The sequence below is a fragment of the Pseudomonas sp. LBUM1646 genome, assembly GCF_059716165.1.
In genome coordinates, this window is the sequence record NZ_CP166810.1 from 5,593,700 (window position 1) to 5,651,370 (window position 57,671).

The following is a 57,671-nucleotide window of genomic DNA, read 5'->3' on the forward strand; positions in this document are numbered from 1 at the left end:
GAGCCTAAGCGAGGGGCCGGACGCTCGGGGCGAGACCTTTGGTTCCTTTGGGGCGTTTGCCAAAGGGACTCGCCGTAAGGGCGAAACCCTAAGCCGCCATCACCGCAGCAATGGATATGTACTCAAACCCAACAAGAGCATGGTCGGCCCTAAGGCCGCCAAGTCAAAAGCACCTGTCAAAACCCTGAACACACACCCTGAAATATCCATTGCCATTGAAACCACCCCCCACCTGCCCCATCTAAGTCCCATACCCCATTGCGCAGGTGCCCCATGAGCGACCAGCAAGAATTCCCTGAAGACCCGAGCGAATACGCCGAAACCGACCACATCGAACACCATTCCACCGGCAAAGGCCTTGCTCTGCCTGGTCAGAACCTGCCGGACAAGGTTTACATCATCCCGATCCACAATCGCCCGTTCTTCCCGGCCCAAGTGCTGCCGGTCATCGTCAATGAAGAACCGTGGGCGGAAACACTGGACCTGGTGAGTAAATCCGATCATCACTCCCTGGCCCTGTTCTACATGGACACGCCCCAGGAAGATCCGCGCCATTTCAATACCGATGCGCTGCCGCAGTACGGCACGCTGGTCAAGGTGCACCACGCCAGTCGCGAAAACGGCAAGTTGCAGTTCGTCGCTCAGGGCCTGACCCGGGTACGGATCAAAACCTGGCTCAAACACCATCGCCCACCGTACCTGGTGGAAGTCGAATACCCGCACCAGCCCACCGAGCCAACCGATGAGGTCAAGGCCTACGGCATGGCGCTGATCAACGCGATCAAGGAACTGCTGCCGCTCAACCCGCTGTACAGCGAAGAGCTGAAAAACTACCTCAACCGCTTCAGCCCCAACGATCCGTCGCCGCTGACCGACTTCGCCGCCGCACTCACCTCGGCCACCGGTGGCGAGTTGCAGGAAGTGCTCGACTGCGTGCCAATGCTCAAGCGCATGGAAAAAGTCCTGCCGATGCTGCGCAAGGAAGTCGAAGTCGCGCGCCTGCAGAAAGAAATCTCCGCCGAGGTAAACCGCAAGATCGGCGAGCATCAGCGCGAGTTCTTCCTCAAAGAACAGCTCAAGGTCATCCAGCAAGAGCTGGGCTTGACCAAGGATGATCGCAGCGCCGACATCGAACAGTTCGAGCAACGCCTGGAAGGCAAAGTGTTGCCGCCTCAGGCGCAGAAACGCGTCGAAGAGGAAATGAACAAGCTATCGATCCTCGAGACCGGTTCGCCGGAGTACGCGGTCACCCGCAACTACCTCGACTGGGCAACTTCGGTGCCGTGGGGCGTGTACGGCGAGGACAAACTCGACCTCAAGCACGCGCGCAAGGTGCTGGATAAACACCATGCCGGCCTCGACGACATCAAGGACCGCATCCTCGAATTTCTCGCGGTCGGTGCCTATAAAGGTGAGATCAGCGGCTCCATCGTGCTGCTGGTGGGTCCGCCGGGCGTGGGTAAGACCAGCGTCGGCAAATCCATCGCCGAATCCCTCGGCCGGCCGTTCTACCGTTTCAGCCTCGGCGGCATGCGCGACGAAGCCGAGATCAAGGGCCATCGCCGCACCTACATCGGCGCGCAACCGGGCAAACTCGTGCAGGCGTTGAAAGACGTTGAAGTGATGAACCCGGTGATCATGCTCGACGAGATCGACAAGATGGGCCAGAGCTACCAGGGCGACCCGGCCTCGGCGCTGCTGGAAACCCTCGACCCGGAACAGAACGTCGAATTCCTCGATCATTACCTGGATCTGCGCCTGGACCTATCGAAAGTGCTGTTCGTCTGCACCGCCAACACCCTGGACTCGATCCCCGGCCCGTTGCTGGACCGGATGGAAGTGATTCGCCTGTCGGGCTACATCACCGAAGAAAAAATCGCCATCGCCAAGCGTCATCTGTGGCCGAAACAGCTTGAGAAGGCCGGCGTATCCAAAGGCAGCCTGAGCATCAGCGACAGCGCGTTGAAAGCATTGATCGATGGATATGCCCGTGAAGCCGGGGTGCGCCACTTGGAAAAAGAACTGGGCAAACTGGTGCGCAAAGCCGTGGTCAAGTTGATCGACGAGCCGAAAGCGGTGATCAAGATCGGCCCTAAGGACCTCGAAGCCTCACTGGGACATCCGGTGTTCCGCAACGAACAAGTGCTGTCCGGCACCGGCGTCATCACCGGGCTGGCCTGGACCAGCATGGGCGGCGCGACCTTGCCGATCGAAGCGACGCGGATTCACACGCTCAACCGTGGCTTCAAACTCACCGGGCAATTGGGCGACGTGATGAAGGAATCAGCGGAAATCGCCTACAGCTACGTCAGCTCCAACCTGAAATCGTTTGGCGGTGATCCGAAGTTCTTCGACGAAGCCTTCGTCCACCTCCACGTGCCGGAAGGCGCCACCCCGAAAGACGGCCCGAGCGCCGGCGTAACCATGGCCAGCGCCCTGCTCTCCCTCGCCCGCAACCAGGCACCGAAAAAAGGCATCGCCATGACCGGCGAACTGACCCTGACCGGGCATGTTCTGCCGATTGGCGGGGTGCGCGAGAAGGTGATTGCGGCGCGGCGGCAGAAGATCTTTGAACTGATCTTGCCGGAACCGAATCGCGGCAGTTTCGAGGAATTGCCGGAGTACCTGAAGGAAGGGATCACCGTGCACTTCGCCAAGCGCTTCGCGGATGTGGCGAAAATTTTGTTCTGACCCCGTAACCTGATCGTTCCCACGCTCTGCGTGGGAATGCCGCGCGGGACGCTCCGCGTCCCTTCACAAGCGTGACGCAGAGCGTCACAGGATGCATTCCCACGCAGAGCGTGGGAACGATCATCTCCCGCAGCTCTGTCACACTTTGTCTCATCTTCAGTTATGCTCGCCGTTCGTCGTGAATGCCGGAGTCACTGATCTTATGTCCCCCACCCGTCTGTTTGTCCCCCTCGCCCTGTCCCTGCTGGCCGCCTGCGCCACGCCGCCGAAACAGAACGTGAGCGTGGAAAAACAAAGCGAATGCCCGGCCAAAATGACCAACGGGCAAAACCTGATCCTGACCCTGCCGAGCAACCCGACCACGGGTTATCGCTGGGCGATCCAGGATTCCGCTGGCGGCGTGTTGCGTGCCCTTAGCCCCGAGGTCTACAGCAACCCGGAAGACGCCGGGATCGTCGGCAGCGCCGGGATTTCAACCTGGCGCTTCCAGTCCTTCGCCACCGGCACCGGCCGTTTGCGCCTGACTTACTCGCAACCCTGGGCGCCGGAAGTCCCGGCGGTGAAAACCTTCGATTGCGCGATTTCGGTTAACTGATCGTGGGTTGGCTAATCCTGGCGCTGATGGGCGCGGTGACCTTTCTCTACGGTCTGAGCGTTCACGCCGCGTTGCTCTGCCTGCTGGTCAAACCGCTGCCGGTGTTGGCCCTGCTCGGCTGGTTGCACGACGCACCGCCCACCGAGTATCGGCGTTGGATCAGCCTCGGATTGATTTTTTCCCTGCTCGGCGACGTACTGCTGGCGTGGCCGGGAGATTTGTTTGTGTTTGGGCTGGGGGCGTTTTTGGTCGCGCATCTGGCGTATCTGAAAGCGTATTTGAGCGATTGTCGACGGTTGGCGTTGGTGCCGTTGGTCCTGGCCGTCGTGGTGGGCGCAGTACTGCTGGGGATTCTGATTTCCCACGGGCTGGGGCCGTTGCTGGTGCCAGTGATAGTTTACGGCGTGGCGATCAGTGCGATGCTCTGGCGCGCATTGGCCAGGCTCGGCAGCGATGTGCCCAGGCGCTCGGCGTGGCTGGCGGCGGCGGGTGCCGTGGCGTTTGTGTTTTCCGATAGCGTGATTGGGATTAGTCGGTTTGTGATGCCGTTTGAGGCGGCACCCTATGTGATCATCCTGAGTTACTGGGTGGGGCAATGGGGTATTACGGCGTCGGCGTTCGCTCAAAGAAGTAAAGATCACCACATTCTGTAGCAGCTGCCGAAGGCTGCGTTCGGCTGCGAAGCAGTCGTAAACCTCGCACCGCATAACTTCAGGTCAATTGATGTAACTTGGACAGCGAGGGCTTCGCCCTCGAGCGCAGCCTTCGGCAGCTGCTACAGAGTTGCGTACACCGTGGAAGCGGTTTATCAGACAACCCGCGCATCCCCCGGTCAATTTGGCTAAAATGCCGGCCTTTTCCACCTACGCCGCTGGAACCGCCGTGAGCAAAGAACCCGATCGCCTTTTCGCCCAGCCTTTGGCCCAGGTACCTGACTTCGCCTTTAACGAGGATGTGGTGCGGGTGTTCCCGGACATGATCAAGCGCTCGGTGCCGGGTTATCCGACCATCGTGGAAAACCTTGGCGTGCTCGCCGCACAGTTCGCCCAGCCCAACAGCGTGCTTTACGACCTCGGTTCATCGCTGGGCGCCGTGACCCAGGCCTTGCGCCGTCATGTACGCACTGACGGTTGCCGGGTCATCGCTGTGGATAACTCGGCGGCGATGGTCGAGCGCTGCCGCGAGTACCTCAACGGTCAGGACTCAATGTTCCAGGAGTTGCTACCGGTCGAAGTGATCGAAGGCGACATCCTCGCCCTGCAATTCCAGCCAGCCTCGGTGGTGGCGTTGAACTTCACCCTGCAATTCATCGCCCCGGAGCAGCGCACCGCGTTGCTCTCGCGCATCCGCCAGTCGTTGCTGCCGGGCGGCGCGCTGATTCTGTCGGAGAAGCTGCGTTTCAACGATCTGGAAGAGCATGCGCTGCTCACCGATCTGCACGTCGCGTTCAAACGCGCCAACGGCTACAGCGAACTGGAAATTGCCCAGAAGCGCAGCGCCATCGAAAACGTCATGAAGCCCGACAGCCTCGAAGAACATCGCGAACGCCTATTGGCCGCCGGGTTCTCGAAAGTCGTGCCGTGGTTCCAGTGTCTTAACTTTGCCTCGTTGATTGCCTTGCCATGATTGATCTGTCCCCCCTCGCCCGCCGTCTGGCCGGCACGCCGCTGGCCGAATGGGCCAACACCCTGCAAGCACAACTCGACAAGAAAATGGAGAAGGGCCACGGCGACCTGGAGCGCTGGCAAAGCGCGCTGGATGCTTTGCCGAATATCCAGCCGAGCGAAGTGGATTTGCTCAATGGCTTGACCCTGGACACCAATTGCGACGACGAGACCCGCGCGCAGATGCGTACGGCGCTGATGGGCCTGTCGCCGTGGCGCAAAGGGCCGTTCGACCTGTTCGGCGTGCACATCGACACCGAATGGCGTTCGGACTGGAAGTGGTCGCGGGTCGCACCGCATCTGGACCTGAAGGGCAAACGCATCCTCGATGTTGGCTGCGGCAATGGCTACTACATGTGGCGCATGCTCGGCGCCGGTGCCGACAGCGTGATTGGCGTCGATCCAAACTGGCTGTTCTTCTGCCAGTTCCAGGCCGTGCAGCGCTATCTGTCCGAACCCAATGCCTGGCACCTGCCGTTTCCGTTCGAAGACCTGCCGCCGAACATGGAAGGCTTCGACACCGTATTTTCCATGGGCGTGTTCTACCACCGCCGCTCACCAATCGAGCATTTGCTGGCGCTGAAGGATTGCCTGGTCAAGGGCGGCGAACTGGTGCTGGAGACGCTGGTGATTGAAGGCGATCAGCAGCAAGTGCTGGTGCCGGAAGACCGTTATGCGCAGATGCGTAACGTCTGGTTCCTGCCGTCGGTGCCGGCGCTGGAGTTGTGGTTGCGGCGAGCCGGGTTCACGGATGTTCGTTGCGTGGATGTGAGCACGACGACCATCGAGGAACAGCGCGGGACGGAGTGGATGAAGTATCAGTCGCTGAGCGATTTTCTGGATCCCGAAGACCACAGCAAGACCGTTGAAGGGTTGCCGGCGCCGATGCGGGCCGTCATCGTCGCCCGCAAGCCCATGTAGATCACCTGCCCCTGATCGTTCCCACGCTCCGCGTGGGAATGCCGCCCGGGACGCTCCGCGTCCCTTTGCAGGCGTGACGCAGAGCGTCACAGGATGCATTCCCACGCAGAGCGTGGGAACGATCAGTCTCTACTGGCGCGTCGGGCCTTGAAGAATTCGCTGAGCACCGCCCCGCATTCTTCCGCCAACACCCCGCCTTCAAACAACACCCGGTGATTCAAAAAGCCCTGGGTAAAAAACGCCCCCTGACTTTGCACAATCCCGGCCTTGGGCTCCAGCGCGCCGTACACCACCCGCGCGATTCGCGAATGCACCATCAGGCCGGCGCACATGCTGCACGGCTCCAGGGTCACGTAGAGGGTGCTGCCGGGCAGGCGATAGTTGCTGGCGGCAGTTGCGGCGGCGCGGATCGCGACCATTTCGGCATGAGCGCTGGGGTCGTTGCCGCTGATTGGGCAATTGAAGCCGCGCCCAATAATTTCCCCGTCCTGCACCAGCACCGCACCCACCGGTACTTCACCGAGGGCAGCACCTTGAGCCGCGAGGGCCAGGGCTTCGCGCATGAAGTCCTGATCGCGGCTGCGGTCGATGATCGCTGCGGGGCGTATCTGACGCATCACGCCACCTCGATCGCGGCCATCAGGCCGGTTTCCATGTGGTCGATCACATGGCAATGGAACATCCAGACTCCCGGGTTATCCGCCACCAGCGCCACTTGCGCGCGCTCGTTCTTGCCCAACAGGTAAGTGTCGGTGAAGTACGGAATGACCTTGTGCCGATTCGAGGCAATGACCTTGAAGCTCATGCCGTGCAAGTGAATCGGGTGCTGATACTGAGTCATGTTCTTCAATTCGAAAATGTAGCTCTTGCCCTTTTCGAGCTTGGCAATCGGGCGGTCGGCACAGGTCTTGTCGGTAATGTCCCAAGCCTTGCCGTTGATTTGCCACAGGCTCGGCGGCTTGCCGTTGTCGACCGACACCGAGCCGACCCATTCGAAATTGAAGTTGAGTTTTTCGGCGTTGGCCAGGTCCGGCTCGGCCACCGGGTTGGCGGGCAGCGCGGGCGGCCATTGGGTCGGTGCGTCGCTGTTGGCCACCGAGCGGAAGGTGCCCACGCGCACCGGTCCGTTGCGCAAGGATAGCTCTTCACCGACCGGCGGGGCCTTGATCGCCAGGCAAATCCGCATACCGGGGCCGAGCCAGTATTCCTTGCCTAGTGGGCGCGGTTCGATGGGGTTGCCGTCCAACGCGTAAATCTGCGCTTCGACGCCGGGGATGTTCAGGCGATAAGTCAGGGTGTTGTCGAGGTTGAGCAATCGCACGCGAGTGATTTGCCCGGCAGGCAGCTCGATCACCGCTTGCGGCACACCATTGATGGTCGACAGCCGCCCCGCCGTACCACCGCGCGCCGCTTCACGAGGAATGCTGAACGCGACGAACGCGCCTTCTTCATCGACGTGCCAGCTCTTGAGGCTCAGGGTTTTTTCGTACTTGAAACCGGTGGGCTCGCGCTCTTCGATGATCAGCGGGCCGACCAGGCCGCGGCCGAGTTCTTCGCTGCTGTTCACGTGCGGGTGATACCAGTAGCTGCCGGCGTCAGGCACGCGGAATTTGTAGTCGAAGTATTCGCCCGGCAGCACCGGAAGTTGCGAGACGTAGGGCACGCCGTCCATTTCCAGCGGCAGACGGATGCCGTGCCAGTGGATGGTGGTCGCGACTGGCAGGTGGTTGATGAAACGCACCCGCAGCCATTCGCCCTGACGCACCCGCAACTCAGTGCCCGGCGCCGATGGGCCGAACGCCCAGGCTTCGGTTTTGTGCCCGGCCACCAATTCGACGTCCAGCGGGGCGGCGATCAGTTCGTAGTCGTGACCCGCCTCGGCGTCGGCCATCTTGCCCAGCCAATAACGCGACGCGCCACCGGCCCCCACGCCAACCACCACAAGACCGGCCAAACCACCGAGTATTTGTCGACGGGTAAAGGACATGAACTCAACTACCTCACGTATCAGCGACAGGCCTGGGGCCCGCAAAAGGCGAATACGATACACCTGCGGTTGAGAAACAGTAAGGGCGGGGCGGCGGATGGCCGCAGGCTGGTAACCGATCGTTCCCACGCTCTGCGCGGGAATGCCTCAACGGACGCTCCGCGTTCGGCTTTGAATGGGACGCGGAGCGTCCCGGGCTGCATTCACACGCGGAGCGTGGGAACGATCATTGAGGGAGGCCGGTGATCAGGTGCACCACGCCCTCTTCCAGCATCATGAAACCTGGCACACCGGCCAGATTCAACGCCTGCCGATCCACCCGCCCCACATCCCGCAACTCCACCCGCACTCGTGTCAGCGCCACGGGCTGCTGCGACTTGAGGTTATCCACCCCGCCCAACGCTGCCACGACATCCGCCTTCAGCCCCGAAACAACCTGAGCCACAACCTTTGGCTCATCCACCACCAGATCCGGCGTCAACGCTTTCCAGAACGCCCGCTGCATTTTCTCGAACATGCTCAGTTCTCCAGAACCAGTGAAGTATCGACCGTCGCTTCGTGATACAGCCGCAACGCCTCGCGCACCTGTTCGGCGCTTTCCAGCCCCAGCAATTGCTGGGCGATGGCCTGGCAGTCCACCAGATCCACTTCACGTACCGCCGCTTTAACCGCCGGAATCAGCGGCACACTCACCGACAGCTCATCCACCCCCAACCCCAGTAACAACGGGGTCGCCAGGGTTTCCGAAGCCAGCGCACCGCACACGCCGACCCATTTACCGTGGGCATGAGCGGCCTTGACCGTGCTGGCGATCAGGCGCAGCACCGACGGATGAAAGCTGTCGGCCTGGCTGGCCAGGCGCGGGTGATCGCGGTCCATGGCCAGGGTGTATTGGGTCAGGTCGTTGGTGCCGATGGAGAAAAAATCCACCTCGGGCGCAAACAGATCCGCCATCAACGCCGCGGCCGGCACTTCGATCATGATCCCCAGTTTCGGCAGTTGCGTGAGGCCCAGCGCCAACGCCTCTTCTTCCAGCAGTTGCCGGGCCAGACGCAACTCCGAGAGCTGGGCGACCATCGGCAACATGATGTGCAAACGGGCGAGCCCGGCACTGCTGAGGATCGCCTTGAACTGATCCCGCAACAGCTGCGGACGCTCCAGGCACAAGCGAATCCCGCGCATGCCGAGGAACGGGTTGGTTTCGCTGTCCATCGGTACGTAGGCCAGCGGTTTGTCGCCACCAACATCCAGGGTACGCACCACCAGATTGCGCGTCGGTCCCAGGGCGCGGGCGATGGCGCTGTAAGTGGACGCTTGTTCCTCGTGGCTCGGCGCGTGGTTGCGGTCCAGATACAGGAACTCCGAGCGCAACAGACCGACCCCCTCGCCGCCCAACGTCATGGCTTGTTCGGTTTCGCTCAGCGAGGCGACGTTGGCCGTGACCTCGATGTGATGACCGTCGCGGGTACACGCGGCGAGCGAGGCGTGGGCCAGTTCATGTTGATGGCGTTTTTGTTGTTGCTGGCGGTTGGCTTGAAGCTGCTCGATGGCGACCAGGTCCGGATCAAGGTGCAGCTCACCTTTGTCGGCATCGAGCAGCACTTGTGTACCGTCGGCCAGCGCCAACACCTGGACCGGCAAACCACAGATCGCCGGCAGGCCGGCGGCCCGGGCCAGAATTGCGACATGACTGGTCGCGCCACCGCCAACCGTGGCAAACCCCAGCACCTTGCGGGTATCGAGCCCGGCAGTCTGGGACGGCGTCAGTTGTTCGGCGATCAGGATCGCGCCGTCCGGCAACTCCAGCGCGCGATCCTGTACACCGAGGATTCGCTTGAGTACCCGCTGGCCGACATCCGCCAGATCCGCCGCACGCTCGGCCAGCAATGGACTGCCAAGGTTTTTGAACTGGACCGCCGTCGCCTCGGTCGTCGCTCGCCAGCCAAACCCGGCACTTTTGCCTTCGCTGATCAGCGATTGGGCCTGCCCCAGCAGGCTCGGATCTTCGAGCAGTTCCTGATGCGCCTTGAAGATTTCGGCCTGGGCGTCGCTGGTAGCGTTGTCGCGCAGTTGCTGCAAGTCACTCAGTGCCTCGACCAATGCCCGAGACAAAACCTCAGCTTCAGCCTGCGCGCCTTTGCCGAACTCGCTCACCTCCAGCGTCTGCTCGGCAATCTGCACCACATGCCCAAACGCCGACCCCGCCGAGGCGCAAACCCCACGCAGCATCGTCAGCGTCGAAGTTTCGACCGGTGCCACAGCAGTCACCTCCGTCACGGTTTCGCCACAGCCTGCGGCGAGTAACTCGGCCAGGGTCTTGATTGCAACCTCGGCATCCGCCCCCGCCGCGCTGACTTGCACGACATCACCATGGGCCGTCTGCAACGCCATGATCGCTACCAGGGATTTCGCGTTGGCGCTGTCCTGCTGCTTATGCAGGTAAATGCTCGCAGAAAAACCTTTCGCCGCCTGGGCAAACACCGCCGCCGGACGCGCGTGCAAGCCGTTCGGATTGGCCAGCGTCACCGGTTTGGAGAACAGCGCCTCGCCCTCCTCAGCCACCACTTCATCCGCCGTCTGCCCGGCAGTGTTCAACCCCAGCAACGGCTGGCCACTGTCCACCAGACCTGTTTCGGGCACCAGCCAAGTGAACGGCTCGCCACTAACCACCAGCATCAACGTCAACAAACTGCGCGCATGCAAGGCGAGGTAATCGGCATCGAATTCGATCAGTACCTGCCCTGCTTCGACGCGCTGGCCTTCCTCCACCAACCGGGTAAACCCCTTACCCGCCAGGTTCACCGTGTCGAGGCCAATGTGCATCAACACCTGTACGCCGTTGTTGTCGGTGATGCTGACCGCATGACCACTGGCCTGCACATTGCTGATCACCCCGGCCAGCGGTGCGCACAAGGTTTGCGAAGTCGGGTCGATGCACAACCCGTCACCGATCACGCGGCTGGAAAACACCGGATCGGGCACCTGGTCCAGCGGCATCAGCACGCCGGACAGCGGCGCGAGCAGTTGCAAATGTTGGGGTGTGGCCATGACGTCACCTGCTGTTTTGTTCTTTTGAAGTGCCGATGGAGCGCGAGGCTCCGACAGCATCGCTTATTTCCACCAGTACTCGACCTGCAATCCGACATTCGAACCGTGGCGCGCCGTGCCGAAGGCACCGGTGTCGGACAACGCCGAGCCCGCCGCGAGTTCATTGGCCGCCCGTTTGGCCGCCTCGTTCCAGCTCGCATAGGTGTAATACAGGCGCACCTCGGGGCGCGCCCAGAAATCCGGGCCCTTGGGCGACCAGGTCGGGGCGAAGGTGAATTTGCTCAACTTGCGCGTCCCGCCTGGGGCTTCGACCTGATCGTGACCCAGCTCGGTCACCAGTTTGAACTGCTCGGTGATCGCATACGCCGGGCGCACCCCGAGGGACAGCCAGTTCTGATCAGCGCCATCCGGGCGAATGTCTTTCTGATACACCGCCTCGATCTGCCCGCCAAAGCGCGGCGTCACCTGCCAGTCGAAAAACTCCACCACGCGATAACTTTTGTTGCGGTCGTCGAGCTGCACGTTACCGGTATAGCCCAACCCGGTGCCAGGGCCTTCGCCGTACTGGAAGGCCAGTTTGTTCTTGCCGCCGAGAAAGCCTTTCTGCACATGCTGGGCGGTGATCGCCCAGCCACGGTGCGCGTCGCGGCTGTCGGGTTTGTCGATGTAGCTCAGGCCCAGTTCCAGCGCACCACCGGGGTTGGTGTCGAACCCGGCGACGTTGAAGTCGTGCCGGTTGATGTAGTCCTTCTGGTACAGGTTGTCCTTGCGCGAATAGGCGTAGCTGTATTTCAGATCGCCGATCAACACGTCTTCGATACCGCCGCCCGTGGCGCTCTGGTTCCAATAGTAGAAGTCGGAAATATGGATATCGTTCCGTTTGTAGTAACGCCGGCCGGCCCATAGCGAACCACCGTTGAGACTCGGCATGTTCGACCATTGCGCGTACATCTGCGGCATCCGCACCGAGCCGTTGTCGCCGTTGAAGGTCAGGTCCTTGTCGTACTGGTTATACAGCGAAGCCATGCCGTCGACGCTGAGCACCGAGCCGTCGTCCAACGTGTATAAATCCTGGCGCAATTCAAGTTCGGCGTACTGCTCGCACTCGTTGCCCAAACGATATTTGGTTTGCGCTCCCGGCAATTGAAAACACTGTTGTTTACCGCTGTTGGTCGACGTCCCGACGCCGCTACGCAAATACCCGGCGAACTCCAGCGCCTGGGCCGAAAGAGGCAAAGCCAGGCACACGCCTGCTGCTACAAGGCTGCGATTTATTGTTGTTTTCAAGTGCTACCCCATTATTTTTATTGTGTGCTGCAGCAAAAACGGCGCGCAAAACTCCCCCGCGCAGTGTTCTGCGTGTTTTTAAAACGGGTCTTTTTTAGTAGTTAGTCAGGTGCAGTACGAACGACTCAAAGGGCCGTAGAAACACCTGCCGATTACGCGGCGGAGAATCCGGATAGTTGCTGATCACCAGCCGTTGCGACATCGCCTCGCTAATCACCTCTTCCGGCAATTCGACTTCGCACGGTGTGGCGTAGAAGTTGTTGAGCACCAACAAACGCTCGCCCTTGCCTTCACGCACATAGGCCCAGATGTGGGTGTGTTCAGGCAGCAACTGCCGGTACACGCCATCGGACATCAGCGCTTCGCGGCGGCGCAGAGCGATCAACTGACGGTAGTGATGCAGCACCGAATCCGGGTCGTCGAACTGGCTGGCGACGTTGATCTGCGCGGCGTTGGCCGGCACGCTGATCCACGGTTCGGCCACGCTGAAACCGGCGTTCGGCTCGGCGTTCCAGTGCATCGGCGTGCGGCCGTTGTCCCGGGACTTCTGCATGATTGCCGCCATGTTGTCGGTGTCGCTGACACCGGCGTCACGCTGGAGACGATGGATGTTCAGCGTCTCGACATCGCGGTACTGATCGATGTGATCGAAGCCCGGATTGGTCATGCCCAGTTCTTCGCCCTGATACACAAACGGCGTGCCCTGGAGGAAGTGCAGCGCGGTGCCGAGCATCTTCGCCGAGACCACTCGATGCTCGCCGTCGTGACCGAAGCGCGAAACCACGCGCGGCTGGTCGTGGTTACACCAGAACAACGCGTTCCAGCCACCGCCAGCCTGCATGCCGGTCTGCCAGTCGGAGAGGATGCGCTTGAGTTGGAGGAAGTCGAAATCGGCGCGAATCCACTTTTGCAGGTTCGGGTAATCAACTTTCAGGTGATGGAAGTTGAAGGTCATCGACAGTTCTTTCGACTCCGGCCGCGAGTAGCGAATGCAGTGCTCAAGGCTAGTGGAGGACATCTCGCCGACATTGATCAGGTCGTGACCTTCAAACACTTCGCGGTGCATTTGCTGCAAGTATTCGTGGACGTTCGGGCCGTCGGTGTAGAAGCGCCGACCGTCGCTGCTGTCCTCGGGGAAATCCGCTGGTTTGGAGATCAGGTTGATCACGTCCAGACGGAAACCGCCCACACCTTTGTCGCGCCAGAACCGCATCATCTTGCAAACTTCGGCGCGTACTTTCGGGTTGTCCCAGTTCAGGTCGGCCTGGGTGTGGTCGAACAGGTGCAGGAAGTACTGGCCGGTCTGGGCTTCGTACTCCCAGGCCGAACCGCCGAACTTGGATTCCCAGTTGTTCGGCTGGTCGCGCCAGATGTAGAAGTCGCGGTACGGGTTGTCGAGGCTGCTGCGGGCCTGCTGGAACCAGGTGTGTTCGATCGAGGTGTGGTTGACCACGATGTCGAGCATCAGCTTGATCCCGCGCTTGCCGGCCTCGGCGATCAGCAACTCGCAATCGGCCATGGTCCCGTAACTCGGGTCGATGGCGTAGTAATCGCTGATGTCGTAACCGTTGTCGCGCTGGGGCGAACGCAGGAACGGCGTGATCCACAGGCAGTCGACACCCAGCCAGTGCAGGTAGTCGAGCTTGGCCACGACACCCAGCAAATCACCCGTGGGGTTGCCGGCGTGGCTGTGAAAACTCTTCGGGTAGATCTGGTAGATCACCGAACGTTGCCAGTCTTGCATGGCGGTATTCCTTTTCGAAATTGGTACGAGACCCGTAGGGGCTGTCAGGCGACCCGATACCCAGGCCGAACAATCTTCATGCTCAACCCACAGGTCAAAACAAACGGCACGACCATGGCGATGATCATCCCGATCACAAACATCGGGATGAACTGCGGAATGATCGAGATAAAACCGGGCAAGCCACCGACGCCGATGGCCGAAGCCTGGACCTTGTTCATCGACAGGAAGATGCAGCCCAATGCCGAACCGATCAGCGCCGAATAAAACGGGAATTTGTAGCGCAGGTTGACCCCGAACATCGCTGGCTCAGTGATGCCGAAGTAAGCCGAAATCGCCGAGGTCGAGGCCATGCTTTTGTCCCGCACGTTGCGGGTCATGTAGAACACTGCCAGCGCCGCGCTGCCCTGGGCGAGGTTGGACATGACGATCATCGGCCAGATAAAGGTGCCGCCCTGGGTCGAGATCAACTGCAAATCCACGGCGAGGAACATGTGGTGCATTCCGGTGATCACCAGTGGCGCGTAGAGCATTCCGAAGATAGCCCCGCCGACCATTGGCGCCAGGTCAAACAGGGTGACCACGCCTTCAGTAATGAGGATCCCCAGATGCCGGGTCACCGGGCCAATCACCGCCAATGCCAGCACGCCGGTGACGACGATGGTGGTGATCGGCACCACCAGCAATTGCACGGCATTCGGTACCCGCGCCCGCAGCCACTTCTCGATGACGCTCATCACGTAGGCCGCCAGCAGGATCGGCAGGATCTGCCCTTGATAACCGACCTTCTCGATCTTGAACCAGCCGAAAATATCGAAGTACGGCAGGCTCTGGCCGTCGAGGCCGGCCACTGCTTTGCCGTAGTTCCAGGCGTTGAGCAGGTCCGGGTGCACCAGCATCAGGCCGAGCACGATGCCGAGGATTTCGCTGCCACCAAAACGCTTGGCCGCCGACCAGCCCACCAAGGCCGGCAGGAACACAAACGAGGTGTTGGCCATCAGGTTGATCAGGCTCCAGATGCCATCAAGGCCCGGATACGCATCCAGCAGGGTCTTGCCCTCGATGAACATGCCCTTGGCGCCGATCAGATTGTTGATGCCCATCAGCAGGCCGGCAATGATCAGCGCGGGCAGGATCGGCATGAACACGTCGGAAAACACCCGCACCAGACGCTGCATGGCGTTGATCTTGTCCGCACTCTTTTGTTTAACATCGGCGATGGTCGACGCGGCAAGACCGGTTTGCCGGCGCAGTTCGGCGTAGACCTTTTCCACCTCGCCGGGGCCGATGACCACCTGGAACAGGCCACCGGTAAAGAACGAACCCTTGACCAGATCGATCTGGTTCAGCGTGGCGCTGTTGACCAGGCTCGGGTCCTTGAGGGCCAGGCGCAAGCGGGTGACGCAATGCGCGGCCTGCTCGAGGTTGTCGCTGCCACCGAGGCTCAGAAGCAGCTCGCTGGCGATGTTCGGATAGTCGTGGCTCATGCTTGATCTTCCGTTGTAGTTTTTTGTTATTGGCAGCACGCCGAGACGAAAAGTACTCGTCTGTACGAGTTAAAGCAACAACTCGTACAGACGAGTTTGATTTTGTTTGTCACGAGCCCGACCAGCGGCGACATTTCCTACCTCCGAAGTCAAAGAAACCTATTGCCGCATGGACAATTCCCTACCCTGCCCTTAAGGTTCAAAACCTTGAGTACAGCGCGGCATAGAGCCATCCCATGAGTAAATACAACCAGATCTACACCGATCTGCTTGCCAGCATCACCACCGAACGTCTGGAACGCGGCGCGCGGTTACCTTCCGAAACCGAACTGATGGACCGCTATCAGGCCAGCCGCGGCACCGTGCGCAAGGCGATCGAGCAATTGCAGGAGCGCGGTTTCGCCCAGAAAGTCCACGGCAAAGGCACCTTTGTGCTGTCGACCAACCCAATCGAATTTCAATTGGGTGGCATCGTCAGTTTCCAGGAGACTTATCCGCGACTGGGCAACGACGTCAGCACCGAAGTGGTCGAGTTTGATCAGATTGCGCTCGAAGGCCCGCTGCTGGAGCACATCAAAGCTGAAGCCGGCAGCCTGATCACACGGATCAAACGGGTGCGGCGGATCGACGGCAAACGGGTGATCCTCGACATCAACCATTTCGTCAGCGACGTGATTCCTGGTCTGTCCCGCGAGATCGCCGAACAATCGATCTACGCCTTCATCGAACAGACCCTGCAACTGCAAATCGCCTATGCCCAGCGCACCATCGAAGCGGTGCCGCGGAGCAAGGACGACCAGCTGCTTTTGGACCTCGACGGCCAGAGCCATGTGATCGTGGTCAGTAACCAGACGTTTTTGCAGGATGGCCGCCAGTTCGAGTACACCGAGTCGCGGCATACCTTGGACAAGTTCTACTTTTCGGATGTCGCCCGGCGCTGATTCGCACAAGGACAGGGTTTCATTCTGCGCTGTCGGGTCTGCCAGAACCTGCAACAAGTGACGCCGGATCCGACATCTTTATCGTGGCGGCCTTGGGATAGTGAGGGTGAACCTTCTACCCGAGAGGCACGCAATGACAGCCATCGAAACACCCGCCGCCCCCACTGACCTGCCCAACGCCGCCGATGCCAAGGCCCTCCAGGCGCTGGTGCCGGCCCTGGTCGAGGCGTGCCCCGACATGTACGGCATGGCGATCGAATTCGCCAAACGCATCCTCACCAAGCACGGCATTCATGACCTGGAACCGGATCAGGTTTACTGGCACCGTTTCCATGGTTCCCAGAGCAACGCGCAGACCTTTACTGGCTGGGAACACATCGAACACCCCCACGACTCCATGACCCTGACGCAACTGGTGATCCAGCGGTTCACCGTGCATGACCAGGACAACACCGACATGCTCGACAACGACTGCGGCTTCTACACCGCAGGCCCGGACGTCGGCACCTATGACCAGACCAACGAAGTTCGGCTGTTCGGCAGCCAGGTCTTGAAAGCTTTCTGGTCCTACAACTTCATTGATCACTACAAGGAAAAAGTCGAAGCCTTCTGGAGGACCCAAAGCACCACCTTCAGAACCCTGGCCAAGTGCACGCTCCTGGCCAAGGCCATGGAAGATCGCGAAGCCGGGCGTTTGTCCGATGACAACTTCCGCACGGTGGTCAAGGCTGTCGCCAGCAACATCACCTGGCCAGTGACGCGGCAAATGCTCGAAGCAGAAACCCTGCCCGCCTCGGGTTTGCGTGTACGGCGCCTGACCGTGGGTGGTTTTATTTCCACCGACATCCTCAGTATTGTCGACGCAGACGGTCGGCAGATTCTCTATGTGCCCGGGGAGCTATGGGGTTTTCATGTGCTGGAAAGCGTCATCGACCTGCACTGGTGGATCATGTCCGAAGTGCAGACACCTTCAGCACGCAAACGCTTCATGTCGCACTTCCAGGTCGCCGACCACGACATCATGAAGGACACGGCCGCTTTCAAGAAAAGCACCGAAACGTTGATGGCCGCGGCGCCTGTCGTGGATATGTTTGCGCATTTCTTTTACGAACCGCGCATCGAGAACGTCGGTCTTGAGCACGTGCTGGATTTGTTGTTCAGCGCGTGGAAGTCCAATGATCACCAACTGCTCGAGACCCAAGACGCATGGGTCACTGGTGATGCCTTCAGCTATCTGCGTGATGCCACCCATGCACGCATGATCAGCGATGCCAGTTTCATGATGAACTCCAACGGCGACCTGCGAAAAAAGCTGTGGATAGGTTATCTGAATGCGTTTGGCCGGATGTTCGGGCCCTTGGCGGCAGTGGGCTGGCCGGTGGCGCTCGCGGTGGTGGGCGCGGGCATCGCCGACGTCGGGTTGAACATCGATCAAGCGGTCAACGGAAAAACGCCCATCGAGCGCAAGGCCGGGGTGACCGGCGCGATTTATGCCGCCATCAATACGTTGTTTAACGCTATGTTCCTCAAGATCGGCGGCGAGTTGCCGGACATTGCCGAAGCCGGCAGCGCGATTGCAACGGAAGAAAAAATCAGCGAACTGGCCATGGAACGCACAGCATTGCCATTGCCTGAAAAACTTCCGCTTGAGCCGGTCATTGCGCTTGGACAGGAGGATGCTCTCGCCCCTTTCAGAACCGTGATCACTGAAGCCACCCGCGAAGGTACCGGGGTCGCCAAGGGTGTCATCGAAACCTTTTCGGGCAAGCAGTACATCTACCTGCGCAGCGGTGTTCGGGACGGGTTTTATCAGGTTCGTTATGTCAGCCAGATGAAGTGCTGGGTCATTATCGATCCGGCCAATCCGTGGTCGTTTTACCGCAATGTGCCGGTACGCCTGAACGAATACCTGCAATGGGAACCTGTCACGGCGCCAGGTCTGAAAGGTGGGGCCGGGAAGATATTCGGTTTCAAAGGCTGGGGGCACACGGCGCAAGCCTTGCCGCCGGTTGAAACGCCAGCCACACCTTACGATGTGCCCGAATCGTTAAGGCCTGCGTATAAAACGGCTGCCGATGGCAAGGCCGGGCATACGGCGCTGGACGAGCACGTTTTCGACGGTGGGCAATACACAGAGTTCAAGACGCTACGGCAAAGGCTCTACGACGATGCCCTCGCATTCTTCCGGAACCTGACACTCCCCGATCGCCCGAAAATACCCGCGTTCAAACCACACGAAACGCTCAAGGCCATCCTGAAGTCTCTGCTCAAGAACGCGCGCGGCATTGTGATTGGAGAAGAGCACTCCAGTGCGGTCAGCAAACAGCTGTTGATTGAAAACATGGCGATCCTGAGCAAGCAAAATGTCAGGACGTTGTACATGGAACACCTGCTTACCGACTTCCATCAAGCCGACCTCGATGTCTTCAACCAGACCGGAAAACTCTCGGAAAACCTGGAGCGCTATCTCAAAGCGCTGGATGCCAGCCAGGGGACAGACCCCTTTGGCCAGTACACCTTTCTGGAAGTGGTCAGGGCCGCCCAGAAAAACCATATCCGGGTCCAGGCCATCGACTGCATGGCCAGCTACCGAAGCCAGGGCATGACCGGGGCCGAAGGGGCGTTGCGCACCAGGATGATGAATTACTTCGCCCGTACCGTAATTGAAGCCGATCAGTCTGCTCGCGGCGCTCACAACTGGGTCGCGCTGGTGGGTGACGCCCACGCCAACACGTTCGAAGGAGTTGCCGGGCTCAGCGAGCTGGAGGGCGCTATCGGACTGCGCGTCGAAGAGACCGAGTTCGGCAAGGCCCGCGGAATCGAGCCGGACCCGGGCAAAATCGAAAACCATGGCCTTGAACAGCTTCCAGTCAAAAACGACCTGCGCCTGCAGATGGACACACCGGTCAGCGTCACCAATGCCCATAAGATGGACAAGCTACTGACCGACAGAGGCATGTTTACCCTGCAAAGCGAATCTGGAAATGCCGTACTGGTGAGCCGTAATCGTGACGGTATGCTGGTAAGAACCCCGATTCAGAAAGACAGCGGTGGTTTTTTTGTGATTCGCCCTGAGTGGGAGACGGTGCATATTCGCCGCTTCGCCACCCTTGAGAAGTTGCGCAATGCCCTCATCGCCAGACGCATGCGCCTGGTCAGGCTGCCCGCTGAAGGCACTGCTCCGACAACCAGCGCCTCTGCCGCCCCGCCGCCATCGACCAGCAGCGAGCCGCGCCCAGGCCCCAGTCATCCCAATACCAGGCTCGAAACGCCATCCACTCCCTATGACACCCACCCGTTCTACCGCGCCGAGATGCAGGACTGGGTGTTAAGAACCGAAGCACAGCGCGGGACCGCCCAGACCCGCGAACAACAGCTGGAATCCTTCGGCCCGGAAATGCGCTTGTCTTCCAGGCGGACCTCACTGCTTATCGATGCCCAGACCCAAGAGAACGACCTGGAATGGAAAAACTTACCCGAACGTCCACCGATCCCCAGTCAGAGCCGAACCTTCGTCGAGTTCATCAAAGAACTGTTCAGAGACTCCATGGGCCTGGTCATCGGGGAAAGCCTGGACCGTATCGCCAGTACTCGGCTGCTGATCGAGAACATGGCCGAGTTTGCCCGGCAAGGGGTCAAAACGCTGTACTTGCCGCGCCTGCTCAATGACTTCAACCAGGCTGAACTGGATCTGTTTTTCGCTTCCAAAACAGCCACGATGCCGAAAAACCTGGAAACCTACCTCACCACCCTCAGCGCGGATCTGCCGGAACCCTTCACTGACCTTGAGTTGGTAAAAGCCGCCCGTGAACACGGGATACGCGTGCAGGCAAGCGACTGCGCCGCCAGCTATACCGTGACGTCTCCAGGCTTCTCGGCGGTAGAAACACAGCGAACCAAAGTCTTCCTGACCACCCGCATCATGAAAGCCGACCAGCAGATTCATGGCGCCGGTAAATGGATCGCCGTGACCACCGCCGAAAATACCAATACCTTCCGCGGCGTTATCGGCTTGAGCGAGCGCACGGGCGGTGCGGGGCTGAGGGTCGAAGAAGTCGGGGTCGGACAAGGTCGTGGCATTGAGCTGGACCCGGGCATTGACATTGATCGTAACGAAGTCGAGGGGCCGATGTTTCATGGCAACTTCGACACTTTTTACGCCGATTTGCATCTGCCCGTCGAAACGCCCGTGTTCATCCGATCAGCTGCGCAACGCCAACGGTTGCTGTTCAAACCCGGCATGTACTGCATCGAGCGCTCCGGCGAGACATATACGCTGTGGCACCGTGACAGCCACTACGTGATGACGCAAACACCGATAGAGCGGTTGGCCAACGGTGACTACTACATCACCCGCCCGGCATGGAATGGCATCGACCAACAGCCCTTCGCGACCTTGCGCGACCTGTCCCATGCATTGAACGAGAGAGGTATGTCTCCACGAGGGCGTTTCCCTCAGTGAGGTAAGGCCAAAAACGCAAAACCCCGGCACCAGGCCGGGGTTTTGTGGGTTCAGCAGCGCCTGTCAGAACAGGCCACCGCGCGGGATCATTCCCACTCGATGGTTGCTGGCGGCTTGCTCGACACGTCATAAGTAACGCGGGAGATGCCTTCGATTTCATTGATGATGCGGCCGGAAACGGTTTCCAGCAGTTCGTAAGGCAGGTGAGCCCAACGCGCGGTCATGAAGTCGATGGTTTCCACGGCACGCAGGGCCACAACCCAGGCGTAACGACGGCCATCGCCAACCACGCCAACCGATTTCACTGGCTGGAACACCACGAAAGCCTGGCTGACTTTGTGATACCAGTCGGCCTTGCGCAGTTCTTCGATGAAGATGTGGTCGGCGCGACGCAGCAGGTCGGCGTATTCCTTCTTCACTTCACCGAGGATCCGCACGCCCAGGCCTGGGCCAGGGAACGGGTGACGGTAGACCATGTCGTACGGCAGGCCGAGTTCCAGGCCCAGACGACGGACTTCGTCCTTGAACAGTTCGCGCAGGGGCTCGACCAGTTTCAGGTTCATTTCGTCTGGCAAGCCACCCACGTTGTGGTGGGACTTGATCACGTGAGCCTTGCCGCTTTTCGCGCCAGCCGACTCGATCACGTCCGGGTAGATAGTGCCCTGGGCCAGGTACTTGATGTTATCGAGCTTGCAGGATTCGGCATCAAACACGTCGATGAAGGTACGGCCGATGATCTTGCGCTTCTTCTCCGGGTCGGACTCGCCGGCCAGGTTACCGAGGAACTGCTCGGCCGCGTTGGCGCGAATGACTTTGACGCCCATGTTCTCGGCGAACATGGCCATCACTTGCTCGCCTTCGTGCAGACGCAGCAGGCCGTTGTCGACGAAGACGCAGGTCAGTTGGTCGCCGATGGCTTTGTGCAGCAGCGCGGCAACGACCGAGGAATCCACACCGCCGGACAGGCCGAGCAGTACGTTGTCAGTGCCGACCTGGGCGCGAATGTTGGCAATGGCGTCTTCGGCAATTTTCGAAGGCGTCCACAGGGCTTCGCAACCGCAGATGTCGAGGATGAAGCGCGACAGAATGCGACCGCCCTGCTTGGTGTGGGTCACTTCTGGGTGGAACTGCACGCCGTAGTAACCACGAGCATCGTCGAACATGCCGGCAATCGGGCAGCTCGGGGTGCTGGCCAGGATGTGGAATTCCTGAGGCATCTTGGTGACTTTGTCACCGTGGCTCATCCATACGTCGAGGCCGAACAGGCCGTCAGCGTCGATGTGGTCTTCGATGCCGTCGAGCAGACGGCTCTTGCCGACCACGTCAACGCGGGCATAACCGAACTCACGCAGCTCGGAACCTTCAACCTTGCCACCCAGCTGTTCAGCCATGGTCTGCATGCCGTAGCAGATACCGAAGACCGGTACGCCCAGGTCCCAGACCGCTTGCGGTGCGCGCGGGCTATCAGCAACGTGTACCGACTCGGGGCCGCCGGCGAGGATGATCCCTTTCGGCGCGAATTCGCGAATCGCTTCGTCGTCCATGTCGAACGGATGCAGTTCGCAGTACACGCCGATTTCGCGCACACGGCGGGCAATCAGCTGGGTGTACTGGGAACCGAAGTCGAGGATCAGGATGCGGTGGGCGTGAATGTCGAGGGCCATGAAGTCAGTCTCGTGTATGTAATTCAGAAACAACTCGGGGCTGAAAACAGCCCCGGTTACTTAACTTTTTGCTTGAAGCCTCAACCTACGCGGTAGTTTGGCGCTTCTTTGGTGATTTGTACGTCGTGCACGTGGGACTCGGCCATGCCAGCGCCGGTGATCCGCACGAACTCAGGCTTGGTGCGCATTTCTTCGATGTCGGCGCTGCCGGTGTAGCCCATCGAGGAACGCAGGCCGCCCATCAGTTGGTGAATGATGGCGCTCAGGGTGCCCTTGTACGGAACACGCCCTTCGATCCCTTCCGGTACAAGCTTCTCGGCGCCTGCCGAGGAATCCTGGAAGTAACGGTCGGAGGAGCCTTGAGCCTGGGACATGGCGCCCAGCGAACCCATGCCACGGTAAGCCTTGTACGAACGACCCTGGAACAGTTCGATCTCGCCTGGCGCTTCTTCAGTACCGGCGAACATCGAGCCCATCATCACGCAGGAAGCACCGGCTACGATGGCCTTGGACAGGTCACCGGAGAAACGGATGCCGCCGTCGGCGATCAACGGAACGCCACTGCCTTCAAGGGCAGCAGCGACGTTGGCGATGGCACTGATTTGCGGGACGCCGACACCGGCGACGATACGGGTGGTGCAGATCGAGCCAGGGCCGATACCGACCTTGACCGCATCGGCGCCAGCTTCGGCCAGGGCCAAGGCAGCAGCGCCGGTGGCGATGTTGCCGCCGATAACCTGCACGTCAGGGAAATTCTGTTTGACCCAGCGAACGCGGTCGATCACGCCTTTGGAGTGACCGTGTGCGGTGTCGACCACCACCACGTCAACGCCGGCCGCAACCAGTGCCGCAACACGATCGCCGGTGTCTTTACCGGTACCGACCGCAGCGCCTACACGCAGACGACCTTGATCGTCCTTGCTGGCCAGCGGGTAAGCCTTGGCTTTTTCGATGTCGTTGACGGTCATCATGCCTTTGAGGGCAAATTTGTCGTCGACGATCAGCACGCGTTCGATGCGGTTTTTGTGCAACAACTCGCGGACGTCGTTCTTGTCGGCGCCTTCCTTGACCGTGACCAGACGCTCTTTAGGCGTCATCACTTCACGGACGGTGGCGTCCAGGCGATTCTCGAAACGCACGTCACGGGAAGTGACGATGCCGACCAGGTCGCCATCGTGCAGTACCGGAACGCCGGAGATGTTGTGCATGCGGGTGAGTTCGAACAGTTCACGCACCGTGGCGTCAGCCTCGATGGTGATCGGGTCCTTGACCACGCCGGCTTCGTAACGCTTGACCTTGCGAACTTCGGCAGCTTGCTGCTCGATGGTCATGTTCTTGTGGATGATGCCGATGCCACCTTCCTGAGCCATGGCAATTGCCAGACGGGCTTCAGTGACGGTGTCCATGGCGGCAGAAACCAGAGGAATATTCAGCTCGATGCCACGGGTTAGGCGGGTCTTGAGACTGACTTCGTTAGGAAGCACCTCGGAATAACCGGGCACTAGGAGAATGTCGTCGAATGTCAGAGCTTCTTGGCTGATACGCAGCATCGCGGGGGCTCCCGAGCGGGAAAATGGAAGCGCGCCATTATAGTCAGACACCCCCTCGGGTTCAATGTAAAACTCTGTCTATTATCGATGCAGTGATCGACGGGGGTTTTACACCGCTCCCCGCAGGAGCAAGGCTTGCCCGCGATGGCGGCTTTGAGGACGCCATCGCGGGCAAGCCTTGCTCCTACAATTCGACTTTCACCAGGCTCACAGGCTGGTCGAGCCAATCGGCAAACTCATCGATAAAACTCTGCTTGAACCCCGCCTCGGCCCAGTTGTTGAAGATGAACCCCAGGTTGGAAAAACCGCATTCCTGCAAGAACAAAAACCCGTTGATGTCATCTTCATGCCCGCACTCGGGGCAGGTGAAGTTATCGGTGCGGCCCGGCATCCACTCTTCCAGGCTTTCGAACAGTGCTTCGCCGACTTCCTTGCGACACTCGGTGCACCCCGCTTCGCCCAGAAAACCCTTGGCCGGGGTGTAGATGCAGCGTTTGGTGATGATTTCCAGGCCATTGACCGGTTCGCCGAACGGCAGCGCTTCCGGGTGCAGGACCACTGCCCGGGCGCCATCCGCCAGCGCATAACCCATGCGATTGCCGGTGCGGCCGCAGGTGGTCAGCTCTTCCTTGACGATGTTCTTGCGCACCAGCCACCGCACGACCGCCCGGGCCCGGGGTTCGTGCACCGGCAATGTGGAAATTTTGGGGACGATGATGCTTTGGGAATTCATGGTGCAAGCCTGCAAATACTGAATGATCACCCTTGTGGGATCTGCGGCCGGCAGCTTAATCCCTGACACACTCAGGTCAAGTACTCAAATACCGCCCGATCAAGGCAATCCCGCTGGCCAGCACCAACCAGGTCACCAGCCGCACAAACGTCTCCCGGGACAGTTTCATCGTCAACCGCCGGCCGATCCACAACCCTAGCGCCATGGCCGGCAACAAACACACGGCCAATACCAATAAGGGTAGCTCGGCGTACACCCCCGCGACGGCAAACAGGCTTAAACGCACCACGGTGCTGCAACTGATCAGCGCACTCTGGGTCGCACGGGCTGCCTCCTTGGGCAGGCGACTGTTCAAATAGATCGCATACAAAAAGCCGCCACTGCCAAACAACGCGCCAAACATCCCGCCCACCGTGCCCATCGGCACCGCCCAACCGGCGGCCAATTGCGTCGGACGGGTTTTGACCCACAGGCTATAAACCGCATAGGCGCTGATAAACAGCCCCATCAACAGCAGCAACAGATCGGATTTGAGGTTCAACAGGAAGATCACCCCCAACGTGCACCCCACCGCCATGCACGGCAGCAGTCGCAGCAGCTCGGGTTTGGCCACATCCCGTAGCGAGGGCAGCAGATTGCCGAAAGCCGCGACGAAATCCAGCAGCACCAGCAACGGCACGATCTTCGACAGCGGCATGAACAGAATCAGAATCGGCCCCGCCACCAGCGCAGTGCCAAAACCGGCAATACCGAACACGATGTAAGCCAGGGCAATGCCCAGCCCGATCACCAGCCAATCCGTTGCGCCGAACGGCCATTGGCTCAACAACTCAAGCACATTCATTCCGAGTCTTTCCTTGAATACCTGTGATGACTTTAGCCAGCACTGAGTCTTGCGACTAATATCTTCAAAGTCGCCAACCCATCTCAAAAAGGCATGCCTCGTGCTTTCAATCCGTCAATTGCGTTACTTCGTGGAGATCGCCGAGTGCGGCAGTTTCAGCGCTGCGGCTGAACGCCTGTTTATCGCGCAGTCGGCCCTGAGCCGGCAGATCAAGGACATGGAAACCCGCCTGCAAACGCCGTTGTTCGAACGTACCGCGCGCCAACCCCGACTGACAGCGGCTGGCGAAGCTTTTTTGCCCCGCGCCAGAAACCTGTTGAATGAATTGACCAAGGCCAGCGAGATGGCGACTCAGGTCGGCAACGGGCAGCTCGGCACCTTGCGCCTCAGCCATTCCAGCACCGTACCCATGAGCGGTCGGCTGTTACGGGGCATCAGCGCTTATCTGGATCAACACCCCGGCGTGTCCATGGACATCATCAAACTGTCCTCCGAAGCGCAGCTCGAAGAGTTGGCCGAAGGTCGCCTGGACGTCGGCCTGCTGCGCTTGCCGGTGCTGCGCCAGCGTGAAGGGGTGCAGATTGTGCCTTTATATAGCGAGCGCCTGCTGCTGGCCGTTCCGCCGAATCATCGACTGGCTGTGGATAACTCGGGACAAGGCATCGATCTGGCGCAGTTGAAGGATGAAGCGTTTATCTCCATTCCTCATTCACAGCGTGGAGGGTTGAGTTATCTGTCTGCGGAGTTGTGCATGCGCCAGGGCTTCTTTCCCAAGGCCGCGCGCGTGGTGTCGCGCAAAACCACGCAACTGCAATTGATCCAGGCCGGGTTCGGCATCGCGCTGTTGCCGGAATCGATGCAAGACATTGGCCCGCCCGACATTCACTTCCTGCCGCTGGCGGACCCGGATTGCCACAGCATCGTCGCCCTCGCCTGCCGGCAAAATCCCACAGCATTAGTCCAACAATTCACCCAATCCCTGTAGGAGCTGCCGAAGGCTGCGATCTTTTGATCTGGATTTTCAAGATCAAAAGATCGCAGCCTTCGGCAGCTCCTACGGGGGATCGTGCATTCCCCTGAAGAATGCCTTTATCATGCGCCCCATGATTAAAGATCCCTTTGCAAGACTCGGCCTGGACCGTGAAGTCCTGACTGTCAGCCAGCTCAACGGCCGCGCGCGGGTGTTGCTGGAAGACGTGTTCAGCAATATCTGGGTCGAAGGCGAAATCTCCAACCTCGCCCGTCCGGCGTCCGGCCACGTGTATTTCACCCTCAAGGACAGCGGCGCCCAGGTGCGTTGCGCGCTGTTCCGGCAGAACGCCGCCAAGGTGCGTCAAGCGCTGAAAGATGGTTTGGCGGTCAAGGTGCGGGGCAAGGTCTCGCTGTTCGAGGGCCGTGGCGACTATCAACTGATCCTCGACACCGTAGAGCCGGCCGGTGACGGTGCCCTGCGGCTGGCCTTCGATGCGTTGAAGGAAAAGCTCAGCGCCGAAGGCCTGTTCAGTGCCGAACGCAAAGTGCCACTGCCGGCCCATCCGCAACGCATCGGCATCATCAGCTCGCCGACCGGCGCAGTGATCCGCGACATCATCAGCGTGTTCCGTCGTCGGGCGCCGCAGGTGCAACTGACGTTGATCCCCACCGCCGTGCAAGGCCGTGAAGCCACCGCGCAGATCGTCCGCGCATTAAAACTGGCGGACGCCCGCGGCTTCGACGCGTTGATCCTGGCCCGTGGCGGCGGTTCGCTGGAAGACCTCTGGTGTTTCAACGAAGAAGCCGTGGCCCGCGCCGTGGATGCCTGCGTAACGCCCATTGTCAGCGCCGTCGGCCATGAAACCGATGTCTCGATCAGCGACTTCGTCGCCGATGTTCGCGCGCCTACCCCTTCTGCAGCCGCTGAACTGCTGGCGCCGGACTCCAGTGACCTGATGCGCAGGGTCGAAAGCCTGCATCGCCGTTTGGTGATGCGCATCCGCGACCGCTTGATGCGCGATCGCCTGCGCCTGGAAGGCATGTCCCGGCGCCTGCGCCACCCCGGCGAACGCCTGCGCCAGCAAGCGCAACGCCTGGACGATCTGGACATGCGCATGCGCCGCGCCTTCGAACGCAGCCTCAATACCCGTCGCGAACGGCTGATTCGCCTGGAAACCCGCCTCGCCGGGCAACATCCGGGTCGGCAATTGGCGATGCTGCGCCAGCGCCTCGACAGCCTCGCCGAACGCCTGCCCCGGGCCATCCGCGAAGGCCTCAAAAGCCGCCGTCTGCAACTGCAAAGCCAGGTGCAGACGCTGCAAGTGGTCAGTCCGTTGGCGACCCTTGCCCGTGGCTACAGCATTCTGCTGGACGAGCGTGGCAACGCGATTCGCAACGCCGCCCAGACCCACCCCGGCCAGCGTCTGAACGCTCGGCTCGGCGAGGGCGAGTTGCAAGTGCGCGTCGAAGACAATCACCTGACGCCTGTCACCCTTTCTTTACTGGACTGATCCATGCCGCGTTTCTTAGCTCCGCTGTTCTTGCTGTTCCTGACCTTCAACGCCCACGCCGACAGCTACATCACCCGCCTGTTGAACAAACCGGTGCCGGGCGGCGTGGCCGTGGTGGACCTGGGCGCTGCCGCCCAGGCGCCGAAAGCCACGTATCAAGGCAAACCGGTGCTGGTGGTCAAGGAACAGAGCAATTGGCTGGCGATTGTCGGTGTGCCATTGACGGTCAAACCGGGCACCCAGCAAGTGAGCAGTGGCGGCCGTAATCTGAGCTTTACCGTCGGCAACAAGAAATACCCGGAACAGCGCATCACGCTGAAGAACACGCAGCAGGTCAATCCTAACCCGGAGAATCTGAAGCGCATCGAAGGCGAACTGGCCGAGCAGATCCAGGCTTACCGCAGCTTCAGCCCGAACACTCCGAGCAACCTGCTGCTGGACAAACCGGTCAATGGGCCGCTGTCGAGCAAATTTGGTGTGCGTCGGTTCTTTAATGGTGAAGAACGCAATCCCCATGCGGGCTTGGACTTCGCGGTGCCAGCGGGCACGCCAATCAAGACCCCGGCGGCGGGCAAGGTGATTTTGATTGGTAACTACTTCTTCAATGGCAACACGGTGTTTGTCGACCATGGCCAGGGCTTTATCAGCATGTTTTGCCACATGTCGAAAATTGATGTGAAGGTTGGGCAGCAATTGGCCCGTGGTGGCGTGGTGGGCAAGGTCGGCTCCACCGGCCGCGCAACTGGGCCGCACATGCACTGGAATGTCAGCCTGAATGATGCGCGGGTCGATCCGGCGATTTTTATTGGCGCGTTTCAGCCTTAGATAGTTGTTGGGGCTGACGACCTCTTCGCGGGCAAGCCTCGCTCCTACAGGACCGGTGTGATTTCACGATCACCGCAAACCTGTAGGAGCGAGGCTTGCCCGCGAAGGCGATGTCACAGGCGCCGAACAACCAAAAGCCAACATCCCTCAATTGCGCGCCATCCAAACCTCACGCAAACATCAAGATAATCGCGCCACATCCCAGCAATAAAATCTCGCCAAACCCCGCTTTTCGAGTATTCCTCTCAATTTTTTTCGACTGCTTGCCAACCTCAATCCCGGCGGTTAGGGTTGAAGACATGAAAACCTCTCACACCCTCATTCAGCTTCGCCAGCACCGCAGCCTGTGCCTCGTCAGTGCACGACTGCCAGGCTGAATCGCGGTGCCTCGCCTTACACGTTTTCCCAAACACTTTTGATCCACCGGCAGGCCGCCTTTTTTCGGCCCACACAATAAGGATTTCCCGATGAGCATGCTCAAAGACCCGTCTTCGAAATACCGCGCGTTCCCGACCATTGATATCCCGGACCGCACCTGGCCGTCGAAGACCATTACCGCCGCGCCGATCTGGTGCAGCTCGGACCTTCGCGACGGTAACCAGTCGCTGATCGAGCCAATGGACGCGGTGAAAAAGCTGCGTTTCTGGAAAACCCTGGTGCAGGTCGGCGTGAAAGAAATCGAAGCCTCGTTCCCGGCGGCTTCGCAAACCGACTTCGACTTCGTGCGTACCCTGATCGAAGACGGCCACATCCCGGACGACACCACCATTCAGGTGCTGACCCAGGGCCGTGAAGACTTGATCGAGCGCACCTTCGAATCCCTGCGCGGGGCGAAGAAAGCCATTGTTCACCTGTACAACGCGACCTCCCCTTCTTTCCGCCGCATTGTCTTCAACCAGGACAAGGACGGGATCAAGGCCATTGCCGTGAACGCTGCCAAGCTGTTCGTCAAATACGCCGCCCAGCAGCCGGACACCGAGTGGACCTTCGAATACTCGCCGGAAACCTTCAGCGCCACTGAGCTCGAGTTCGCCAAAGAAGTGTGCGATGCAGTGATCGAAGTCTGGAACCCGACGCCTGAGCACAAGGTGATCCTCAACCTGCCCGCCACCGTCGAATGCGCGACCCCGAACATCTACGCCGACCAGATCGAATGGTTCGGCCGTCACATCAACCGTCGTGACAGCGTGATCATCAGCCTGCACACCCACAACGACCGTGGCACTGGCGTGGCCGCTACCGAGCTGGGCCTGATGGCCGGCGCCGACCGTGTCGAAGGCTGCCTGTTCGGCAACGGCGAGCGCACCGGTAACGTCGATCTGGTGACCGTGGCGTTGAACCTCTACACCCAGGGCATTCACCCTGAGCTGGACTTCTCCGACATCGACGGCGTGCGCAAAGTCGTCGAAGAGTGCAACCAGATCCAGGTACACCCGCGCCACCCGTACGTCGGCGACCTGGTTCACACCGCGTTCTCCGGCTCGCACCAGGACGCCATCCGCAAGGGCTTCTCCCAGCAGAAACCGGACACCCTGTGGGAAGTGCCGTACCTGCCGATCGACCCGGCCGACATCGGCCGCAGCTACGAGGCGGTCATCCGCGTCAACAGCCAGTCGGGCAAGGGCGGTATCGCTTACCTGCTGGAACAGGAATACGGCATCAGCTTGCCGCGCCGCATGCAGATCGAGTTCAGCCAGGTTGTACAGCGTGAAACCGATCGCCTCGGCCTGGAAATGACGGCTCAGCAAATCCACGCGCTGCTGCACAGCGAGTACTTGCAGGCCAACACCCCGTACGCGCTGGTCAGCCATCGCTTGCAGGAAGAGAACGGCAACAGCTCGGTGGAAGTGGAAGTCTCGGGCAAAGGCCAGGGCGAAACCAACCTGCACTGGCGCGGCAAGGGCAACGGTGCCCTGGAAGCCTTGGTGGCCGGCCTGCCGATTGCGGTGGAAATCATGGACTACAACGAACACGCCATCGGCGCGGGCACCAATGCCAAGGCGGCGGCCTACATCGAGTTGCGTGTTGAAGGTCAGCGTGCGGTGCACGGCGTGGGCATTGATGAAAACATCACCACGGCGAGCTTCAAGGCACTGTTCAGCGCATTGAACCGCTCGTTGAGCCAGCCGGAAGCAAAAGAAGCGGCGTAAACGTTCGCTAAAATGCAAAAGGCCCCAAGGTGAAAACCTTGGGGCCTTTTTTGTTGATCGTTCCCACGCTGATCGTTCCCACGCTCCGCGTGGAAATGCAGCCCGGGACGCTCCGCGTCCCATTCGGGAGCTGGAACGCGGAGCGTCCCTTGAGGCATTCCCACGCAGAGCGTGGGAACGATCGGTTACGATCGGTTAGGTGAATTCGAAGGTATCCGCATCCAGATTCGCCGGAAACCGCGTGCGATAGGCCGCCAGTTCCGCCGCATCCAGCACCACCTGAAACACCCCGTCCGCTTCGCCTGCGCTGAGCAATGTCTCACCCTGGAAATCCAGCACCTGGCTGTCACCGGTATACGCAAAGCCTTTGCCGTCAGTACCAATCCGGTTCACCGCCGCCACATAGCAGAGGTTTTCGATGGCCCGGGCCGGCAGTAAACGGTTCCAGTGCTGACGCCGCGCGCCCGGCCAGTTGGCGGTGTACAGCAGCAGATCGGTGTCCTGGGCATCACGACTCCAGACCGGGAAGCGCAGGTCGTAGCAAATCAGCGGCCGAATCCGCCAGCCTTTGAGTTCGAACTGCACCTGGCGCTCGCCGGGGGTGTAGTGGTTGTGCTCGCCGGCCATGCGGAACAGGTGGCGCTTGTCGTAATGCAGCACCTCCCCGTCCGGCCGCGCCCAGAGCAGGCGATTGCGGTGGCTGCCATCGGCGGCCTGGACAATGACGCTGCCGGTGATCACGGCATCAAGCTTCGCAGCCTGAGCTCGCAGCCATTTACTGGAAGGGCCGTTTTCTGATTCGGCGAGCGTCTCGGACTCCATGGAAAACCCGGTGGTAAACATTTCCGGCAGGATAATCAGGTCCGCGCCGCGTGCCTGTTCCAGCAACTGCTCGAAATGCTCGAGGTTGGCCTGGCGGTCGTGCCAGGCCAGGGTGGTCTGGATCAGCGCGATGTTCAGGTTGGGCAATGCACTCAGATCACGCATAGTTTTTCCGCTGCTTCACGCAGGGTCTCCTCGCGTTTGGCGAAGCACAAGCGCACCAGGCGCTGGCCTTCGGGTGGGTTCTGGTAGAACACCGAGATCGGGATGCTCGCCACGCCGTGCTCGCGGGTCATCCACAGCGCCATCTCGACGTCGTTGAGGTCCGGGCGGATCTGCGAATAATCGACCAGTTGGAAATAGGTGCCAGTGACACGGGTCAAACTGAACCGCGAAGGTGCCAGCAGATCGCAGAACAGATCGCGCTTGGCCTGATAAAAGCCTGGCAGTTCTTCGACGTGTTCAGGGTGCTCGGCCATGAAGTCGGCCAAGGCAAATTGCAGCGGGGTTACGCCGCAGAAGCTGACGTATTGGTGCACCTTGCGCAGCTCCGCCGTGAGGGCCGGCGGAGCGACTACATAACCGGTTTTCCAGCCGGTGACGTGGTAAGTCTTGCCGAAGGAGCTGACCACGAATGCGCGCTGATACAGCTCTTCGTGATTCAGCACACTAACGTGAGGTACGCCGTCGAACACCAGGTGTTCGTAGACTTCATCGCTGACGAGGTAGATGTCGCGATCGCGAATCAAATCCGCCAACTGATCCAGCTCGGCACGACTGATCAGTGCGCCACTTGGGTTGTGCGGCGCGTTGAGCACGATCATCCGCGTGCGCGGCGTAATCGCCTCAGCCAGTTTCTGGAAGTCGATGGAGAAATCATTCAGCCCGAGCTGCACGTGGACGCAGCGGCCACCGGCCAGCTGCACCGACGGCTCGTAACTGTCGTAGCACGGATCGAAGACGATCACTTCGTCGCCGCTGTGGATAACCGCCTGAATCGCACAGAAGATCGCTTGAGTGGCGCCGGGCGTGACCGTCACTTCATGATCGGCATCCACGCTGACGCCGTAGCTGCGAGCGATCTTCGCCGAAATCTGCTGCCGCAATGCCGGCAGGCCGGTCATGGGCGAATACTGGTTGTGGCCACTGGCAATGTGTCGGCCGACCGCATCGCACAACGCCTTGGGGGCATCGAAATCGGGAAACCCCTGGGACAGGTTGATCGCCCCGGTTTGCGCCGCGAGCTGAGACATCTGAGTGAAGATAGTGATGCCGACATTCGGCAGCTTACTGGTGATCATCGGTGGTTCCCTGCTCTACACCCGGCTCTAACGGCGGCGCGGGAGAGCCCGAGGATAGCCCATACGGCGCCCATAAAAAAAGGGCGCCCATTGGGCGCCCTCTCTATATTGATCGTTCCCACGCTCTGCGTGGGAATGCAGCCATGGACGCTCTGCGTCCAACGCGTATGTGAGGCAGAGCGTCACGAGATGCATTCCCACGCGGAGCGTGGGAACGATCAGGTACTCACCTGAATCAGCGCTTGTCGCGGCGCTTCTTGTCGGCTTTCTTGTGGTGCGACATCATCCGACGCTTCTTGTTGACCTGACGGTCGGTGAGCGAGGTCTTGTTGCCTTCGTACGGGTTCTCGCCGCCCTTGAACTCGATGCGGATCGGCGTACCGACCAGCTTCAAGACACGACGGTAAGTGTTTTCCAGATAGCGCACGTAAGACTTCGGCACCTTCTCGATCTGGTTACCGTGAATGACGATGATCGGCGGGTTGGCGCCACCCAAGTGGGCATAACGCAGCTTGATCCGACGGTTGTTGACCATCGGCGGCGCGTGCTCACCCACCGCATCTTCCAGAATGGTGGTCAGGCGGTTGGTTGGCCAGCGAGTGACCGCAGACTTGAACGAGTTCTGTACGGAGGCGTAGAGGTTGCCCACGCCCGTGCCGTGCAGGGCCGAGATGAAGTGGATGTCGGCGTAGTCAACGAAGAACAGGCGACGTTGCAGCTCGACTTTCACGAAGTCGCGCTCGCTCGGCGTCATGCCGTCCCACTTGTTGATCGCGATCACCAGCGCACGACCCGACTCAATGGCGAAGCCCAGCAGGTTGAGGTCGTGGTCGACGACGCCTTCGCGGGCGTCCATCACGAAGATCACTACGTTGGCGTCTTTGATCGCTTGCAGGGTTTTGACCACGGAGAATTTTTCAACTTCTTCGTGGATCTTGCCGCGCTTGCGCACACCAGCGGTGTCGATCAGCGTGTACTTCTCGTCGTTACGCTCGAACGGGATGTAGATACTGTCGCGGGTGGTGCCGGGCTCGTCATAAACGATGACACGGTCTTCACCGAGCATGCGGTTGACCAGGGTCGACTTGCCGACGTTCGGGCGACCGATGATGGCGATCTTGATCCCGTCTTTTTCGCTTGGGCCAGGAATGCGCTTGGCTTCCTCGCCTTCGGCAACGATCTCTTCCTCGCCTTCTTCCAGCTCGTCATCGTCTTTCGGGAAGGCGCTCAGGGCGATTTCCAGCATCTGGGTGATGCCGCGACCATGTGCACCGGCGATCGGAATCGCGTGGCCCATGCCCAACGGAGCGAATTCTGCGCGGGCCATTTCAGGGTCGATGTTGTCGACCTTGTTGGCAACCACGTAAGAACGCTTGTTACGTTTGCGCAAATGCTCGGCGATCATCTGGTCGGCGGCGGTGAAACCGGCCTTGGCATCTACCAGGAACAGAACGACATCGGCTTCTTCAATGGCCAGCAGCGACTGCTCGGCCATTTTTTCGTCCATACCGTGCTCGTCACCGGAGATACCGCCGGTGTCGACCAGAATGTAGGAACGCCCTTGCCACTTGGCCTCACCGTATTGGCGATCACGGGTCAGACCGGACAAGTCGCCGACGATGGCGTCGCGAGTCCTGGTCAGGCGGTTGAACAAGGTGGACTTGCCGACGTTCGGTCGGCCCACCAGGGCGATTACGGGAACCATGCGGCTCTCCACTTCGTTATTTCAGAAAATACAAAAGCCGCTGCGAGGCAGCGGCTGGTGCTCGGGGCAGCGCTTGAAGGCGCCGCAAGCCTTGCAGAACAAGGCCGCCTGGGGGTTAAACCCCAAGCATAGTCAAATCTTTACTTAATGGTCAGGGCTTCCAGTTTGCCACTGTTGCCATATACATAAATCGTGTCACCCACCACCAGCGGACGTGCGCGCAGGCCGTCGCTGTCGATGCGTTCGCGGCCGACGAAGCGACCGTCCACCTGGCTCAGCAGGTGCAGGTAGCCTTCCATGTCGCCGACTGCAACGTAGCTGGAGAACACTTCCGGAGCCGACAGTTGACGGCGAGCCAGCGAATCGTTGCTCCACAAGGCTGTGGTGGAACGTTCGTCGACGCCTTCAACGGTGCCCGAGGACAGGCTCACGTAAACGCTGCCGAAACCCTGGGCGACGCCGGCATAGCTGGAAGCATCACGCTGCCAGAGCTGACGACCGCTTTGCAGGTCCAGTGCCGCAACGCGACCCTGGTAGCTGGCAACGTACAGTGTTTCGCCGGACAGCAGCAGACCGCCGTCGATGTCGACCACGCGCTCCAGTTCCGAACGACCCTGTGGGATCGCAACCCGTTGTTCCCACACCGGCACGCCGTTGGAAATGTCGAGAGCAACCACTTTACCAGTCGACAGGCCAGCCACCGCAAGGCGGTTGGTGACGATTGGCGCACTGGTGCCGCGCAGGGTCAGGACGGCCGGCGTGCTGTCATACAACCAGCGCTGGGTGCCGGTAGCCGCATCCAGGCCGATCAGACGATCGTCCTGAGTCTGAACCACCACAACGTCGCCGTTGTTGGCCGGCGGTGCGAGGACTTCGCTGGTCACGCGAGCGCGCCATTTCTCTTCGCCGTTGGTCGCGTCCAGGGCAACGATTTCACCCTTGAGCGTACCGATCGTGAGCAGACCGTAACCTACGCCAACGGCGCCGGAAACAGGCAGGTCGAGATCTTTCTTCCATTTGACGTCGCCATTGCTGCGATCCATCGCCACGACTTCACCCGTGACGTCAGCGGCATAGATGGTATCGCCATCGATCGCCGGCACCAGCATGTTGTAGGTTTCGCCCTGACCGTCACCGATCGAACGACTCCATTGCTTGTGCAGGACCACTTCTTCTTTGAAGTCGACCAGCTCGGCCGGCGGCAATTCTTTTTTGCTGTTGCTGCTGCAACCCGCGGCCAAAACGGCCAGAGCCAGCAATGCTGCATGTTTCCAACGGATCACGTCACGCATCCCCTTTGGCCAGGTCGTCCAGCTTGATTTGTAGGCCGCCGACTGCCGCTTCATCCGACAGTGCTGCCTTGGCTTTTTGATACGCCGTGTTCGCTTCGTCGGTACGACCCAACTGCACCAGCAGATCGCCCTTGAGTTCTTCGCGAGTGGCCAGGAACGACTTGTCGGCATCGCCTTCAAGCAGTTTCAGGGCATCCTCGACCTTGTTCTGCGCCGCCAGCACCTGCGCCAGACGCTGACGGGCGATTTCGCCCAGCGCCGGGTTGGCCGGTTTAGCGGTAATGGCTTTCAGCTCGCTGGCTGCGTCGTCCAGCTTGCCGCTGTCGACCGCGACTTTCGCCACGAACAGGCTGCCGTATTGCGCGTAGGCAGAACCGCCGAACTCGCTGTTGAGCTTGCCGGCCAGGTCCGCAACACGGGCTGCGTCAGGCTTGCCATCGGGCGTCAGCGTGGTTTCCAGCAATTGCTGATAGAGAATCGAGGCGCCTTGCGACTGATTGCTCTGATACTTGTGATAGGCCTGCCAGCCGAACACGATGACCAGCGCCAACAGGCCGCCAGTAACCAGGGGCTTGCCATTGCGTGTCCACCAGTCCTTCAAATCCGCCAGTTGTTCGTCTTCGTTACTCGACACCCCAATACTCCTTAATCGCTAAATCGGCTGTTTGACAGCTTCAACCCTGCACGACGCAGGTGGCCAGGTGTGCAGCGAGCGCATCCCAGGCAATGCTTTGTTGTTCGCCCTGGCCACGCAAGGGTTTGAAACCTACCACTTGCTGGGCCATCTCGTCGTCACCGAGGATCAGCGCATACAGCGCACCGCTCTTGTCGGCTTTCTTGAACTGGCTTTTGAAACTGCCGGCGCCGGCATTGACTTGCAGGCGCAGGTTGGGCAACTGGTCACGAACACGTTCACTCAATGTCAGACCGGCCAGCTCGGCGGCTTCACCGAAGGCGCAGAGGTAGACGTCGACCTGACGGGAGATCTCTTGCGGGATCTGCTCCAGGGTTTCCAGCAGCAACACCAGGCGCTCGATGCCCATGGCGAAACCAACGCCCGGGGTCGGCTTGCCGCCCATCTGCTCCACCAGACCGTCGTAACGACCACCGGCACACACGGTGCCTTGGGCGCCCAATTTGTCGGTGACCCATTCGAAAACGGTCTTGCTGTAGTAATCCAGCCCGCGAACCAGCTTCGGGTTGATCACGTAAGGAATGCCGGCAGCGTCGAGGCGAGCCTTGAGGCCCTCGAAGTGCACGCGAGATTCGTCGTCGAGGTAGTCGGCCATTTTCGGCGCGTCGACCAGGACCGCTTGAGTGTCGGCGTTCTTGGTGTCCAGAACCCGCAGCGGGTTGGTCTTCAGACGGCGCTGGCTGTCTTCGTCAAGCTTGTCCAGGTGCGCCGACAGGAACTCGACCAGGGCTTCGCGATAACGACCGCGGGACTCAGCGGTGCCCAGGCTGTTGAGCTCGAGCTTGACCGCATCACGGATGCCCAGTTCGCCCCACAGGCGCCAGGTCAGCACGATCAATTCGGCGTCGATGTCCGGACCATCAAGGTTGAAGACTTCGCAACCGATCTGGTGGAACTGGCGATAACGACCTTTCTGTGGACGTTCGTGGCGGAACATTGGGCCGATGTACCAAAGCTTCTGCACCTGGCCGCCGCCGGTGATGCCGTGTTCGAGCACCGCACGCACGCACGCCGCCGTGCCTTCAGGGCGCAGGGTCAGGGAGTCGCCGTTGCGGTCGTCGAAGGTGTACATCTCTTTTTCGACGATGTCGGTCACTTCACCGATGGAGCGCTTGAACAGCTCGGTGAACTCGACGATCGGCATGCGGATCTGCTTGTAACCGTAGTTATCCAGCAAACGCGAGACGGTGCCCTCGAAATGACGCCACAGGGGCGTTTGCTCGGGCAGGATGTCGTTCATGCCACGAATGGCTTGCAGAGACTTGCTCACAAAAAATCCTTAAATTCGTTTGATCAGCCGCGAGCGATTACAGCTGCGTCGGCTTCGACCTTTTCGGCCGCTTTCTGGCGGATCAAGCGTTCAAGCTCATCCACCAGATTGTCATTCGTCAGTTTCTGCGCCGGTTTGCCGTCGATGTAAATCAGGTTTGGCGTGCCGCCGGTCAAGCCGATATGGGCTTCCTTGGCTTCGCCCGGCCCGTTGACCACGCAACCGATGACCGCGACATCCAGCGGCACCAGCAGGTCTTCAAGGCGCCCTTCCAGCTCGTTCATGGTCTTGACCACATCGAAGTTCTGCCGCGAGCAGCTCGGGCAGGCGATGAAGTTGATGCCACGGGAACGCAAGTGCAGGGATTTGAGAATGTCGTAGCCGACTTTCACTTCCTCGACCGGGTCAGCCGCCAACGAGATGCGAATAGTATCGCCAATCCCTTCGGCGAGCAGCATACCGAGGCCCACGGCGGATTTCACCGTGCCTGAACGCAAACCACCAGCTTCGGTGATGCCCAAGTGCAGCGGCTGGACGATTTCCTTGGCCAGCAAGCGGTAGGCGGCGACGGCCATGAACACGTCTGAAGCCTTCACGCTGACCTTGAAGTCCTTGAAATTCAGGCGTTCCAGGTGTTCGACGTGACGCAGGGCCGACTCGACCAGTGCGGCCGGGGTCGGCTCGCCGTATTTCTTTTGCAGGTCTTTTTCCAGGGAACCAGCGTTCACGCCGATGCGGATCGGAATCCCGCGGTCACGGGCGGCATCGACCACCGCACGCACGCGGTCTTCGCGACCGATGTTGCCCGGGTTGATGCGCAGGCAGTCAACGCCCAGCTCGGCTACGCGCAACGCGATCTTGTAGTCGAAGTGGATGTCGGCAACCAACGGCACCTTGACCAATTGCTTGATCTTGCCGAAAGCCTCGGCGGCGTCCATGTCCGGCACGGAAATGCGCACGATATCGACGCCAGCAGCTTCCAGGCGATTGATCTGGGCCACGGTGGCGGCCACGTCATTGGTGTCGCTGTTGGTCATGCTCTGCACAGCGATAGGCGCATCGCCGCCAACAGGCACGTTACCGACCCAGATCTTGCGGGATTCGCGACGTTTGATTGGAGATTCGCCGTGCATGACTTATTGACCCAACTTCAGGCGAGCAGTCTCGCCACTGGTGAACGGAGCGACATCAACCACCTGACCGTTGTAGCTGACCTGCGCGCCACGGGCGAAGCCCAGACGCACGGCAAACGGCGGCTTGCCGCTGACGGAAATGTTTTCGCCTTTGCGCTTGAGACCGCTCAACAGCACTTTGCCGGAGCCATCAGTCACTTGCGTCCAGCAATCAGCGGTGAACAACAGTTGAACCTGGCCTTGACCGGCCACTGGAGCAGCGGCGGCCGGGGCAGCAGCAACTGGGGCAGCCGGAGCAGCCACGGTCGGCGCCGGAACGGCTGGCGCTGGCGCAGTTGGCGTGGCGACCACTGGAGCGGCGTTATGAACCGGTGCCGCAGGCGTTGCCGCCGGGGCGACAGGTGCTGGAGCAGGTGCGGCGGCTTCAGCTTCGGCCGATGCTTCAGTCGACGTCTCGGACTGCGGCAACGCAAGCGCGGCCCCAGCTTCAGTCTGACCTTCCGCGACAGCCTGGTCTTCCGGCTCGTCCAGCGGATGGATCTGGGTGGTGCCGTCGGCGCCTTCGACTTCAACGTGTTCCGGGGCCAGGGTGGCCAGGTCCTTGGTGCGCAGTGAGGTTTGATCCTGCCACCAGACAAAACCACCGCCAATCACCGCGATCAGCAACAGCAGGCTGACAATTCGCAAAATGGTGTGGGAAACCCGAACCGGCTCTTCGATACGACCCAGGCTGTGGACGTTGCTGCCCTGGGAGTCGGTGCCGGTGGATTGGTCGAATTGCTGAACCAGAACGGTCTGGTCCATGCCGAGTAATTTGGCGTACGCGCGAATGTAACCGCGAGCGAAGGTATGCCCTGGCAGCTTGTCGAAAGCGCCGGCTTCCAGATTACCCAGGGAATTGACGGTGAGGTTGAGCTTGAGGGCCACTTCGGCCAGCGACCAGCCATTGCTTTCGCGGGCCTGGCGCAATGTCTCACCGGGGTTAACGCGATTCGCTGCTACAACTTCGGGATGCGCCGCTTTCATCATTGCTCCGACAGGTATTGCTGATATTCCGGCGTACCGGGATAGAGTCGTTTTAATTGCAGGCCAAAACTGGCGGCCTTGTCGCGATCTTCAAACACTTTTGCCAGCCGAACGCCGAGCAATAGACTACGTGCATTTTGTTCGGTGAGCAGGCTAAAACGGTCGTAATAGTCACGCGCGGGCACATAATGCCTGTCTTCGTAAGACAACTCAGCCATTTCCAGCAATGCGCGTGGTTGTTGGCGGTTCAAACGCAGGGCTTTTTCCAGTTGCTGCTGGGCCAGATCACGCTGGCCGAGCTTCGAAGCGGTCATGCCAAGGTTCTCGAACACCCGCGAACGCTCAGGATACAGGGTATCGGCGGCGGCCTGCTCAAAGCGCTCGTAGGCTTCCTTGTAACGTTTCTCTTCGTACAGAAAACTGCCGTAGTTGTTCAGGATGCGTGCATCGCCGGGACGGGAGGACAGCGCCTTGCGGAAATGCTGGTCGGCCAGTTCCGGCTCCATCTCGGCCTGGAACACCAGACCCAACGCCGCGTTGGCGTCAGGGTCGGAATCATCCAAGTCCAGGGCCTTTTTCAATGGCACCTTCGCTCGCTCGGTCATCCCTTGCTGCAAGTACCCCAGCCCCAGTTGCACGTAGGCGACACGCGCTTCATCGCGGCCCTTGCTGGTCTTCATCGGGTTGAAATCGCCCGACAGGACACAACCAGCACAGAGGCTGGCCAACAGCACAAGCAGCGCAAAGCGCAGGGACATAGAGATCCTCTCTTAGTTATTGTTCGCTGCGTTTTGCGCCAGATCGTTTTCGGCGCTCAATTCACGCACCGCGATATAACGTTCGCTGCGACGGGTGCGATCCAGCACCTGTCCTACCAATTGGCCACACGCAGCATCGATGTCTTCACCACGGGTGGTGCGTACGGTGACATTGAAGCCGGCATGGTGAAGCTGATCCTGGAAACGGCGAATGGCGTTGTTGCTTGGACGCTCATAGCCGGAATGCGGGAACGGGTTAAACGGAATCAGGTTGATCTTGCACGGTACATTCTTGAGCAACTCGATCATCTCGACCGCGTGCTCAACCTTGTCGTTGATGTCCTTGAGCATGGTGTACTCAATGGTCAACACACGCTTCTCGCCCAAGGTCGCCATGTAGCGCTGGCAAGATTCGAGCAGCATCTTAAGCGGATATTTCTTGTTGATCGGCACCAATTGGTTACGCAATGCGTCATTTGGTGCGTGCAGCGACAACGCCAGGGATACGTCGATGTGCTTGGACAGCTCATCGATCATCGGCACCACGCCCGACGTGGACAGGGTTACGCGGCGCTTGGAGATCCCGTAGCCCAGGTCATCCATCATCAGATGCATGGCGGCCACGACGTTGTCGAAGTTCAGCAGCGGCTCACCCATGCCCATCATCACCACGTTGGTGATGGCACGGTCGGCGGTCGCCGGGATGCTGCCAAACGATTTATTGGCAATCCACACCTGGCCGATGACTTCGGCGGCGGTGAGGTTGCTGTTGAAACCTTGCTTGCCGGTGGAGCAGAAACTGCAATCCAGGGCACAGCCTGCCTGGGACGAAACGCACAAAGTGCCGCGCTTGCCCTGGGGAATGTAGACGGTCTCGACGCAGCTGCCGGACGCCACACGCACCACCCACTTACGGGTGCCATCGGTGGAAATGTCCTCGCTGACGACTTCAGGACCGCGAACTTCAGCAATCACCTTGAGCTTGTCGCGCAAGGCTTTGCTGACGTTCGTCATGGCGTCGAAATCATCGACGCCAAGGTGGTGAATCCATTTCATTACCTGACCGGCACGGAAACGCTTCTCCCCGATTGAGTCGAAGAATTTTTCCATTTCCAGCTGAGTCAGACCCAGCAGGTTAGTTTTTACAGTCGATGTAGTCATGGATTCACCTTCACTCATAAGCCAATGCTTAGCGAGTGGTTACTTCAGTAGCTGCGAAGAAGTACGAGATTTCGCGAGCAGCAGCGGCTTCGGAGTCCGAACCGTGTACAGCGTTGGCGTCGATCGAATCAGCGAAGTCAGCGCGGATGGTGCCGGCAGCAGCTTCTTTAGGGTTGGTAGCGCCCATCAGCTCACGGTTCAGAGCGATAGCGTTTTCGCCTTCCAGAACCTGAACGACAACTGGACCGGAGATCATGAAAGCAACCAGGTCGCTGAAGAAACCGCGAGCGCTGTGCTCAGCGTAGAAGCCTTCAGCTTCGGCTTTGGACAGTTGCTTCAGTTTCGAAGCTACAACCTTCAGGCCGGCTTTTTCGAAACGAGTGGTGATCTCGCCGATAACGTTTTTTGCAACAGCGTCAGGCTTGATGATGGAGAAAGTACGTTGAACAGCCATGGTGTAACTCCAGAAACGGTAATTTGTGAAAAATTAAACCCGCGAATTATACGCGGGTTCTTGGGTATTGCCTAACTGCATACGGTGCAGACTCAGTCTGCTTCTTCGATCCAGGCGGCCTGAATGGCTTCAAGCACCTTCTCGCCACCGCGGGTCGGATCATCACTGAACTCCGGCAATGCCAGCACCCATTTGTGCAGATCGACGAAGTTCACGTAACGCGGGTCCGTATCCGGCTTGGATTCAGCCAGTTGGATCGCGATTTCCAGCACATCAACCCATTTCAGACTCATGTCACTTCCTTGAATCAGTGCGGCGCTTCGGCTGCATGGTTGAGCGAGTATTTCGGAATTTCAACGGTCAGGTCTTCAGTCCCGACGATCGCCTGACAGCCTAGACGAGATTGCGGCTCCAGGCCCCAGGCCCGATCCAGAAAGTCTTCTTCCAGCTCATCAGCGTCTTCGAGCGAGTTGAAACCTTCGCGAATGATGCAGTGACAGGTGGTACAGGCGCAAACGCCGCCACAGGCACTTTCCATCTCGATATGGTTGTCATGGGCCACTTCGAGAATGGACTTACCGGTTTCAGCCTCGACAACCATTCCGTCCGGGCAATGCTCGGCGTGAGGCAGAAAAATGATCTGCGGCATCAGTTATTCCTCGATTTCATTCAGGTTGCGCCCCGCCAGCGCGGCTTTCACCGTCGAGTCCAGGCGGCGGGCAGCAAAGGCGTCGGTCACTTGCGACAGACGCTTGGTCTGCTGCTCGATGGCGAAACCATCGGTGCCTTTCATCAATTCGGTCAATTCCTGCATCTGCAACTCGATGACCATGCGCTCTTCGGCGTCGAGCAGGCGCTCGCCGTCGACATCAATGGCGCCCTGCACCGCTTCGATCAGGCGCTGGGCATCGACTTGCTGCTCACGCAGCACGCGGGCGACTTTGTCGTCGTTGGCGTACTCGAACGAATCCTTGAGCATCTTGGTGATTTCGCCGTCGGTCAGGCCGTAGCACGGCTTGACCTGGATGCTGGCTTCGACGCCCGAACCCAGTTCGCGTGCCGCGACGCTGAGCAGACCGTCGGCATCGACCTGGAAGGTCACGCGAATCTTCGCCGCACCGGCCACCATCGCCGGAATGCCGCGCAATTCGAAGCGCGCCAGGGAGCGGCAGTCGCTGATCAGCTCGCGCTCGCCCTGCAAAACGTGGATCGCCATGGCCGACTGGCCATCTTTATAGGTGGTGAAGTCCTGAGCGCGAGCGACGGGGATGGTGGTGTTACGCGGAATCACCTTCTCCATCAGGCCGCCCATGGTTTCCAGCCCCAGGGACAACGGAATCACGTCGAGCAGCAGCAGTTCGCCGCCATCGCGCTTGTTGCCCGCCAAGGTATCGGCCTGGATCGCGGCACCGATGGCCACCACTTGATCCGGATCGATTTCAGTCAACGGCTGGCGACCAAAGGCTTCGGCAACAGCATCACGAACCCGAGGCACGCGAGTCGAACCACCGACCATGACCACGGCATGCACTTCTTCCAGCTCGATGCCGGAATCACGTACGGCGCGACGGCAAGCTTTCAGGCTGCGAGCAACCATTGGCTCGATCAGCGCATCGAAGGCTTCGCGAGTCAGTTGGGCTTTCCAGTCACCATAAGCAACTTCAACGGTCGCGACGGTGGTCAGCGCTTCTTTTGCTGCACACGCAGCTTGTAGCAGATGACGTTGCGCGCCCGGATCGAGGTCGGCGGACAAACCGGCGCTCTCGATGATCCAGCCAGCGATGGCGTGGTCGAAGTCGTCGCCGCCCAGGGCGCTGTCGCCACCGGTAGCCAAAACCTCAAACACACCGCCAGTCAGGCGCAGAATCGAAATATCGAAGGTACCACCGCCCAGATCATAAATAGCGACCAGGCCTTCGGCGTGTTGATCCAGACCGTAAGCCACAGCGGCAGCGGTCGGCTCATTGAGCAGACGCAGCACGTTCAGACCGGCCAGTTTGGCCGCATCCTTGGTGGCTTGACGTTGAGCATCGTCGAAATAGGCCGGAACGGTGATCACCGCACCGACCAATTCACCACCCAACGTCGCCTCGGCGCGCTGACGCAGCACCTTGAGGATTTCGGCGGAGACTTCGACCGGGCTTTTCGGGCCTTGCACGGTGTCGATGAACGGCATGTGCGACTCGCCGCCGACAAAGCGGTACGGCAGTTGGTCGCCCAATTGCTTGACGTCGGACAGACCACGACCCATCAAGCGCTTGACCGACAGCACGGTGTTCAAGGGATCGGTAGCGGCGGACAGCTTGGCGGATTCGCCCACTTCCACGCGATCGGCGTGATAGCGCACGGCGGACGGCAGGATGACCTGCCCGTCAGCGTCGGCCAGAGGCTCGGAAAGACCACTGCGCAATGCAGCGACCAGCGAATTGGTAGTGCCCAAGTCGATCCCCACAGCCAGACGACGCTGGTGCGGTTGAGGACTTTGGCCGGGTTCGGCGATCTGCAGTAGGGCCATCGTAATCAGGACTTATCTGTATATCAGGCGTGCGACCGGAGCGGCACTGGGTTAATCGTCGAGGCGCTCTTCTAACTGGCGCACTTCGTAGGTGAGCTTGTCGAGGAACTGCATGCGCCGCATCAGGCGTTCGGCCTGTTCACGTTGCGCTGCGTCATCCCAACAGGCTGCGAAGCTTTCGTTCAGCTCATCCTGCGCAACCTTCAAGCGGCGCTTGAACACGGCAATGCCGGCCAGATCGGCGCTGTCTTGCAGGTCTTCGAGCTCTTCGCGCCATTGCATCTGCTGCAGAAGAAACTCCGGATCATGCACCGTGACCTCCAGCGGCAACTCGCGACCACCCATGGCGAGCAAGTAGCGCGCGCGTTTTGGGGGATTCTTGAGCGTCTGGTAGGCCTCGTTGAGGTTCGCGGATTGCTCGAGCGCCAGCCGCTGCTCGCGCTCGGGAGCGTCGGCAAAGCGGTCCGGATGAACACCGCGCGCCAACTCACGATAGCGCGTGGCCAACTGCTCGAGATCCAGACGGAAGCTCGGCTGCAGTTCAAATAAAGCGAAATGACAAGGAATACCCACGCGCAGCCTCAGATGTTGAAGCTTTCGCCGCAGCCACATTCACCGCGTACGTTGGGATTGTTGAACTTGAAGCCTTCGTTCAACCCTTCCTTGACGAAATCAAGCTCGGTGCCGTCCAGGTATGAGAGGCTTTTCGGGTCGATGATCACTTTCTCGCCGTGACTTTCGAACACCTGATCCTCTGCAACCACCTCGTCGACGAACTCCAGCACGTAGGCAAGGCCGGAACAGCCTGTGGTGCGAACACCCAGACGAATCCCTTCACCTTTGCCGCGCCCGTTGAGGGAGCGTCGCACGTGTTGAGCTGCCGCTTCTGTCATGCTGATAGCCATCGGTGACTCCTTACTCGTCGCCAAATCTTGAAAGTCAGATCAAGCCTTTCTTCTGCTTGTAGTCGCGAACAGCCGCTTTGATAGCGTCTTCAGCAAGTACGGAGCAGTGAATTTTCACTGGCGGCAAGGCCAGTTCTTCGGCCAGCTGAGTGTTCTTGATGGTCTCTGCTTCATCCAGAGTCTTGCCTTTCATCCACTCGGTCGCCAGGGAGCTGGAGGCGATAGCCGAACCGCAACCGTAGGTCTTGAACTTGGCGTCTTCGATGATGCCTTGCTCGTTAACCTTGATTTGCAGACGCATCACGTCGCCGCACGCCGGAGCGCCGACCATGCCAGTGCCGACATCCGGGTCTTCCGCGTCCATCTTGCCGACGTTGCGCGGGTTTTCGTAGTGGTCGATGACCTTTTCGCTGTAAGCCATGATTCTTAATCCTCACTCATCAGAGAGTCGCTCTTGAGCCCTGAAACCTTAAGTTCACAGGGCCGGTTTGCGGCGACTTGAAATCAGTGTGCCGCCCACTCGATTTTCGAAATGTCGACACCGTCTTTGTACATGTCCCACAGCGGCGACAAAGTGCGCAGCTTGGTAACGGCCTCGCAGACTTTCTGCGCGGCGTAGTCGATCTCTTCTTCGGTGGTGAAACGGCCGAAGGTGAAGCGAATCGAGCTGTGTGCCAGTTCGTCGTTGCGGCCCAGGGCGCGCAGCACGTACGAAGGCTCAAGGGAAGCCGAGGTGCAGGCCGAACCGGACGAAACCGCCAGATCCTTGAGGGCCATGATCAGCGACTCGCCTTCAACGTAGTTGAAGCTCAGGTTCAGGTTGTGCGGTACGCGGGCGGTCATGCTGCCGTTGATGTACAGCTCTTCCAGGTCTTCGACCTGTTTGAAGAAGCGGTCGCTCAAGGCTTTGATGCGCACGTTCTCGGCAGCCATGTCTTCCTTGGCTACGCGGAAGGCTTCACCCATGCCGACGATCTGGTGGGTCGCCAGGGTGCCGGAACGCATGCCACGCTCGTGACCGCCGCCGTGCATGGTCGCTTCGATGCGAACACGCGGCTTGCGGCTGACGTACAGCGCGCCAATGCCTTTAGGGCCGTAGGTTTTGTGGGCAGAGAACGACATCATGTCAACTTTCAGTTTCGACAGGTCGATCTCGACCTTGCCGGTGGACTGAGCCGCGTCAACGTGGAACAGAATGCCCTTGGAGCGGGTCAGTTCGCCGATGGCTTCGATGTCGTTGATGGTACCGATTTCGTTGTTCACGTGCATGACCGAAACCAGGATGGTGTCGTCACGCAGTGCAGCTTCGATCATGGCCGGCGTTACCAAGCCATCAGTCTGAGGCTCGAGGTAGGTCACTTCGAAACCTTCACGCTCCAGTTGGCGCATGGTGTCGAGGACAGCCTTGTGCTCAATCTTGGTAGTGATCAGGTGCTTGCCCTTGGTCGCATAGAAATGCGCCGCACCCTTGATTGCCAGGTTGTCAGACTCGGTGGCACCGGAGGTCCAGACGATTTCACGCGGGTCGGCGTTGACCAGGTCAGCGACCTGACGACGAGCGTTTTCGACGGACTCTTCAGCTTTCCAGCCGAATACGTGGGAACGGGACGCCGGGTTACCGAAGTTTCCGTCGACCAGCAGGCATTCACTCATCTTTTGCGCGACACGCGGATCAACCGGGGTGGTCGCAGAGTAATCAAGGTAAATCGGCAATTTCATGGACTATCTCCTAAATCAGGCTGGCTGGCGTGCCGCTAGCTCTTTGGCTGTCATTCGACGGCGGACGCTTCAATCTTGTCCAGGCGTGGCGCCTTGCCATTGCAACGGCGCTGGTCCTGACGCTGGGCTACTTCTTGCACCTCACGGCGAGTCACAAGGTCAGCCAAGCTGATACCGCTCAGAAATTCGTGAATCTGCAGGCTCAGATCGCACCACAAGTGGTGGGTCAGACAGGTGTCACCTTGATGGCAATCACCTTGGCCCTGGCATTTGGTTGCATCGACCGATTCGTTTACCGCATCGATCACCTGGGCGACCTGGATGCCCTGCATCTCGCGGGACAGCTGGTAGCCGCCGCCCGGGCCACGAACGCTGGAAACCAGATTGCTGCGGCGCAATTTGGCGAAAAGCTGTTCGAGGTAGGACAGGGAGATGCCTTGGCGCTCGGAGATATCGGCCAGGGACACCGGCCCGTGCTGCGCATGCAACGCCAGGTCAAGCATGGCAGTCACGGCGTATCGGCCTTTTGTAGTCAGTCTCATGGACAATTACCACGGAGTTCGGAATGGGGGCGAGTATGCTATTCCCGAGTACTTTAGTCAACTATAAGACCTAGTACTTTAGTCAGGATTACCCGCAAAAGAGCGCGCGCATCATAGCAAAGGCTGGCGGCGTACAGCCAGCAATTGCTCGCGATAGGGCCAACCCGGTTTAGCTGGCCTGACTCTCGTCCTTGCCTTTTACGCAGGCGAAGTCTTCTTCACGCAGCTCAGGCAAATCCTTGGCGCAGTAGTTACTGCCCAGATCCTTCAGCGCGCCGCACATGCCTTCCAGCCGACCGTCGACCGCCTGCAAGTGATCCAGCAATTGACCAATGGCGCGCGCCACCGGGTCCGGCATATCCTCACCAACACCATAGGCATCAAAACCGATCTTCTCGGCCATGGCCTTGCGCTTGGCGTCCTGTTCATCATCGGACTTGACGATGATTCGCCCCGGAATCCCGACAACTGTCGCACCCGGCGGCACAGCCTTGGTCACCACCGCATTGGAACCGACCTTGGCCCCGGCGCCGACCGTGAACGGACCGAGCACCTTGGCGCCCGCCCCCACGACAACACCATCTTCCAGAGTTGGGTGACGTTTGCCCTTGTTCCAGCTCGTGCCGCCGAGGGTCACGCCCTGATAAAGCGTCACGTCATTGCCGATCTCAGCAGTTTCACCGATGACAATGCCCATGCCATGGTCGATAAAAAAGCGACGACCCACCTTGGCCCCCGGATGGATCTCGATCCCGGTCAACCAGCGACCGAAGTTCGACACCAGCCGCGCCAGCCACTTCCAGCCCATGCCCCACAGGGCAGACGACAGGCGATGAATCCAGATGGCATGCATGCCGGGGTAGCAAGTCAATACTTCAAAAGCGTTACGCGCTGCCGGATCACGGTGGAAAACACTCTGGATATCTTCACGCAAACGCTCGAACATTTTTAATCCTTCCGCTTAAGAAGCTCGCCACGGGCCGCTTTCTGGGTTTCCGTGAGGATGCCACGCAATATATTCATTTCCGCCCGGCTGACCGAGCTTCGTCCGTACAACCGACGCAGGCGCGCCATCAAGTGCCGCGGCTTTTCCGGGTCGAGGAATTCGATGGCCACCAGGGTTTGCTCCAGGTGCTCATAGAATCGCTCCAGCTCATCCATAGTCGCCAGTTCGCCACTTTTGGTGGACGCCACTTCATCCTTCTCGACCTTGCTCGGCTGACCTTGGGCCGCGAGCCAGGACATGCGCACTTCATAACTCAACACCTGCACCGCTGCCCCAAGATTCAGCGAACTGAACTCAGGGTCTGATGGGATGTGCACGTGATAATGACATCGCTGCAGCTCTTCATTGGTCAGGCCGGAATCTTCACGACCAAAGACCAAAGCGATCTCCGCACCTTGAGCGGCTTCCTCGACCACTTTCACACCGCATTCGCGAGGATCGAGCAGCGGCCAGGGGATACGGCGGTCACGGGCACTGGTGCCGAGGACCAGATTGCAGCCGACCAAGGCATCTTCCAAGGTGGCGACGACTTGCGCGTTTTCAAGGATGTCCCCGGCGCCGGAGGCACGGGCATCGGCCTCGTGGTGCGGGAACAACCGCGGTTCGACCAGCACCAGCCGCGACAGGCCCATGTTCTTCATGGCACGCGCAGCCCCGCCGATATTGCCGGGGTGGCTGGTATTGACCAGGACGACACGAATGTTATGCAGCACGGGAGGCGATCTCGAACACTAAATTAGGGAGCCGAATCTTACAGTTCATCCTACCGTTAAGCTATGAAAGCGAACACCGACCTTCACCTGTAGAAAAGTTCTGATAGAATGCCCGGCTTTCTTTAACAACCTTAGGTGACACATCCATGCAGCCCATGCTGAATATCGCGCTGCGCGCCGCCCGCAGCGCCAGTGAATTGATCTTCCGCTCCATCGAGCGCCTGGATACCATCAAGGTCGACGAAAAAGACGCCAAGGATTACGTATCCGAGGTGGATCGCGCCGCCGAGCAGAAAATCATCGACGCGCTGCGCAAGGCCTACCCTACCCACGGCATTCTCGGTGAAGAAACCGGCATGCACCCAGGTAGCGGCGAAGGCGAAGAATATCTGTGGATCATCGATCCACTGGACGGCACCACCAACTTCCTGCGCGGCATTCCTCACTTCGCCGTCAGCATCGCCTGCAAATACCGCGGTCGCCTGGAACACGCTGTTGTTCTGGACCCGGTTCGCCAGGAAGAATTCACCGCCAGCCGTGGTCGCGGCGCTCAACTGAACGGTCGTCGCCTGCGCGTCAGCGGTCGCACCAGCCTCGACGGCGCCCTGCTGGGTACCGGCTTCCCGTTCCGTGACGACCAGATGGACAACCTCGACAACTACCTGGGCATGTTCCGCGCTCTGGTTGGCCAGACTGCCGGCATCCGCCGCGCCGGTTCGGCAAGCCTGGACCTGGCCTACGTGGCTGCCGGTCGTTTCGACGCGTTCTGGGAGTCGGGCCTGTCTGAGTGGGACATGGCTGCAGGCGCCCTGCTGATCCAGGAAGCCGGCGGTTTGGTGAGCGACTTCACCGGTGGTCACGACTTCCTTGAGAAAGGCCACGTCGTTGCCGGTAACACCAAATGCTTCAAAGCAGTTCTGACGGCCATCCAGCCGCACCTGCCGGCTTCGCTGAAACGCTAAGCGAACGCCCACAAAAAAAAGCACCTTTCGGGTGCTTTTTTTATGCCCGGGATTTGCCTGGGCAAGCTTTGCTCCTACGGGGGTGTTGGTGGTTGATAAATAGCGGGCACAAAAAAGCACCCTTTCAGGTGCTTTTTTTTGAGCCTGTGCAATCAGCTGATTATTGAGCTGGAGCCTGTTCGTTCTGCGACAGCACCAGTTTGCCTTCCTTATCGACCGGAATCTGATTGCCCGGATCACGATCCATCCGCACTTTGCCTTCCTTGCCGTCCAGCGAATAACGGACGTCGTAGCCGACAACCTTGTCGCTGATGTCATTCACAGTGTTACAACGGGTTTGGGTCGTGGTGTAGGTATCGCGATTCTGCATACCTTCCTGGACCTTGTTCCCCGCATAACCACCGCCGACTGCACCGGCCACGGTGGCAATTTTCTTGCCGGTCCCGCCGCCGATCTGGTTGCCGAGCAAACCACCGCCTACCGCACCAATGACCGTACCGAGGATCTGGTGTTGATCCTTGACCGGCGCTTGGCGGGTCACTGCAACATCCTTGCACACTTCACGTGGAGTCTTGATCTGTGTCTTAACCGGTTCAACGGCCAATACTTGCGCATACTCAGGGCCGCTTTTAACCAGGCTGTAGGTGGCAACAGCGCCCCCGGCAGTCACACCGACAGCACCCAGTACCGCACCAACCAGCAACGACTTGTTCACATGAACCTCCTGACCATCACATGCGGGACAAAGCCCGCGCTTCTCCCAGCCTTGGAGCATAAAAAAAGGCGCGAGTTCAACTCGCGCCTTTTTTGGCAGACAGCTGGGAAAGCGATGGCCGTTATGGACGGTCGTCGACTTCCTTATCGGTCGCCGCAGGAGGAATCAGATCCTCGCTGCTCAGGTTCAGCCAGATCAGCACCACGTTCGCGATGTAGATCGACGAGTAGGTACCCGCCAGAACACCGATAAACAGGGCAATGGAGAAGCCGAACAGGTTGTCGCCACCGAAAAACAACAGCGCCGCGATCGCCAGCAACGTGGAGATCGACGTCGCCATGGTCCGCAGCAGGGTTTGCGTGGTCGAGATGTTGATGTTCTCGATCAGGGTCGCCTTGCGCAGCACACGGAAGTTCTCACGAACCCGGTCGAATACCACGATGGTGTCGTTCAGCGAGTAACCGATGATCGCCAGCACCGCCGCCAGCACCGTCAGGTCGAAGGTGATCTGGAAGAACGACAGGATACCGATGGTCACGATCACGTCGTGGATCAGCGAAACAATGGCGCCGACCGCGAACTTCCACTGAAAGCGGAAAGCCAGGTAGATCAGGATGCCGCCCAGCGCCATCAGCATGCCGAGGCCGCCCTGATCGCGCAGCTCTTCACCCACCTGCGGGCCGACGAACTCGACACGCTTGACCGTTGCCGGGTTATCGCCGCCGACCTTCAGCAGCGCTTCAGCGACCTGGTGACCCAGTTGCGGGTCTTCGCCAGGCATGCGCACCAGCAAATCGGTGGTCGCACCAAAGCTCTGCACGATGGCTTCGTGGTAACCCGACTCACTGAGTTGGGTACGCACCTTGGACACATCGGCCGGACGCTCGTAGGTCAGCTCGATGAGCGTACCGCCGGTGAAGTCCAGGCCCCAGTTCATGCCCTTGTGCCAGCAACTGAACAACGCCAGTGCGGTCAGGAATAATGTGACGCCGAACGCGAAGTTGCGAACGCCCATGAAGTTGATTGTACGTAACATGGCAGCCCCTTAAATCCACAACTTCTTGAAGTCCCGACCGCCGAAGATCAGGTTGACCATCGCGCGGGTCACCATGATGGCCGTGAACATCGAGGTAAAGATCCCGAGGGACATGGTCACTGCGAAGCCTTTGACCGGGCCGGTGCCCATCGCAAAGAGAATCCCGCCGACCAACAATGTTGTCAGGTTGGCGTCGAGAATCGCGGTGAATGCCCGGCCGAAGCCTTCGTTGATTGCCCGTTGTACCGTCATGCCCGCCGCGATCTCTTCACGAATCCGCGAGAAGATCAGTACGTTGGCATCGACCGCCATACCCATGGTCAGCACGATACCGGCGATACCCGGCAGGGTCAGCGTTGCACCCAGCAGCGACATCAAGGCCAGCAGCAGCACCATGTTCACCGACAGAGCGACAGTGGCGATGATGCCGAAGAAGCGGTAGATGGCGATGATGAACAGCGAGACAAACAGCATGCCCCACAGCGATGCATCAACACCCTTCACGATGTTGTCGGCACCCAGGCTCGGACCAATGGTGCGCTCTTCAGCGAAGTACATTGGTGCAGCCAGACCACCGGCACGCAACAGCAGCGCCAGTTCGGACGACTCGCCCTGACCGTTCAGGCCAGTGATGCGGAACTGAGCACCCAGCGGCGACTGGATGGTCGCCAGACTGATGATCTTCTTCTCTTCTTTGAACGTCTGGACCGCCACGTCTTTCTCGACGCCGTTAACCATTTGCTTCACGTAGGTAGTAACAGGGCGTTGCTCGATGAAGATCACCGCCATGCTGCGACCAACGTTGCTGCGAGTCGCACGACTCATCAGCTCGCCACCATGACCATCCAGACGGATGTTCACTTCTGGTGTGCCGTGCTCGCCGAAGCCAGCCTTGGCGTCAGTCACCTGGTCACCGGTGATGATCAGGCCACGCTCGATCTGTGCCGGCGGACGCTTGCCTTCACGGAACTCGAACGATTCGGAAGTGGCTTTCGAAGCACCTGGCTCTGCAGCCAGACGGAACTCGAGGTTGGCCGTCTTACCGAGGATACGCTTGGCTTCTGCGGTGTCCTGCACGCCTGGCAGCTCAACCACGATGCGGTTGGCGCCCTGACGCTGAACAATCGGTTCGGCAACACCCAGCTCGTTGACGCGGTTACGTACCGTGGTCAAGTTCTGCTTGATGGAGTATTCACGGATTTCCGCCAGCTTGGCTGGGGTCATCGCCAGACGCAGTACCGGTTGGCCATTGAGGTCGGCCGGAACAATGTCGAAATCGTTGAAGCTTTTGCGGACCAGCGCACGGGCCTGTTCGCGAGTTGCTTCGTCAGTGAAGCCCAGCTGAATGGCGCCGTTGAGTTGCGGCAGGCTGCGATAGCGCAGTTTCTCTTTACGCAACAGGCTTTTCACATCGCCTTCGTACACTTTCAAGCGTGCGTCGAGGGCTTTGTCCATGTCCACTTCCAGCAGGAAGTGCACACCACCGGACAAGTCTAGACCCAGCTTCATCGGGTGCGCGCCCAGGCTGCGCAGCCATTGCGGGGTGGTTTGTGCCAGGTTCAGTGCAACGACGTAGTCATCACCCAATGCCTTGCGCACGACGTCTTTGGCCGGCAGCTGGTCTTCAGCCTTGGTCAGACGGATCAGGCCGCCCTTGCCGTTGGCCGACAGCGTGGCCGCCTTGACGTTGATCCCGGATTCCTTGAGCGCAGTGCTCACACGATCCAGATCAGCCTGATTGACCAACAGCGCAGTGCTTGCACCGCTGACCTGAATGGCCGGGTCATCAGGATAAAGATTGGGAGCGGAATAAATCAGACCGACCGCCAGCACCGCCAGGATCAGAATGTATTTCCACAGAGGGTATTTGTTCAGCATCACGCCGCCCGCTTATGACGCGGGGCGCCTTGCGCGCCCCGTCGATTGAGTAGAAGTTGAAACTTAGATCGCTTTTAGCGTGCCTTTTGGCAGCGTGGCGGCGATGGCGCCTTTCTGGAACTTCATTTCCACGGTGTCGGAAACTTCCAGAACCACGAAATCGTCTGCCACTTTAGTGATCTTGCCGGCGATACCACCGGTGGTCACAACTTCGTCGCCTTTTTGCAGGCTGCCGAGCAGGTTCTTCTGCTCTTTGGCGCGCTTGGCCTGTGGACGCCAGATCATCAGGTAGAAGATGACCAGGAAACCGACCAGGAAAATCCACTCAAAACCGCCGCCCAGTGGGCCTGCAGCTGCCGGTGCAGCAGCGTCGGCCATGGCATTAGAGATAAAAAAGCTCATTTAGCACTCCAGTTGCAAATGTTGAATCTTGGGGTCAGAAAACTCAGTCCAAAGGCGGAACAGGTAGCCCGCGTTTGGCGTAGAAGGCATCGACAAAGGCGGCCAATGTACCCTGTTGAATAGCCTCGCGCAAACCAGCCATAAGCACCTGGTAATGGCGCAAATTGTGGATGGTATTCAACATGCTACCCAGCATTTCGCCGCACTTGTCCAGATGGTGCAGATAAGCACGGGAGAAGTTCTGGCAGGTGTAGCAATCGCAGGTCGGATCCAGCGGCGTATCATCATGGCGATGGAACGCGTTACGGATCTTCAGCACGCCTGTATCAATGAACAGATGCCCATTGCGGGCATTACGGGTTGGCATCACGCAATCGAACATGTCCACACCGCGGCGCACACCCTCAACCAGATCTTCCGGTTTGCCAACGCCCATAAGGTAACGAGGTTTGTCAGCCGGCATCAGGCCCGGCAGGTAATCCAGCACCTTGATCATCTCGTGCTTGGGCTCGCCCACCGACAGACCGCCAATGGCCAGGCCATCGAAGCCGATCTTGTCGAGGCCTTCCAGGGAGCGCATGCGCAGGTCCTGGTGCATGCCACCCTGAACGATGCCGAACAGCGCCGCCGTGTTGTCGCCATGCGCATTTTTCGAACGCTGGGCCCAACGCAACGACAGCTCCATCGACACACGGGCAACGTCTTCGTCAGCCGGGTACGGGGTGCATTCGTCGAAAATCATCACGATGTCGGAGCCCAGGTCACGCTGAACCTGCATCGACTCTTCCGGGCCCATGAACACTTTCGCGCCGTCAACCGGGGAGGCGAAGGTCACGCCCTCCTCCTTGATCTTGCGCATGGCGCCCAGGCTGAACACCTGAAAACCGCCGGAGTCTGTAAGAATCGGGCCTTTCCACTGCATGAAATCGTGCAGGTCGCCGTGCTTCTTGATCACTTCGGTGCCAGGACGCAGCCACAAGTGAAAGGTGTTGCCCAGAATGATTTCCGCGCCGGTGGCGGTGATATCCCGCGGCAACATGCCCTTGACCGTGCCGTACGTGCCCACCGGCATGAAGGCCGGGGTCTCGACGGTACCGCGCGGGAAGGTCAAACGACCGCGACGAGCCTTGCCGTCAGTGGCCAGCAGTTCAAACGACATACGACTCATACAGTGTCCTCAGGGCCCGATTCTTTAGGGGCAGTCGGCGCAGGATTACGGGTGATAAACATCGCATCACCGTAGCTGAAAAAGCGGTAACCATGCTCCACCGCTGCTTTATAGGCAGCCATGGTTTCGGGATAACCGGCGAACGCCGAAACCAGCATCAACAGCGTGGATTCGGGCAAATGGAAGTTGGTGACCAGGGCATCGACCACATGAAACGGCCGGCCCGGGAAGATAAAGATGTCCGTGTCGCCACTGAACGGCTTGAGCACGCCATCACGGGCGGCGCTTTCGAGGGAACGCACGCTGGTGGTCCCCACCGCCACCACCCGACCGCCGCGCGCACGGCAAGCGGCGACTGCATCGACCACGTCCTGGCCGACTTCCAGCCATTCGCTGTGCATGTGGTGATCTTCAAGCTTCTCGACCCGCACCGGCTGGAACGTGCCCGCACCGACGTGCAAGGTCACGAACGCCGTCTCGACGCCCTTGGCGGCAATCGCCTCCATCAACGGCTGATCGAAATGCAGCCCCGCCGTCGGCGCCGCCACCGCGCCCAGGCGCTCGGCGTACACGGTCTGATAACGCTCGCGGTCCGAACCTTCGTCCGGGCGATCTATATAAGGAGGCAACGGCATGTGCCCGACGCGATCAAGCAGCGGCAACACCTCTTCGGTGAAGCCCAACTCGAACAACGCATCGTGCCGCGCCAGCATTTCTGCCTCGCCGCCGCCGTCGATCAGGATCTTCGAACCGGGCTTGGGCGACTTGCTGGAACGCACATGGGCCAGCACGCGATGACTGTCGAGCACCCGCTCCACCAGAATTTCCAGCTTGCCGCCGGAAGCCTTCTGGCCAAACAGCCGCGCCGGAATCACCCGGGTATTGTTGAACACCATCAAATCGCCCGGGCGCAAATGCTCGAGCAAATCAGTGAATTGACGGTGTGCCAGGGCGCCGCTGACCCCATCAAGGGTCAACAGGCGACTGTTGCGACGCTCGGCCAAAGGGTGGCGAGCGATCAGCGAATCAGGGAGTTCGAAAGTAAAGTCAGCAACGCGCATGATGGGGTTCGTCTAGCAGGGGCCGGAAGTCTAGCCGAAATAGTGAAAATTCTCTATGTACCTGATTGACCAACAGTAATCTCATCTCTATACTCCGCGGCCATTAAGCCCTGATGGCGGAATTGGTAGACGCGGCGGATTCAAAATCCGTTTTCGCAAGAAGTGGGAGTTCGAGTCTCCCTCGGGGCACCAAAATTAAGAAAGGTCTTGCTTTGCAAGGCCTTTTTTTTCGTCTGTAGAAAAGTGGGCTCGCCTGCCCGCTTCGTTGGGGTTGCCGGGGGCTGCGATCTTTTGATCTTGCTTTTGAGGCGCTACAACCCAAACCGCTCGGCTAACGAATCAAGGATTCACACAATG

General features: G+C 59.7%; 51 protein-coding genes and 1 tRNA gene (1 of these 52 cut by a window edge). 14 read left to right on the plus strand and 38 right to left on the minus strand.

Features of this window, described 5'->3' with window-relative positions:
- The first annotated feature begins 273 nt into the window (after positions 1-273).
- The 5 genes from lon to cmoB all read left to right on the plus strand — a co-directional run bounded on the left by lon (position 274) and on the right by cmoB (position 5,871).
- On the plus strand, positions 274-2,691 hold the full coding sequence (gene lon / locus ACA071_RS25395) for an endopeptidase La (protein WP_497641631.1): 2,418 nt from the start codon (positions 274-276) through the stop codon (positions 2,689-2,691).
- Between the two features lie 202 nt (positions 2,692-2,893).
- Complete coding sequence (locus ACA071_RS25400) at positions 2,894-3,286, plus strand: protease inhibitor I42 family protein (RefSeq protein ID WP_497641632.1); 393 nt, start codon at positions 2,894-2,896, stop codon at positions 3,284-3,286.
- A gap of 2 nt (positions 3,287-3,288) precedes the next feature.
- Positions 3,289-3,939: a lysoplasmalogenase gene (locus ACA071_RS25405; RefSeq protein WP_497641633.1), complete on the plus strand. Its 651-nt coding sequence runs from the start codon at positions 3,289-3,291 to the stop codon at positions 3,937-3,939.
- 193 nt (positions 3,940-4,132) lie between these two features.
- A complete protein-coding gene (gene cmoA, locus ACA071_RS25410) occupies positions 4,133-4,912 on the plus strand; it encodes a carboxy-S-adenosyl-L-methionine synthase CmoA (protein ID WP_403019936.1) in 780 nt (259 codons plus the stop codon).
- Positions 4,909-5,871 carry a tRNA 5-methoxyuridine(34)/uridine 5-oxyacetic acid(34) synthase CmoB gene (gene cmoB / locus ACA071_RS25415; RefSeq protein WP_497641634.1) on the plus strand — a complete coding sequence of 321 codons (963 nt, stop codon included), beginning with the start codon at positions 4,909-4,911 and terminating at the stop codon, positions 5,869-5,871. The genes cmoA and cmoB overlap by 4 nt, the downstream gene beginning before the upstream one ends.
- Positions 5,872-5,993: 122 nt before the next feature.
- On the opposite strand, the gene tadA is transcribed toward cmoB, so the two are convergent.
- The 7 genes from tadA to treP all read right to left on the minus strand — a co-directional run bounded on the left by tadA (position 5,994) and on the right by treP (position 15,424).
- Entirely contained in the window at positions 5,994-6,488 is a 495-nt protein-coding gene (gene tadA, locus ACA071_RS25420; protein WP_497641635.1) for a tRNA adenosine(34) deaminase TadA, read from the minus strand.
- The gene (locus tag ACA071_RS25425) at positions 6,488-7,858 is read right to left on the minus strand and encodes a multicopper oxidase family protein (protein WP_497641636.1); all 1,371 of its coding nucleotides are present in this window, start codon (positions 7,856-7,858) and stop codon (positions 6,488-6,490) included. The genes tadA and ACA071_RS25425 overlap by 1 nt, the downstream gene beginning before the upstream one ends.
- A 226-nt stretch (positions 7,859-8,084) precedes the next feature.
- Positions 8,085-8,375, minus strand: coding sequence for a PTS sugar transporter subunit IIB (locus ACA071_RS25430; protein ID WP_497641637.1), 291 nt, complete (start codon positions 8,373-8,375; stop codon positions 8,085-8,087).
- A 2-nt stretch (positions 8,376-8,377) separates the two neighbouring features.
- Positions 8,378-10,906 carry a phosphoenolpyruvate--protein phosphotransferase gene (ptsP, locus tag ACA071_RS25435; RefSeq protein ID WP_497641638.1) on the minus strand — a complete coding sequence of 843 codons (2,529 nt, stop codon included), beginning with the start codon at positions 10,904-10,906 and terminating at the stop codon, positions 8,378-8,380.
- 63 nt (positions 10,907-10,969) lie between these two features.
- Complete coding sequence (locus ACA071_RS25440) at positions 10,970-12,193, minus strand: maltoporin (protein ID WP_497641639.1); 1,224 nt, start codon at positions 12,191-12,193, stop codon at positions 10,970-10,972.
- 94 nt (positions 12,194-12,287) lie between these two features.
- Positions 12,288-13,937 carry an alpha,alpha-phosphotrehalase gene (treC, locus tag ACA071_RS25445; protein ID WP_497641640.1) on the minus strand — a complete coding sequence of 550 codons (1,650 nt, stop codon included), beginning with the start codon at positions 13,935-13,937 and terminating at the stop codon, positions 12,288-12,290.
- A gap of 44 nt (positions 13,938-13,981) precedes the next feature.
- Entirely contained in the window at positions 13,982-15,424 is a 1,443-nt protein-coding gene (treP, locus tag ACA071_RS25450) for a PTS system trehalose-specific EIIBC component (RefSeq protein WP_497641641.1), read from the minus strand.
- A 236-nt stretch (positions 15,425-15,660) separates the two neighbouring features.
- Here treP and treR point away from each other — a divergent pair, with 236 nt between their 5' ends.
- Both treR and ACA071_RS25460 read left to right on the plus strand, forming a co-directional pair.
- The gene (gene treR / locus ACA071_RS25455) at positions 15,661-16,365 is read left to right on the plus strand and encodes a trehalose operon repressor (RefSeq protein WP_497641642.1); all 705 of its coding nucleotides are present in this window, start codon (positions 15,661-15,663) and stop codon (positions 16,363-16,365) included.
- A 133-nt stretch (positions 16,366-16,498) separates the two neighbouring features.
- Positions 16,499-20,827 (plus strand): membrane-targeted effector domain-containing toxin, encoded by a 4,329-nt coding sequence (locus ACA071_RS25460; protein ID WP_497641643.1) that lies wholly within the window; start codon positions 16,499-16,501, stop codon positions 20,825-20,827.
- Positions 20,828-20,913: 86 nt separating this feature from the next.
- Here the strand turns inward: ACA071_RS25460 and guaA are convergent, their stop codons facing one another.
- From guaA to ACA071_RS25480, 4 genes are all read right to left on the minus strand, one after another.
- The gene (guaA, locus tag ACA071_RS25465; RefSeq protein WP_497641644.1) at positions 20,914-22,491 is read right to left on the minus strand and encodes a glutamine-hydrolyzing GMP synthase; all 1,578 of its coding nucleotides are present in this window, start codon (positions 22,489-22,491) and stop codon (positions 20,914-20,916) included.
- 80 nt (positions 22,492-22,571) lie between these two features.
- Positions 22,572-24,041: an IMP dehydrogenase gene (guaB, locus tag ACA071_RS25470; protein WP_497641645.1), complete on the minus strand. Its 1,470-nt coding sequence runs from the start codon at positions 24,039-24,041 to the stop codon at positions 22,572-22,574.
- 184 nt (positions 24,042-24,225) lie between these two features.
- Positions 24,226-24,774 carry a sugar ABC transporter ATPase gene (locus ACA071_RS25475; RefSeq protein ID WP_497641647.1) on the minus strand — a complete coding sequence of 183 codons (549 nt, stop codon included), beginning with the start codon at positions 24,772-24,774 and terminating at the stop codon, positions 24,226-24,228.
- A gap of 76 nt (positions 24,775-24,850) precedes the next feature.
- Complete coding sequence (locus tag ACA071_RS25480) at positions 24,851-25,618, minus strand: sulfite exporter TauE/SafE family protein (RefSeq protein ID WP_497641649.1); 768 nt, start codon at positions 25,616-25,618, stop codon at positions 24,851-24,853.
- 100 nt (positions 25,619-25,718) lie between these two features.
- On the opposite strand from ACA071_RS25480, the gene ACA071_RS25485 reads away from it, so the two are divergent.
- The 4 genes from ACA071_RS25485 to leuA all read left to right on the plus strand — a co-directional run bounded on the left by ACA071_RS25485 (position 25,719) and on the right by leuA (position 31,076).
- Entirely contained in the window at positions 25,719-26,603 is an 885-nt protein-coding gene (locus ACA071_RS25485; RefSeq protein WP_497641651.1) for a LysR family transcriptional regulator, read from the plus strand.
- A gap of 118 nt (positions 26,604-26,721) precedes the next feature.
- Complete coding sequence (gene xseA, locus ACA071_RS25490) at positions 26,722-28,101, plus strand: exodeoxyribonuclease VII large subunit (RefSeq protein ID WP_497645384.1); 1,380 nt, start codon at positions 26,722-26,724, stop codon at positions 28,099-28,101.
- A 3-nt stretch (positions 28,102-28,104) separates the two neighbouring features.
- Positions 28,105-28,926: a peptidoglycan DD-metalloendopeptidase family protein gene (locus ACA071_RS25495; RefSeq protein WP_497641653.1), complete on the plus strand. Its 822-nt coding sequence runs from the start codon at positions 28,105-28,107 to the stop codon at positions 28,924-28,926.
- Positions 28,927-29,393: 467 nt separating this feature from the next.
- Complete coding sequence (gene leuA / locus ACA071_RS25500) at positions 29,394-31,076, plus strand: 2-isopropylmalate synthase (protein WP_497641654.1); 1,683 nt, start codon at positions 29,394-29,396, stop codon at positions 31,074-31,076.
- A 195-nt stretch (positions 31,077-31,271) separates the two neighbouring features.
- On the opposite strand, the gene ACA071_RS25505 is transcribed toward leuA, so the two are convergent.
- The 21 genes from ACA071_RS25505 to trmJ form a co-directional block, all read right to left on the minus strand.
- Entirely contained in the window at positions 31,272-32,063 is a 792-nt protein-coding gene (locus ACA071_RS25505; RefSeq protein WP_497641655.1) for an amidohydrolase, read from the minus strand.
- Positions 32,051-33,199, minus strand: coding sequence for a pyridoxal phosphate-dependent aminotransferase (locus ACA071_RS25510; protein WP_497641656.1), 1,149 nt, complete (start codon positions 33,197-33,199; stop codon positions 32,051-32,053). The genes ACA071_RS25505 and ACA071_RS25510 overlap by 13 nt, the downstream gene beginning before the upstream one ends.
- A 235-nt stretch (positions 33,200-33,434) precedes the next feature.
- Complete coding sequence (gene der, locus ACA071_RS25515) at positions 33,435-34,904, minus strand: ribosome biogenesis GTPase Der (protein ID WP_497641657.1); 1,470 nt, start codon at positions 34,902-34,904, stop codon at positions 33,435-33,437.
- Between the two features lie 140 nt (positions 34,905-35,044).
- Positions 35,045-36,196, minus strand: a complete 1,152-nt coding sequence (gene bamB / locus ACA071_RS25520; protein WP_497641658.1) for an outer membrane protein assembly factor BamB — start codon at positions 36,194-36,196, stop codon at positions 35,045-35,047.
- Positions 36,189-36,830, minus strand: coding sequence for a tetratricopeptide repeat protein (locus ACA071_RS25525; protein ID WP_497641659.1), 642 nt, complete (start codon positions 36,828-36,830; stop codon positions 36,189-36,191). Before ACA071_RS25525 ends, bamB begins: the two co-directional genes overlap by 8 nt.
- 40 nt (positions 36,831-36,870) lie before the next feature.
- Complete coding sequence (hisS, locus tag ACA071_RS25530; protein WP_497641660.1) at positions 36,871-38,160, minus strand: histidine--tRNA ligase; 1,290 nt, start codon at positions 38,158-38,160, stop codon at positions 36,871-36,873.
- A gap of 23 nt (positions 38,161-38,183) precedes the next feature.
- Positions 38,184-39,293, minus strand: coding sequence for a flavodoxin-dependent (E)-4-hydroxy-3-methylbut-2-enyl-diphosphate synthase (gene ispG / locus ACA071_RS25535; RefSeq protein ID WP_133840204.1), 1,110 nt, complete (start codon positions 39,291-39,293; stop codon positions 38,184-38,186).
- Between the two features lie 3 nt (positions 39,294-39,296).
- On the minus strand, positions 39,297-40,319 hold the full coding sequence (locus ACA071_RS25540; protein ID WP_497641661.1) for a RodZ domain-containing protein: 1,023 nt from the start codon (positions 40,317-40,319) through the stop codon (positions 39,297-39,299).
- Entirely contained in the window at positions 40,319-41,077 is a 759-nt protein-coding gene (pilW, locus tag ACA071_RS25545; RefSeq protein ID WP_149658076.1) for a type IV pilus biogenesis/stability protein PilW, read from the minus strand. Before pilW ends, ACA071_RS25540 begins: the two co-directional genes overlap by 1 nt.
- Before the next feature lie 12 nt (positions 41,078-41,089).
- Positions 41,090-42,238: a dual-specificity RNA methyltransferase RlmN gene (gene rlmN / locus ACA071_RS25550; protein ID WP_169373238.1), complete on the minus strand. Its 1,149-nt coding sequence runs from the start codon at positions 42,236-42,238 to the stop codon at positions 41,090-41,092.
- 28 nt (positions 42,239-42,266) lie between these two features.
- Entirely contained in the window at positions 42,267-42,692 is a 426-nt protein-coding gene (gene ndk, locus ACA071_RS25555; protein ID WP_497641662.1) for a nucleoside-diphosphate kinase, read from the minus strand.
- 92 nt (positions 42,693-42,784) lie between these two features.
- A complete protein-coding gene (gene iscX / locus ACA071_RS25560; RefSeq protein WP_282375258.1) occupies positions 42,785-42,985 on the minus strand; it encodes a Fe-S cluster assembly protein IscX in 201 nt (66 codons plus the stop codon).
- Between the two features lie 14 nt (positions 42,986-42,999).
- Positions 43,000-43,341, minus strand: coding sequence for an ISC system 2Fe-2S type ferredoxin (gene fdx / locus ACA071_RS25565; RefSeq protein WP_497641663.1), 342 nt, complete (start codon positions 43,339-43,341; stop codon positions 43,000-43,002).
- A 3-nt stretch (positions 43,342-43,344) separates the two neighbouring features.
- Positions 43,345-45,207, minus strand: a complete 1,863-nt coding sequence (gene hscA, locus ACA071_RS25570; RefSeq protein WP_497641664.1) for a Fe-S protein assembly chaperone HscA — start codon at positions 45,205-45,207, stop codon at positions 43,345-43,347.
- Between the two features lie 51 nt (positions 45,208-45,258).
- Positions 45,259-45,780, minus strand: coding sequence for a co-chaperone HscB (hscB, locus tag ACA071_RS25575; protein ID WP_497645385.1), 522 nt, complete (start codon positions 45,778-45,780; stop codon positions 45,259-45,261).
- An 8-nt stretch (positions 45,781-45,788) separates the two neighbouring features.
- Entirely contained in the window at positions 45,789-46,112 is a 324-nt protein-coding gene (gene iscA, locus ACA071_RS25580; RefSeq protein WP_054045385.1) for an iron-sulfur cluster assembly protein IscA, read from the minus strand.
- A 34-nt stretch (positions 46,113-46,146) separates the two neighbouring features.
- Positions 46,147-46,533 (minus strand): Fe-S cluster assembly scaffold IscU, encoded by a 387-nt coding sequence (gene iscU, locus ACA071_RS25585; protein ID WP_003443374.1) that lies wholly within the window; start codon positions 46,531-46,533, stop codon positions 46,147-46,149.
- 83 nt (positions 46,534-46,616) lie between these two features.
- Positions 46,617-47,831, minus strand: coding sequence for an IscS subfamily cysteine desulfurase (locus tag ACA071_RS25590; protein WP_497641665.1), 1,215 nt, complete (start codon positions 47,829-47,831; stop codon positions 46,617-46,619).
- Between the two features lie 50 nt (positions 47,832-47,881).
- Positions 47,882-48,373, minus strand: a complete 492-nt coding sequence (gene iscR / locus ACA071_RS25595) for a Fe-S cluster assembly transcriptional regulator IscR (protein WP_121734138.1) — start codon at positions 48,371-48,373, stop codon at positions 47,882-47,884.
- Positions 48,374-48,542: 169 nt separating this feature from the next.
- A complete protein-coding gene (gene cysE / locus ACA071_RS25600; protein ID WP_497641666.1) occupies positions 48,543-49,319 on the minus strand; it encodes a serine O-acetyltransferase in 777 nt (258 codons plus the stop codon).
- A 2-nt stretch (positions 49,320-49,321) separates the two neighbouring features.
- On the minus strand, positions 49,322-50,092 hold the full coding sequence (trmJ, locus tag ACA071_RS25605) for a tRNA (cytosine(32)/uridine(32)-2'-O)-methyltransferase TrmJ (RefSeq protein ID WP_201114682.1): 771 nt from the start codon (positions 50,090-50,092) through the stop codon (positions 49,322-49,324).
- Positions 50,093-50,238: 146 nt separating this feature from the next.
- Between trmJ and suhB the strand changes: the two genes are divergently transcribed.
- Complete coding sequence (gene suhB / locus ACA071_RS25610) at positions 50,239-51,054, plus strand: type III secretion system regulator SuhB (protein WP_008147729.1); 816 nt, start codon at positions 50,239-50,241, stop codon at positions 51,052-51,054.
- Positions 51,055-51,214: 160 nt separating this feature from the next.
- On the opposite strand, the gene ACA071_RS25615 is transcribed toward suhB, so the two are convergent.
- The 6 genes from ACA071_RS25615 to queA form a co-directional block, all read right to left on the minus strand.
- Complete coding sequence (locus ACA071_RS25615) at positions 51,215-51,769, minus strand: glycine zipper 2TM domain-containing protein (protein WP_497641667.1); 555 nt, start codon at positions 51,767-51,769, stop codon at positions 51,215-51,217.
- A gap of 121 nt (positions 51,770-51,890) precedes the next feature.
- On the minus strand, positions 51,891-52,805 hold the full coding sequence (gene secF, locus ACA071_RS25620; RefSeq protein ID WP_497641668.1) for a protein translocase subunit SecF: 915 nt from the start codon (positions 52,803-52,805) through the stop codon (positions 51,891-51,893).
- A 9-nt stretch (positions 52,806-52,814) separates the two neighbouring features.
- On the minus strand, positions 52,815-54,683 hold the full coding sequence (gene secD / locus ACA071_RS25625; RefSeq protein WP_497641669.1) for a protein translocase subunit SecD: 1,869 nt from the start codon (positions 54,681-54,683) through the stop codon (positions 52,815-52,817).
- Between the two features lie 63 nt (positions 54,684-54,746).
- A complete protein-coding gene (gene yajC / locus ACA071_RS25630) occupies positions 54,747-55,085 on the minus strand; it encodes a preprotein translocase subunit YajC (RefSeq protein ID WP_169373231.1) in 339 nt (112 codons plus the stop codon).
- 43 nt (positions 55,086-55,128) lie between these two features.
- Complete coding sequence (gene tgt / locus ACA071_RS25635) at positions 55,129-56,244, minus strand: tRNA guanosine(34) transglycosylase Tgt (protein WP_497645386.1); 1,116 nt, start codon at positions 56,242-56,244, stop codon at positions 55,129-55,131.
- 5 nt (positions 56,245-56,249) lie between these two features.
- Positions 56,250-57,314 (minus strand): tRNA preQ1(34) S-adenosylmethionine ribosyltransferase-isomerase QueA, encoded by a 1,065-nt coding sequence (gene queA, locus ACA071_RS25640; RefSeq protein ID WP_497641670.1) that lies wholly within the window; start codon positions 57,312-57,314, stop codon positions 56,250-56,252.
- 107 nt (positions 57,315-57,421) lie between these two features.
- Between queA and ACA071_RS25645 the strand changes: the two genes are divergently transcribed.
- Together ACA071_RS25645 and ACA071_RS25650 are read left to right on the plus strand one after the other, a co-directional pair.
- Positions 57,422-57,506: transfer RNA gene (locus ACA071_RS25645), tRNA-Leu, on the plus strand.
- Between the two features lie 162 nt (positions 57,507-57,668).
- Positions 57,669-57,671 carry the 5' portion of a hypothetical protein gene (locus ACA071_RS25650; RefSeq protein ID WP_497641671.1) on the plus strand. Its footprint extends 327 nt past the window's final position, so only the first 3 of its 330 coding nucleotides appear in the window; the start codon lies at positions 57,669-57,671; the stop codon falls past the right edge of the window.

Coding starts and splice junctions, on each gene's coding strand:
- yajC (WP_169373231.1), bottom strand. CDS start 55,085: ATGAGCTTTTTTATCTCTAATGCCATGGCCGACGCTGCTGCACCGGCA.
- fdx (WP_497641663.1), bottom strand. CDS start 43,341: ATGCCGCAGATCATTTTTCTGCCTCACGCCGAGCATTGCCCGGACGGA.
- ACA071_RS25495 (WP_497641653.1), top strand. CDS start 28,105: ATGCCGCGTTTCTTAGCTCCGCTGTTCTTGCTGTTCCTGACCTTCAAC.
- guaB (WP_497641645.1), bottom strand. CDS start 24,041: ATGCTGCGTATCAGCCAAGAAGCTCTGACATTCGACGACATTCTCCTA.
- xseA (WP_497645384.1), top strand. CDS start 26,722: ATGATTAAAGATCCCTTTGCAAGACTCGGCCTGGACCGTGAAGTCCTG.
- iscX (WP_282375258.1), bottom strand. CDS start 42,985: ATGAGTCTGAAATGGGTTGATGTGCTGGAAATCGCGATCCAACTGGCT.
- cmoB (WP_497641634.1), top strand. CDS start 4,909: ATGATTGATCTGTCCCCCCTCGCCCGCCGTCTGGCCGGCACGCCGCTG.
- ACA071_RS25505 (WP_497641655.1), bottom strand. CDS start 32,063: ATGCGTGATCTGAGTGCATTGCCCAACCTGAACATCGCGCTGATCCAG.
- bamB (WP_497641658.1), bottom strand. CDS start 36,196: ATGCGTGACGTGATCCGTTGGAAACATGCAGCATTGCTGGCTCTGGCC.
- iscU (WP_003443374.1), bottom strand. CDS start 46,533: ATGGCTTACAGCGAAAAGGTCATCGACCACTACGAAAACCCGCGCAAC.
- hscA (WP_497641664.1), bottom strand. CDS start 45,207: ATGGCCCTACTGCAGATCGCCGAACCCGGCCAAAGTCCTCAACCGCAC.
- ACA071_RS25540 (WP_497641661.1), bottom strand. CDS start 40,319: ATGAAAGCGGCGCATCCCGAAGTTGTAGCAGCGAATCGCGTTAACCCC.
- ACA071_RS25590 (WP_497641665.1), bottom strand. CDS start 47,831: ATGAAATTGCCGATTTACCTTGATTACTCTGCGACCACCCCGGTTGAT.
- ACA071_RS25460 (WP_497641643.1), top strand. CDS start 16,499: ATGACAGCCATCGAAACACCCGCCGCCCCCACTGACCTGCCCAACGCC.
- tadA (WP_497641635.1), bottom strand. CDS start 6,488: ATGCGTCAGATACGCCCCGCAGCGATCATCGACCGCAGCCGCGATCAG.
- ACA071_RS25475 (WP_497641647.1), bottom strand. CDS start 24,774: ATGAATTCCCAAAGCATCATCGTCCCCAAAATTTCCACATTGCCGGTG.
- ACA071_RS25400 (WP_497641632.1), top strand. CDS start 2,894: ATGTCCCCCACCCGTCTGTTTGTCCCCCTCGCCCTGTCCCTGCTGGCC.
- cmoA (WP_403019936.1), top strand. CDS start 4,133: ATGCCGGCCTTTTCCACCTACGCCGCTGGAACCGCCGTGAGCAAAGAA.
- treC (WP_497641640.1), bottom strand. CDS start 13,937: ATGCAAGACTGGCAACGTTCGGTGATCTACCAGATCTACCCGAAGAGT.
- leuA (WP_497641654.1), top strand. CDS start 29,394: ATGAGCATGCTCAAAGACCCGTCTTCGAAATACCGCGCGTTCCCGACC.
- treP (WP_497641641.1), bottom strand. CDS start 15,424: ATGAGCCACGACTATCCGAACATCGCCAGCGAGCTGCTTCTGAGCCTC.
- guaA (WP_497641644.1), bottom strand. CDS start 22,491: ATGGCCCTCGACATTCACGCCCACCGCATCCTGATCCTCGACTTCGGT.
- pilW (WP_149658076.1), bottom strand. CDS start 41,077: ATGTCCCTGCGCTTTGCGCTGCTTGTGCTGTTGGCCAGCCTCTGTGCT.
- ispG (WP_133840204.1), bottom strand. CDS start 39,293: ATGCACGGCGAATCTCCAATCAAACGTCGCGAATCCCGCAAGATCTGG.
- ACA071_RS25480 (WP_497641649.1), bottom strand. CDS start 25,618: ATGAATGTGCTTGAGTTGTTGAGCCAATGGCCGTTCGGCGCAACGGAT.
- ACA071_RS25425 (WP_497641636.1), bottom strand. CDS start 7,858: ATGTCCTTTACCCGTCGACAAATACTCGGTGGTTTGGCCGGTCTTGTG.
- tgt (WP_497645386.1), bottom strand. CDS start 56,244: ATGTCGTTTGAACTGCTGGCCACTGACGGCAAGGCTCGTCGCGGTCGT.
- secD (WP_497641669.1), bottom strand. CDS start 54,683: ATGCTGAACAAATACCCTCTGTGGAAATACATTCTGATCCTGGCGGTG.
- lon (WP_497641631.1), top strand. CDS start 274: ATGAGCGACCAGCAAGAATTCCCTGAAGACCCGAGCGAATACGCCGAA.
- ACA071_RS25430 (WP_497641637.1), bottom strand. CDS start 8,375: ATGTTCGAGAAAATGCAGCGGGCGTTCTGGAAAGCGTTGACGCCGGAT.
- rlmN (WP_169373238.1), bottom strand. CDS start 42,238: ATGACTACATCGACTGTAAAAACTAACCTGCTGGGTCTGACTCAGCTG.
- ptsP (WP_497641638.1), bottom strand. CDS start 10,906: ATGGCCACACCCCAACATTTGCAACTGCTCGCGCCGCTGTCCGGCGTG.
- secF (WP_497641668.1), bottom strand. CDS start 52,805: ATGTTACGTACAATCAACTTCATGGGCGTTCGCAACTTCGCGTTCGGC.
- queA (WP_497641670.1), bottom strand. CDS start 57,314: ATGCGCGTTGCTGACTTTACTTTCGAACTCCCTGATTCGCTGATCGCT.
- cysE (WP_497641666.1), bottom strand. CDS start 49,319: ATGTTCGAGCGTTTGCGTGAAGATATCCAGAGTGTTTTCCACCGTGAT.
- suhB (WP_008147729.1), top strand. CDS start 50,239: ATGCAGCCCATGCTGAATATCGCGCTGCGCGCCGCCCGCAGCGCCAGT.
- treR (WP_497641642.1), top strand. CDS start 15,661: ATGAGTAAATACAACCAGATCTACACCGATCTGCTTGCCAGCATCACC.
- ACA071_RS25510 (WP_497641656.1), bottom strand. CDS start 33,199: ATGATCACCAGTAAGCTGCCGAATGTCGGCATCACTATCTTCACTCAG.
- ndk (WP_497641662.1), bottom strand. CDS start 42,692: ATGGCTGTTCAACGTACTTTCTCCATCATCAAGCCTGACGCTGTTGCA.
- iscA (WP_054045385.1), bottom strand. CDS start 46,112: ATGGCTATCAGCATGACAGAAGCGGCAGCTCAACACGTGCGACGCTCC.
- iscR (WP_121734138.1), bottom strand. CDS start 48,373: ATGAGACTGACTACAAAAGGCCGATACGCCGTGACTGCCATGCTTGAC.
- der (WP_497641657.1), bottom strand. CDS start 34,904: ATGGTTCCCGTAATCGCCCTGGTGGGCCGACCGAACGTCGGCAAGTCC.